This is a genomic window from Longimicrobium sp., from assembly GCF_035474595.1.
Taxonomy (GTDB): domain Bacteria; phylum Gemmatimonadota; class Gemmatimonadetes; order Longimicrobiales; family Longimicrobiaceae; genus Longimicrobium.
The window spans coordinates 1-54205 of the sequence record NZ_DATIND010000005.1; the positions used below are offsets into that span (position 1 = coordinate 1).

General features: G+C 70.8%; 58 protein-coding genes. 16 read left to right on the top strand and 42 right to left on the bottom strand.

Annotated features, from left to right (window positions below; translation table 11 throughout):
- Positions 1 to 536 precede the first annotated feature (536 nt).
- The 19 genes from VLK66_RS00870 to VLK66_RS00960 form a co-directional block, all read right to left on the bottom strand.
- A complete protein-coding gene (locus VLK66_RS00870; protein ID WP_325307099.1) occupies positions 537 to 1691 on the bottom strand; it encodes a hypothetical protein in 1155 nt (384 codons plus the stop codon).
- A 105-nt stretch (positions 1692 to 1796) separates the two neighbouring features.
- Positions 1797 to 2576 (bottom strand): imidazole glycerol phosphate synthase subunit HisF, encoded by a 780-nt coding sequence (gene hisF, locus VLK66_RS00875; protein WP_325307100.1) that lies wholly within the window; start codon positions 2574 to 2576, stop codon positions 1797 to 1799.
- Positions 2573 to 3469, bottom strand: coding sequence for a diaminopimelate epimerase (gene dapF, locus VLK66_RS00880; protein ID WP_325307101.1), 897 nt, complete (start codon positions 3467 to 3469; stop codon positions 2573 to 2575). Before dapF ends, hisF begins: the two co-directional genes overlap by 4 nt.
- A 7-nt stretch (positions 3470 to 3476) precedes the next feature.
- Entirely contained in the window at positions 3477 to 3899 is a 423-nt protein-coding gene (locus VLK66_RS00885; protein ID WP_325307102.1) for a type II toxin-antitoxin system VapC family toxin, read from the bottom strand.
- A gap of 2 nt (positions 3900 to 3901) precedes the next feature.
- Entirely contained in the window at positions 3902 to 4171 is a 270-nt protein-coding gene (locus VLK66_RS00890) for a type II toxin-antitoxin system Phd/YefM family antitoxin (protein WP_325307104.1), read from the bottom strand.
- Positions 4172 to 4264: 93 nt separating this feature from the next.
- Complete coding sequence (gene hisH, locus VLK66_RS00895; RefSeq protein WP_325307105.1) at positions 4265 to 4891, bottom strand: imidazole glycerol phosphate synthase subunit HisH; 627 nt, start codon at positions 4889 to 4891, stop codon at positions 4265 to 4267.
- On the bottom strand, positions 4888 to 5484 hold the full coding sequence (hisB, locus tag VLK66_RS00900) for an imidazoleglycerol-phosphate dehydratase HisB (RefSeq protein WP_325307107.1): 597 nt from the start codon (positions 5482 to 5484) through the stop codon (positions 4888 to 4890). The genes hisH and hisB overlap by 4 nt, the downstream gene beginning before the upstream one ends.
- Complete coding sequence (hisC, locus tag VLK66_RS00905) at positions 5481 to 6635, bottom strand: histidinol-phosphate transaminase (RefSeq protein ID WP_325307108.1); 1155 nt, start codon at positions 6633 to 6635, stop codon at positions 5481 to 5483. Before hisC ends, hisB begins: the two co-directional genes overlap by 4 nt.
- A gap of 398 nt (positions 6636 to 7033) precedes the next feature.
- Positions 7034 to 8323: an adenylosuccinate synthase gene (locus tag VLK66_RS00910; RefSeq protein WP_325307110.1), complete on the bottom strand. Its 1290-nt coding sequence runs from the start codon at positions 8321 to 8323 to the stop codon at positions 7034 to 7036.
- Between the two features lie 211 nt (positions 8324 to 8534).
- Complete coding sequence (locus VLK66_RS00915; protein WP_325307112.1) at positions 8535 to 8942, bottom strand: TM2 domain-containing protein; 408 nt, start codon at positions 8940 to 8942, stop codon at positions 8535 to 8537.
- Positions 8943 to 9137: 195 nt separating this feature from the next.
- Positions 9138 to 9272 carry a zinc ribbon-containing protein gene (locus VLK66_RS00920; protein WP_325307113.1) on the bottom strand — a complete coding sequence of 45 codons (135 nt, stop codon included), beginning with the start codon at positions 9270 to 9272 and terminating at the stop codon, positions 9138 to 9140.
- 76 nt (positions 9273 to 9348) lie between these two features.
- On the bottom strand, positions 9349 to 10089 hold the full coding sequence (locus VLK66_RS00925; protein WP_325307116.1) for a hypothetical protein: 741 nt from the start codon (positions 10087 to 10089) through the stop codon (positions 9349 to 9351).
- Positions 10090 to 10335: 246 nt separating this feature from the next.
- Entirely contained in the window at positions 10336 to 10710 is a 375-nt protein-coding gene (locus VLK66_RS00930) for a hypothetical protein (RefSeq protein WP_325307117.1), read from the bottom strand.
- A complete protein-coding gene (locus VLK66_RS00935; protein WP_325307119.1) occupies positions 10707 to 11216 on the bottom strand; it encodes a DUF456 domain-containing protein in 510 nt (169 codons plus the stop codon). Before VLK66_RS00935 ends, VLK66_RS00930 begins: the two co-directional genes overlap by 4 nt.
- A 118-nt stretch (positions 11217 to 11334) precedes the next feature.
- Positions 11335 to 11523, bottom strand: coding sequence for a hypothetical protein (locus tag VLK66_RS00940; RefSeq protein ID WP_325307121.1), 189 nt, complete (start codon positions 11521 to 11523; stop codon positions 11335 to 11337).
- Positions 11524 to 11739: 216 nt separating this feature from the next.
- The gene (locus tag VLK66_RS00945) at positions 11740 to 12891 is read right to left on the bottom strand and encodes a PilT/PilU family type 4a pilus ATPase (protein ID WP_325307123.1); all 1152 of its coding nucleotides are present in this window, start codon (positions 12889 to 12891) and stop codon (positions 11740 to 11742) included.
- 2 nt (positions 12892 to 12893) lie between these two features.
- Complete coding sequence (locus VLK66_RS00950; protein WP_325307129.1) at positions 12894 to 13928, bottom strand: D-2-hydroxyacid dehydrogenase; 1035 nt, start codon at positions 13926 to 13928, stop codon at positions 12894 to 12896.
- Positions 13929 to 14035: 107 nt separating this feature from the next.
- A complete protein-coding gene (locus VLK66_RS00955; RefSeq protein ID WP_325307131.1) occupies positions 14036 to 14629 on the bottom strand; it encodes a hypothetical protein in 594 nt (197 codons plus the stop codon).
- 231 nt (positions 14630 to 14860) lie between these two features.
- On the bottom strand, positions 14861 to 15571 hold the full coding sequence (locus tag VLK66_RS00960) for an MgtC/SapB family protein (RefSeq protein ID WP_325307132.1): 711 nt from the start codon (positions 15569 to 15571) through the stop codon (positions 14861 to 14863).
- A gap of 140 nt (positions 15572 to 15711) precedes the next feature.
- On the opposite strand from VLK66_RS00960, the gene VLK66_RS28570 reads away from it, so the two are divergent.
- Together VLK66_RS28570 and VLK66_RS00965 are read left to right on the top strand one after the other, a co-directional pair.
- Positions 15712 to 15954 carry a DUF4160 domain-containing protein gene (locus tag VLK66_RS28570; RefSeq protein WP_414676445.1) on the top strand — a complete coding sequence of 81 codons (243 nt, stop codon included), beginning with the start codon at positions 15712 to 15714 and terminating at the stop codon, positions 15952 to 15954.
- Complete coding sequence (locus VLK66_RS00965; protein ID WP_325307133.1) at positions 15932 to 16201, top strand: DUF2442 domain-containing protein; 270 nt, start codon at positions 15932 to 15934, stop codon at positions 16199 to 16201. Before VLK66_RS28570 ends, VLK66_RS00965 begins: the two co-directional genes overlap by 23 nt.
- A gap of 2 nt (positions 16202 to 16203) precedes the next feature.
- On the opposite strand, the gene VLK66_RS00970 is transcribed toward VLK66_RS00965, so the two are convergent.
- The 5 genes from VLK66_RS00970 to trpS all read right to left on the bottom strand — a co-directional run bounded on the left by VLK66_RS00970 (position 16204) and on the right by trpS (position 20105).
- A complete protein-coding gene (locus tag VLK66_RS00970; protein ID WP_325307134.1) occupies positions 16204 to 16575 on the bottom strand; it encodes a hypothetical protein in 372 nt (123 codons plus the stop codon).
- A 106-nt stretch (positions 16576 to 16681) separates the two neighbouring features.
- Complete coding sequence (gene dapB, locus VLK66_RS00975) at positions 16682 to 17473, bottom strand: 4-hydroxy-tetrahydrodipicolinate reductase (protein ID WP_325307136.1); 792 nt, start codon at positions 17471 to 17473, stop codon at positions 16682 to 16684.
- A gap of 170 nt (positions 17474 to 17643) precedes the next feature.
- Positions 17644 to 18573 carry a 4-hydroxy-tetrahydrodipicolinate synthase gene (dapA, locus tag VLK66_RS00980; protein ID WP_325307137.1) on the bottom strand — a complete coding sequence of 310 codons (930 nt, stop codon included), beginning with the start codon at positions 18571 to 18573 and terminating at the stop codon, positions 17644 to 17646.
- A gap of 8 nt (positions 18574 to 18581) precedes the next feature.
- Positions 18582 to 18932: a hypothetical protein gene (locus VLK66_RS00985; protein WP_325307138.1), complete on the bottom strand. Its 351-nt coding sequence runs from the start codon at positions 18930 to 18932 to the stop codon at positions 18582 to 18584.
- A gap of 204 nt (positions 18933 to 19136) precedes the next feature.
- A complete protein-coding gene (gene trpS / locus VLK66_RS00990) occupies positions 19137 to 20105 on the bottom strand; it encodes a tryptophan--tRNA ligase (protein ID WP_325307140.1) in 969 nt (322 codons plus the stop codon).
- Positions 20106 to 20452: 347 nt separating this feature from the next.
- Between trpS and VLK66_RS00995 the strand changes: the two genes are divergently transcribed.
- The 7 genes from VLK66_RS00995 (at position 20453) to VLK66_RS01025 (ending at position 27590) form a co-directional block, all read left to right on the top strand.
- The gene (locus tag VLK66_RS00995; RefSeq protein WP_325307141.1) at positions 20453 to 21403 is read left to right on the top strand and encodes an agmatinase family protein; all 951 of its coding nucleotides are present in this window, start codon (positions 20453 to 20455) and stop codon (positions 21401 to 21403) included.
- A gap of 123 nt (positions 21404 to 21526) precedes the next feature.
- Positions 21527 to 22699 (top strand): cystathionine gamma-synthase, encoded by a 1173-nt coding sequence (locus tag VLK66_RS01000; RefSeq protein WP_325307142.1) that lies wholly within the window; start codon positions 21527 to 21529, stop codon positions 22697 to 22699.
- A gap of 29 nt (positions 22700 to 22728) precedes the next feature.
- A complete protein-coding gene (locus tag VLK66_RS01005; protein ID WP_325307143.1) occupies positions 22729 to 23232 on the top strand; it encodes a hypothetical protein in 504 nt (167 codons plus the stop codon).
- A gap of 270 nt (positions 23233 to 23502) precedes the next feature.
- Positions 23503 to 24012 (top strand): YfbU family protein, encoded by a 510-nt coding sequence (locus tag VLK66_RS01010; RefSeq protein WP_325307145.1) that lies wholly within the window; start codon positions 23503 to 23505, stop codon positions 24010 to 24012.
- Between the two features lie 77 nt (positions 24013 to 24089).
- The gene (purD, locus tag VLK66_RS01015; RefSeq protein WP_325307147.1) at positions 24090 to 25382 is read left to right on the top strand and encodes a phosphoribosylamine--glycine ligase; all 1293 of its coding nucleotides are present in this window, start codon (positions 24090 to 24092) and stop codon (positions 25380 to 25382) included.
- On the top strand, positions 25375 to 26190 hold the full coding sequence (mutM, locus tag VLK66_RS01020; protein ID WP_325307148.1) for a bifunctional DNA-formamidopyrimidine glycosylase/DNA-(apurinic or apyrimidinic site) lyase: 816 nt from the start codon (positions 25375 to 25377) through the stop codon (positions 26188 to 26190). Before purD ends, mutM begins: the two co-directional genes overlap by 8 nt.
- A gap of 119 nt (positions 26191 to 26309) precedes the next feature.
- Positions 26310 to 27590 (top strand): tetratricopeptide repeat protein, encoded by a 1281-nt coding sequence (locus VLK66_RS01025; protein WP_325307150.1) that lies wholly within the window; start codon positions 26310 to 26312, stop codon positions 27588 to 27590.
- Positions 27591 to 27662: 72 nt separating this feature from the next.
- Here VLK66_RS01025 and VLK66_RS01030 read toward each other — a convergent pair whose 3' ends face one another.
- Positions 27663 to 27884, bottom strand: coding sequence for a hypothetical protein (locus VLK66_RS01030; RefSeq protein ID WP_325307151.1), 222 nt, complete (start codon positions 27882 to 27884; stop codon positions 27663 to 27665).
- Between the two features lie 374 nt (positions 27885 to 28258).
- Between VLK66_RS01030 and VLK66_RS01035 the strand changes: the two genes are divergently transcribed.
- The 4 genes from VLK66_RS01035 to VLK66_RS01050 all read left to right on the top strand — a co-directional run bounded on the left by VLK66_RS01035 (position 28259) and on the right by VLK66_RS01050 (position 32114).
- Complete coding sequence (locus VLK66_RS01035; protein ID WP_325307152.1) at positions 28259 to 29341, top strand: GIY-YIG nuclease family protein; 1083 nt, start codon at positions 28259 to 28261, stop codon at positions 29339 to 29341.
- Positions 29342 to 29447: 106 nt separating this feature from the next.
- A complete protein-coding gene (locus tag VLK66_RS01040) occupies positions 29448 to 30503 on the top strand; it encodes a metallophosphoesterase (RefSeq protein ID WP_325307154.1) in 1056 nt (351 codons plus the stop codon).
- A gap of 532 nt (positions 30504 to 31035) precedes the next feature.
- Positions 31036 to 31701, top strand: coding sequence for a metal-dependent transcriptional regulator (locus VLK66_RS01045; protein ID WP_325307156.1), 666 nt, complete (start codon positions 31036 to 31038; stop codon positions 31699 to 31701).
- Between the two features lie 68 nt (positions 31702 to 31769).
- Positions 31770 to 32114, top strand: coding sequence for a hypothetical protein (locus VLK66_RS01050; RefSeq protein ID WP_325307157.1), 345 nt, complete (start codon positions 31770 to 31772; stop codon positions 32112 to 32114).
- Between the two features lie 86 nt (positions 32115 to 32200).
- Here VLK66_RS01050 and VLK66_RS01055 read toward each other — a convergent pair whose 3' ends face one another.
- From VLK66_RS01055 to VLK66_RS01135, 17 genes are all read right to left on the bottom strand, one after another.
- On the bottom strand, positions 32201 to 32425 hold the full coding sequence (locus tag VLK66_RS01055) for a hypothetical protein (RefSeq protein ID WP_325307158.1): 225 nt from the start codon (positions 32423 to 32425) through the stop codon (positions 32201 to 32203).
- Positions 32426 to 32436: 11 nt separating this feature from the next.
- Positions 32437 to 32970 carry a hypothetical protein gene (locus tag VLK66_RS01060; RefSeq protein ID WP_325307159.1) on the bottom strand — a complete coding sequence of 178 codons (534 nt, stop codon included), beginning with the start codon at positions 32968 to 32970 and terminating at the stop codon, positions 32437 to 32439.
- A gap of 190 nt (positions 32971 to 33160) precedes the next feature.
- Positions 33161 to 33616 carry a GatB/YqeY domain-containing protein gene (locus VLK66_RS01065; RefSeq protein ID WP_325307161.1) on the bottom strand — a complete coding sequence of 152 codons (456 nt, stop codon included), beginning with the start codon at positions 33614 to 33616 and terminating at the stop codon, positions 33161 to 33163.
- Positions 33617 to 33832: 216 nt separating this feature from the next.
- The gene (locus tag VLK66_RS01070; protein ID WP_325307162.1) at positions 33833 to 34738 is read right to left on the bottom strand and encodes a BON domain-containing protein; all 906 of its coding nucleotides are present in this window, start codon (positions 34736 to 34738) and stop codon (positions 33833 to 33835) included.
- 87 nt (positions 34739 to 34825) lie between these two features.
- Positions 34826 to 35872, bottom strand: coding sequence for a hypothetical protein (locus VLK66_RS01075; protein WP_325307163.1), 1047 nt, complete (start codon positions 35870 to 35872; stop codon positions 34826 to 34828).
- Positions 35873 to 36493: 621 nt separating this feature from the next.
- Complete coding sequence (locus tag VLK66_RS01080; protein ID WP_325307164.1) at positions 36494 to 37654, bottom strand: aminotransferase class I/II-fold pyridoxal phosphate-dependent enzyme; 1161 nt, start codon at positions 37652 to 37654, stop codon at positions 36494 to 36496.
- Between the two features lie 151 nt (positions 37655 to 37805).
- Positions 37806 to 38303: a signal peptidase II gene (gene lspA, locus VLK66_RS01085; protein ID WP_325307166.1), complete on the bottom strand. Its 498-nt coding sequence runs from the start codon at positions 38301 to 38303 to the stop codon at positions 37806 to 37808.
- Positions 38300 to 38920: a fumarylacetoacetate hydrolase family protein gene (locus VLK66_RS01090; RefSeq protein ID WP_325307167.1), complete on the bottom strand. Its 621-nt coding sequence runs from the start codon at positions 38918 to 38920 to the stop codon at positions 38300 to 38302. Before VLK66_RS01090 ends, lspA begins: the two co-directional genes overlap by 4 nt.
- 191 nt (positions 38921 to 39111) lie before the next feature.
- On the bottom strand, positions 39112 to 41670 hold the full coding sequence (locus VLK66_RS01095; RefSeq protein ID WP_325307168.1) for a helicase C-terminal domain-containing protein: 2559 nt from the start codon (positions 41668 to 41670) through the stop codon (positions 39112 to 39114).
- 250 nt (positions 41671 to 41920) lie between these two features.
- Entirely contained in the window at positions 41921 to 43390 is a 1470-nt protein-coding gene (locus tag VLK66_RS01100) for a radical SAM/SPASM domain-containing protein (RefSeq protein WP_325307169.1), read from the bottom strand.
- A 26-nt stretch (positions 43391 to 43416) separates the two neighbouring features.
- Entirely contained in the window at positions 43417 to 45309 is a 1893-nt protein-coding gene (locus tag VLK66_RS01105) for a tetratricopeptide repeat protein (protein ID WP_325307171.1), read from the bottom strand.
- An 80-nt stretch (positions 45310 to 45389) separates the two neighbouring features.
- Positions 45390 to 45554 carry a hypothetical protein gene (locus tag VLK66_RS01110; RefSeq protein WP_325307172.1) on the bottom strand — a complete coding sequence of 55 codons (165 nt, stop codon included), beginning with the start codon at positions 45552 to 45554 and terminating at the stop codon, positions 45390 to 45392.
- Positions 45555 to 46162: 608 nt separating this feature from the next.
- A complete protein-coding gene (locus VLK66_RS01115; RefSeq protein ID WP_325307173.1) occupies positions 46163 to 47629 on the bottom strand; it encodes a radical SAM/SPASM domain-containing protein in 1467 nt (488 codons plus the stop codon).
- A 29-nt stretch (positions 47630 to 47658) separates the two neighbouring features.
- On the bottom strand, positions 47659 to 49551 hold the full coding sequence (locus VLK66_RS01120; RefSeq protein ID WP_325307174.1) for a tetratricopeptide repeat protein: 1893 nt from the start codon (positions 49549 to 49551) through the stop codon (positions 47659 to 47661).
- A gap of 95 nt (positions 49552 to 49646) precedes the next feature.
- Positions 49647 to 49805 carry a hypothetical protein gene (locus VLK66_RS01125; RefSeq protein ID WP_325307175.1) on the bottom strand — a complete coding sequence of 53 codons (159 nt, stop codon included), beginning with the start codon at positions 49803 to 49805 and terminating at the stop codon, positions 49647 to 49649.
- 322 nt (positions 49806 to 50127) lie between these two features.
- Complete coding sequence (locus tag VLK66_RS01130; protein WP_325307176.1) at positions 50128 to 50364, bottom strand: hypothetical protein; 237 nt, start codon at positions 50362 to 50364, stop codon at positions 50128 to 50130.
- A 7-nt stretch (positions 50365 to 50371) separates the two neighbouring features.
- Positions 50372 to 51247, bottom strand: coding sequence for a hypothetical protein (locus VLK66_RS01135; RefSeq protein WP_325307177.1), 876 nt, complete (start codon positions 51245 to 51247; stop codon positions 50372 to 50374).
- Between VLK66_RS01135 and VLK66_RS01140 the strand changes: the two genes are divergently transcribed.
- The 3 genes from VLK66_RS01140 to VLK66_RS01150 all read left to right on the top strand — a co-directional run bounded on the left by VLK66_RS01140 (position 51231) and on the right by VLK66_RS01150 (position 53936).
- The gene (locus tag VLK66_RS01140) at positions 51231 to 51632 is read left to right on the top strand and encodes a hypothetical protein (protein WP_325307178.1); all 402 of its coding nucleotides are present in this window, start codon (positions 51231 to 51233) and stop codon (positions 51630 to 51632) included. The genes VLK66_RS01135 and VLK66_RS01140 overlap by 17 nt on opposite strands.
- 88 nt (positions 51633 to 51720) lie before the next feature.
- Positions 51721 to 52239 carry a DinB family protein gene (locus VLK66_RS01145; RefSeq protein WP_325307179.1) on the top strand — a complete coding sequence of 173 codons (519 nt, stop codon included), beginning with the start codon at positions 51721 to 51723 and terminating at the stop codon, positions 52237 to 52239.
- The gene (locus VLK66_RS01150; protein ID WP_325307181.1) at positions 52236 to 53936 is read left to right on the top strand and encodes a serine/threonine-protein kinase; all 1701 of its coding nucleotides are present in this window, start codon (positions 52236 to 52238) and stop codon (positions 53934 to 53936) included. Before VLK66_RS01145 ends, VLK66_RS01150 begins: the two co-directional genes overlap by 4 nt.
- Positions 53937 to 54205 lie beyond the last annotated feature (269 nt).

Genomic DNA, 54205 nt, shown 5'->3' on the forward strand with positions numbered 1-54205 from the left:
CCGACTCCCACCGCGAGCACCTCCACCCTCTGATTTCGACGCGACGACTCGGGCTCGTCACCCACTCCCGGCTGTCAGATTTTCGGCCGCCAGAAGTGTCAGACTTTCACCCGGCGTTGACAGGGAGATTCGGGAAGGAACGGGAGGCGACGCGGAAACGAATCGAGAGGAGAGGCTTCGGAGTCGGTGGGATGCGCCCTGCCCGCCTTGCTGGCCCCCTCCCGCGGCCCCTCCGCCCGCTCCGCGGGAGAGGGGAGAACTCAACGCGTGAAGCTTCGGAACGCGCCACGATGCTGGGTCCGGGCCACGCATCGCACGTGAGCCGACGAGTGCGCAATCACCTGTGCGCCACATTCGAAGTTACCCCCTCCCGTTATCGGGAGGGGGTACGCGGCCTCAGCCGCGGGGGGGAGGGCTCGCGGGGCACGCACCAGCACAGAGCCCCTCAAAATCTCCGTATCTCCCTCTCCGCCAGCAGCATCGGGGCTCCCGAGCCATGCCCGGGAGCCCCGATCGCCTCACCTCATCCACATCGCCTACTGATACTGGATGTACAGCGGCTGCGGCCAGAGGTTCAGCACGTCGCGCGGCGTCATCAGCGGGTCGCCCTTCTTCGTATCGTTGTGATAGAAGAGCTTGAACCCGGTGAACTCCACGGGGTGGCGCACGATGTAGTCCTGGTAGCTGTCGTGCTTCAGCCACGGGGCGCCCCACCCGTCCATGTCCATCACCAGCTCGACCTCGGGGCGGAGCTGGATCTTCTCCGCGTCGGGAACCATGTTGCGCGTGAAGCGGTGGATCACCAGCACCTTGGGCGGCAGGTTGTTCTCGCGCACGATGCGGGCGAGCTGGTCCGTCACCCAGTTGATGTCGGCGGCGTACATCGTCCCGATCTTGCGCCCCGGCACGATCCCGCCGCGCATGTAGAACTCCGGGTCCACCGCGAAGTGGACGTCGGGGCGCTTCAGGAACTCCTCGAAGCGCGGCATGATGTTGCGCACGTCGTCGGTGCCGACCTGCACGTCGATCAGCATGATCGCGTTGATCGACCGGGCCATCTGGTAGATGGAATCCACCGCCTGGTCGCGCATCTGCGCCCGGTAGTGCCCCGAGGGGCCGGGGGCGCCCTGCGCCACCACCGCGATCAGGTGCAGCGCGGGAATCACCGGCGTGCTCGGGTCGGCCTCGGACCAGCGCCGTACCTCACCCTGCAGGCGCCGCAGCATCTCGTCGCGCGGGAACTCGCCCAGCGCGCCCATCCGCGTGGAGCTCGGGTTGCCGTAGTACGCGACGATGCGGCTGCACGGCAGCAGGTCGCCGTCGCGGAACTCGCCCTTCTTGGGATACCACCCCTGCTCCTTCGCGAACACGGGGTTGCGACCGGCCCCGGGGTTCTTGGCCGCGGAGTCAGCCTTCAGCGCGGCGGCGGCGGAGTCGAGCCGCGCCTGCAGCCGGTTGAAGCACTGCTGCGACTCGGCCGCCGTCTTCCCCCACGATGTCTTCGCCGGCGCGGCCCGGGGCTGCGCGGGCTGCTGCGCCTGCGCGCCCTTCTGCCCCGCGGGATCGGCCGCCTTGGCGTCCTTTCCGTCCTTCGCGTCGCCGCCGTTGCCGTCGCCGCCGCACGCGGCCAGCAGCGCCACCAGCGCGGCCGCCGCGAGCGGGCGCGCGCGGCCCATGAACGCACGAGTCAACCGGATCTCCTCCGTCTGAATCATTCGGAATGCCTTTCTGCGGGAACGACCTGAAGCCGCCCGGCTCTCTGCAACGACCGGGCCGGGCGGGGTTGTCACTTCATGTCACACGCGGACGGGGTGTCCGCGGCCGGCCAGGTAGCGGCGCGCCTCGGCCAGGGTGTACTCGCCGAAGTGGAAGATGGACGCGGCGAGCACGGCGTGCGCCCCGGCGGCCAGCGCCTGGTCCAGGTGCTCCAGCGCCCCCGCGCCCCCCGAGGCGATCACGGGGATGCGCACCGCGGCGGAGACGGCGCCGGTCAATTCCAGGTCGTAGCCGTCGCGCGTGCCGTCGCGGTCAATCGAGGTCAGCAGGATCTCGCCCGCGCCCAGCGACTCCACCCGCCGCGCCCACTCGACCGCGTCCATCCCCGTCCCCCGCCGCCCGCCGTGGGTGAACACCTCGAAGCCGCCCGGCATGCGGTCCAGCATCTCCGGCGCCGCCCGCCGCGCGTCGATGGCCACGACCACGCATTGCGAGCCGAAGTGGTCCGCCGCGCGGGCGACGAGGTCGGGATCGGAGACGGCGGCGGTGTTGACGGAGACCTTGTCGGCGCCGGCGCCCAGCATGGCGATGAAGTCGTCCACCGAGCGCACGCCGCCGCCCACGGTGAAGGGGATGAAAACGCTGTCGGCGACGCGGCGGATCATCTCCAGCGTGGACTGGCGCCCCTCGTGGCTGGCGGTGATGTCGAGAAAGCAGAGCTCGTCGGCGCGCTCGGCGTCGTAGCGCATGGCCTGCTCCACCGGGTCGCCCGCGTCGCGCAGCCCCTCGAACTGGATCCCCTTCACCACCCGCCCGTCCTTCACGTCCAGGCAGGGGATGATGCGCTTGGCCAGGCTCACGACGCGAACCCCAGCGCCCGCAGCCGCGTCACCATCCCCGGCGTCATCTCGCCGCGGTAGACGTCCTCCACCGGGCCGCGCAGCACCAGGCTCCAGTCGTCGTGCACCTCCACGCGCAGCGTGCCGCCGGGCATGCGGACGGCCACCTGCCGCTCGCTCACCATCCCCCGGCGCACGGCGGCGGCGGCGACCGCGCAGGCGCTGGAGCCGGAGGCGCGCGTCTCGCCGGCGCCGCGCTCCCACACCCAGGCGTCCACCGCGTCCGGCTCGCCGCCGGCGACGGCGAACTGCACGTTGGTGCCGCGCGCGAAGTCCGGGTGCGTGCTGATCTGCGGGGCGATGCGGCGCAGCGTCTCCACGTCCAGCTCGTCCTGGAAGACCACGCAGTGCGGGTTGCCGATGGAGACGGTGTTCATGGCCACCCGGTCGCCGCCGGACAGCTCCAGCAGCTCGTTCTCCGTCTCGCGGTCGGGGCCGGCGAGGCCGACGTCAGCGCTGCGGAACGAGGCGGTGCCCATCTCCACCTCCACGTCCAGCACGCCGTCGTCGCTCTCGTCCACGATGCGCACGCGCACGATGCCGCCCGGCGTCTCCACGGTGAAGTGCGGGCCGATGCGCACGCGGCCGCGGTCCAGCAGGTACGCGGCGAAGATGCGCAGCCCATTGCCGCTCTTCTCCGCCTCGCTGCCGTCGGGGTTGAAGATACGCACGCCGAAGTCGGCCGCATCGCTCGCCACCGCGCCCAGGATGCCGTCGCTGCCGATGCCGCTGTTGCGGTCGCAGAGCAGGCGCACGGCGGGCGGCGTCAGGCCGAACGGGAGCCTGTCCAGCTCCAGCGCGATGTAGTCGTTCCCGAGCCCATGGCCCTTGTAGAAGGAAGCGCGTTCCGGCATCAGAGACTCAGGATGACCACGGGTTGAGGAGGGGCGCGCCACGGTTGGCGCAGTCGCGCTCGTTGCGCGTGACAAGCGTCATCCCGTGCACGATGGCCGTGGCGATCAGCAGACCATCCACCGGAGGGAGCGCGCGGCCGGTCTTCTGTCCCTCGCCGGCGAGGCGTCCCCACTCCAGTGCGACTGGTTCGTCTATGGGCAGGATGCGCCCTCGAAATTGTGCGGGCAGCAGCGTACTCAACCAGTGCTCGATCCCCGCGCGCCGAGTATCCTGAAAGCGAAGTTCCACGCCTTTGCGGATCTCGCCGAACGAAAGCACGCTGACAAAAAGATCAAGCGAGGACTGCCCGGACTCCCAAGCGATCACTCGGGGATCGGGACGCGGACGAAGCCCTTCGGAGATGATGTTCGTATCGAGGAGATATCTCATCGTCAGTCGAAATCGATATCGCGCGGCACATCCTGATCGCGCTCAATTTCGAAGTCGATTCCATCCTCTGCTATCGCTTTCGCCAGCGGTGACGACTGCAGGAACTCGAATAGGTTCTGCGGCGGTGCGGAAAGGCGGTCGTACTCGGCCGCGCTGATCACCACCACCGCATCGCGGCCGTTGCGCGTGACCCGCTGCGGCTGATCCGAGAGCGCGAGGCGGACCACTTCGCTGAAGCGGTTCTTGGCGTCTTCGAGCTTCCAGTTGTTCATGGCGCCTCCCGTGACGACGGTCTGGCTAGTCTGGCTAGATGATGAACCATACCCGAGCGGGAATGCAATTGCAACCCCGTGGGCGGTTCCGCGCTACATCCCCGCAAAATTCCGCAGGATGCGCAGCCCGTCCTCCTGGCTCTTCTCGGGGTGGAACTGGATGCCCCACACGTTGTCGCGGCCCACGATGCTGGCGAAGGTGTCGTCGTAGGTGCAGCGGCCGAGCACGTGCGGGCCGTCGGCCTCCAGCACGCCGTAGCTGTGCACGTGGTAGAAGAAGCGCGGCTCCGGCCCCGCGACGCCCTCCAGCAGCGGGTCGCTCTCGGCGGTGCGGATGAACTCCACCGCGTTCCACCCCACGTGCGGCAGCGGCAGCTCCGTTCTGAGCCGCTGGACAGGGCCCGGCAGCAGCCCCAGCCCGCGCACCGACGGCGCTTCCTCGCTCTCGTCGAACAGCAGCTGCATCCCCACGCAGATTCCCAGGAACGGGCGGCCGGCGCCGGCGTGCTCGCGCACCGCATCTCCCAATCCCGCTTCCTCCAGCCGCGTCATGCACTGCCCGAAGTGCCCCTGCCCGGGCAGCACCAGCCGGTCCGCGCACGCCGCCTCCGCCGGGTCGGCCGTCAGCACCGCGTCCGCGCCCTCGTGCTCGAACGCCTTCGCGACGGAGCGCAGGTTCCCGGCGCCGTAGTCCAGGATGGTGACCCGCGGCCGGCTCACAGCGCGCCCTTCGTTGACGGCACCACGTCCGCGCGGCGCGGGTCGATGCGCACGGCGGCGGCCAGCGCGCGGGCAGCCGCCTTGAACGTGGCCTCGACGATGTGGTGCGCGTTGTCGCCGCGGATGCCGTCGAGGTGCAGGGTGATCCGCGCCTCGGTGGCGAAGGCGCGCCAGAACTCGGCGCTGAGCGACGCGTCGAACTCGCCGATGCGCGGCTGGTCGGGCGGGAGGGGGAGGTCGAAGTGCAGGAACGGGCGCCCGGAGACGTCCACCACCGCGCGCACCAGAGCCTCGTCCAGTGGCACGGTAGCGTCGGCGAAGCGGGTGATGCCGCGCTTGTCGCCCAGCGCGTCCAGCACGCACCCGCCGATCACGATCCCCACATCTTCCACCGTGTGGTGCGCGTCGATGTGCAGGTCGCCGCGGCAGTCGACTTCCAGGTCGATGCCACCGTGGCGGGCCAGCGCGTCCAGCATGTGGTCGAAGAAGCCGATCCCCGTGGCCACCCTGCTTTCGCCGGTGCCGTCGAGGTCCAGGGTGACGCGGATCTCCGTCTCCTTCGTCTTCCGCTCGCGCGTTGCCGTGCGGCTCATGCGGCCTCGCTCATGATGGTGCGCAGCGCGTCCAGGAAGGCGCCCGTCTCTTCCGGCGTACCGGCGTTCACGCGCAGGCAGCCGTCCAGCATCGCGTACTTGCTCACGTCACGCACCAGGATCCCGTGCTCGTCCAGCAGCCGCTCGAACAGCCGCGTGTGGGTGATGCGGGGCGACCGGACGCGGAAGAGCACGAAGTTGGCCGCGCTGTCGTACACGCGGATGCCGGGCACCTCGCGCATCTCGCGCAGCAGGCGATCCCGCTCGGCGCGGACCTTCTCCACGCTGTCGGCCAGCAGCGCGCGGCCGCGCAGCACCTCGGCGGCGGCCACCTCGGTGAAGAAGTTGATGTTGTACGGCAGCTTGGCCTTGTGCACCTCGGCGGCGAGCGCGGGGTGCGCCAGCATGTATCCCGCACGCAACCCCGCCAGCGACATCGCCTTGCTGAAGGTGCGCAGGACGACCAGCCGCGGGCGGCCCTCGAGGAGCGGGGTCGCGTCGAATCCCCCGAACTCCACGTACGCCTGATCCAGCAGGATCAGCGCGCCGGTGTCGTCGTGGATGCGCAGGATCTCGTCCTCCGCCAGCCACCCGCCGGTCGGGTTGTTGGGCGTGCAGAGGACGACCACCGCCGCGTCGCGCTCCCGCGCGGCGCGGACGATCGCGTCCACGTTGAAGCGCAGGTCCTCGGTGAGCGCGACGGAGGCGACGGTCCCCGCGTGCACCTCCGTCATCAGCCGGTAGAGCGTGAACGTGGGCTCGGGGATGACGACGGTCGCGCCCGCGCCGACGGTGACCGCGAGGACCGCCTGGATCAGCTCGTTGCTGCCGTTGGCGACCAGGATGCCGTCTTCCGGCCATCCCGTGGCCTCGCTCACGGCGGAGATGAAGTTGCTGGCGATGAACGGCGGGTAGCGGTTCCACGGCCGGTCCGCCAGGCGCTCGGCGATGCGGCGCTTCAGCTCGTCGGGGACGTCGTACGGGCTCTCGTTCTGGTTCAGCTTGATGCGCGGCTCGTACGGCCGCAGCGTGTACGCCCCCAGCGACCGCACCGACGGCTTCACCCACCGCAGCGCGCTCTCGATCTCCGCCTGGTTCGATGCTGTATTCCGCACGTCCGTCATCTGCTTCTGCTTCGTCTCGATCTTCACGACTGCCTTGAACTGCAGGAGAGGGATTCAGATTGGCGCGTGTCCGCGGCATCCGCGCCCTCTCCCCGCGCCTTAGAGCGCTCGCCCTCTCCCGTTCCGGGCGAGGGGGGCTCTCCAGCATGCGCGCTCCCTGCGACCTTTGGGCGCACCCTCGGGTTTCGACGTGCCGGAATGCCCGCCCCAGCTACCTCTCCCGGTACGGGAGAGGTGGACGGCCTCGGCCGGCCGGAGAGGGCGCGGTGCCGGAGGAGCGCACCGGAGCCCGCATCACCCCATCCACTCTCCCTCAACCAATCCCCCAAACGCAGCGGCGGGCGCAAGATATTGCGCCCGCGCCGTTTCCGCATCTTCCAGTCCGCCGCCGTCCGTCCCGCATCCGGCGCCGGCGCGAGACGCGGCTACCGCTTCACGTGGATGATCTGGTCGCGGCGCGTGCCCACGGACACGTACCAGATCGGCACGCCGGTCAGCTCCTCCAGCCGGCGGAGGTAGCGGTGCGCGGCCTCGGGGAGGTCCTCCCACCGGCGCGCCTCCGACGTCTTCTCGCTCCAGCCGGGGAGCGACTCGTACTCCGGCTTCGCATCCTCCAGCAGCGCCAGGTCGCCGGGGAAGTCGTCCAGCGTGCCGCCGCCCGCCTGGTAGCGCGTGGCGATCTTCAGCTCCTCCAGCCCGTCGAGCACGTCGAGCTTGGTCACCGCCAGCCCGGTCAGGCCGTTCACCAGCGCGGCGTAGCGCACCACCACCGCGTCGAACCAGCCGCAGCGCCGCGGCCGCCCCGTCGTGGCGCCGAACTCGCCGCCCTTCTCGCGGATCTCCTCCTGCAGCGGGCTGGGAAACTCGGTGGGGAGCGGGCCCTCGCCCACGCGCGTGGTGTACGCCTTCACCACGCCCACCACGTCGTCGATCATCGTGGGCCCGATCCCCACGCCCAGCCCCGCGCCGCCCGCCGTGGTGTTCGACGAGGTGACGTAGGGATACGTCCCATGATCCACGTCCAGCAGCGCGCCCTGGGCGCCTTCGAGCAGCACCCGCTTGCCGGCGTTCAGCGCGTCCTGGATCACGCGGCCGGTATCCACCGTCAGCTTCAGCAGCCGCTCGCGCACGCCCATCACGTCGCGCACCAGCAGGTCGGCGTCCACCTTCTCGGCGCTGTCGAGCGACTCCAGCTTGCGGTTGATGCGCTCGGCGGCGCGGCGCAGCAGCTGCTCGGCGCGCTCGGCGTCGCGCAGGTCGGCCACGCGGATCCCCTGGCGCGCCACCTTGTCCTCGTACGCGGGACCGATGCCGCGCCCCGTGGTGCCGATCTTTCCCGCCCCGCGGCTGGCCTCGGCGGCGCGGTCCAGCAGCTTGTGGTAGTACAGCAGCAGGTGCGCGCGGCCGCTGACGCCCACGCGCTGCTCGGCGTCGGGCACTTTGGCGCGGATCTCGTCCAGCTCCTCGAAGAACTGGAAGGGGTCGAACACCACGCCGTTGCCCAGCAGGCAGGTGCGGTCGGGGTGCAGAATGCCGCTGGGGATCTGGTGCAGGATGAACTCGTCGTCGCCCACGTGCACCGTGTGCCCCGCGTTGGCGCCCCCCTGGTACCGCGCCACGATGTCGATCTCCTCCGCGAGGACGTCGACGATCTTCCCCTTCCCCTCGTCGCCCCACTGCGAGCCGACGATCACCACGCAGCTGCCGTTGCTCATCTTCTTCCCGAAGCCGTTCCGAGCGAGTCTGTTTCGCGCCACCGGCCGCCCCAGCGCCGAACCCCGCCAGCGGGCTGCAGGGATCGCGCCGGGCGCACCAACGCAAGAGGCGCGGCCCCACACGAGTTGGGACCGCGCCTGCCGTATCCTGTGCTGAACCTACGCCGCGGCGGCGGACGGTGTCAACCGCGCCTCGGCCGCCCACCGCCCGTCAGTAGCTCAGCCCGTTGGCCAGCCGGTTGTTGTGCTCGCGGATCCAGTCGGGAATGAGGAACGCGTCGATCAGCACCCACACGGCCACGCCGAACAGGGTGAAGAGGCCGATGAAGACGAAGAGCAGGATCCACGACGTGACCGTGATCACCAGCTGCGCCGCCGCGCTTCCGCTGCGGTTCATGTAGAAGCGGTGCGCGCCGAACATCCCCAGGAAGAACCAGAGCGCGTACGCCACGCCCGCCGACTTCTTGTTGGCGTCGTACAGCATCATCCGCTGCGCGTCGTACCCGTGCGGCTGCGCGTACGGAGCCGGCGCGTACGGATTGTATTGCGGATACGGCTGCTGGTAGGGAGCCTGCTGATACGGACCCTGATTGTACGGACCGGGCTGATTGGGGTACATGCTGCGCCTCCGGGGGTGCCGCGATCGAAGATGGGACGGGAGCGGAAATCCAAGCGGGGGAGTCGAAGCTAGCGGCGGGCGGCGCGGTTCCGCAACGGCCCGTAAATACCGCAGGAGGGCACCGGCGCGGTCCAGCCGTGACTGGACCGCGCCTTCATCTGCTACAGCGCGCTGCGACTCAGCGCCCGCACGTCCTCACGGGTTGAACTCGGTGCCGTTGCACTTGGAGCACGGCGGCAGCACGTCGCTGGCGTCGTTCAGCACCTTGGGCGACCCGCACTTCCTGCAGTAGTACGTGCCCTTCCCCGGCTTCTCGCCTGTCGTGGACATCGGTCGCTCTCCCGTCGAAGGGTGAATGTGAGGACCAGCCCACGTTGGACGGACCGCCGTCCGCGGTTTCCCGCGGCTATTCTCCCCGGAGCTGCCTGCCTTGGCGCCGGCGGTACATGCTCACGAACAGCGACAGCAGGAGGAAGATGCCGAGCAGCACGATGCTGGGAACCACGGTGCCGAGGTTCAGCCCATCCTCCTTCGTCAGCAGGTCGCCCATCGTCGCGCCGATGGGGTGCGTGACCACGATGCCCAGCCAGAACAGCAACACGCGCGAGACCCGGGTGAAGAACGCCGCCAGCACGAGCAGCAGGAGCAGGACGGCCAGGACGCTCGTGGCGCCTGCGAAGCCGAGCCCCGCGTCGTTCGACAGCCAGTCGCCGAACGCGGTGCCGAGGGTGCTGGAGGTGAGAATCGCGGTCCAGTAGAGGAAGGTGACGCCCGGCGTCTCCAGCCGCTCCACCGAGAGCGAGCGCGTGCGCATCCGCCAGATGCCGAAGATCGCCGCGAGCAGCGCGGCCAGCGCCAGCGTCCCCAGCGTGTAGCCCAGCTTCAGCGAGCGCGTGATCAGGTCGGAGAGCGTGGTTCCCGTGGTGCTGGTGAGGATGATGAGCGTCCAGAACAGCGCCGGGTGCTCGGTCCGCGTCATCAGCTCGGCCACCAGCGCGGTCGCCAGCAGCGCGGCCAGGACCAGCGTGCCCACGCCGTAGCCCACGTGCAGCGTCATGGAGATCAGGTCGCCGGCCGTCTCGCCGAGCACGGTGGCGCTCAGCAGCATCAGCCAGAACCAGGCGTCCTGCGGGGGCGTCTTCTTCATCGGGACGGGTCGGTTCGAGTCGTCGTCCCCCGCGCCAGCGCGCGAGGGAGCCCGAGCCATGCGTCCGAAGGTGGGTTCATCCGCGAGGCAGAGTGTGGCGGCACCCTTCGCACACATCGGACCGCGACTCCAGGGCGGCCGGCGGATTGGCGACGCAAACATCCCCGCCGCGCGTCATCGAGAAGACGAGCCCGGCGGTTTCCCGCGACGATCGTCCAGAGGGAGGTGGCGAAGCGCCACGCCGGCTCAATACCGGAACACGCCTTCCGTCAGCTCCACCGACTCCGCCACGATCACGGAGAGGTGCTCGAACGCATTCGCCGTGGCGGATTCGATGGCGATGGCGGTGGTCCCCGGCACCAGCGCGTCCATCGCGCCGGAAACCCGCGCCTCGTGGCCGGTGGCGAGGCGGAAGACCGCGTGCTTCATCTGCACGGGGCAGGAGACGTAGGCCACGTTGCGGAACCGCGCCTGGGCGAAGTGGCTGTACGTCATGTCCTGGCCCCCCGCGAGCGTCAGGTTCAGCCCGTCGAAGGAATGGAGGTGCCACTCCCACATCCCGAGCGCCGTCATCTTCTCCAGCACGACGGCGATCTCGCCCTCCCGGTCCGCGGCGCTCATCCCGCCATCGCCCCCATGGCCAGCGCGGCGAACACGGCGATGACGCCGATGACGATGCTCACCGCGGACTTCATCGCCACGGCGGCCAGGCGGCCGAGGAAGGCGCCCCAGCCCACGCGCATGGCGCCGCGCATCTCGGGGTTCTTGGTCATCTCCAGCACCGCCGCGCCCACGAACGCGCCGATGAACGCCCCGATCACGCTGCCGATGACGGGGATGGGGATGCCGACGAACGCGCCGATGAGCCCGCCCAGGATGGCGCCCCACCCGGCGCGCCGGCTTCCGCCGTACTTGCGCGCGAAGCGGCCGCCGAGGACGAACTCGATCACCTCCGCCACGATGGCCAGCAGGAGGGCGACGCCGAACACCGTCCACCCGCTGGCGCCCCAGCGCGTGACGTAGGCGAACACGCCGATGGCCGCCACCTGCAGCCAGGTGCCCGGCAGCCCGAGCGGCACCAGCAGCAGCCCCACGACCTGCGCCAGCGCGAGAAGAGCGAATGCCATGTTTTTGATGACCGGCTGAGGTTCGCGTCGGAGCGTCGCAAGCACGGGGCCCGCGGCTCGCCGTTTCACGACGCGCCGCGGGCCCCGGGTGTTTCAGCGATGGTTCAGCGGAGGCGGATCAGCACTCCGGCGACGTGAACTGCCGCGGGCAGAGGCAGTTATTCCACCCGCTGATGCTGTTGGGATCGAAGGTCGATTCGAGCAGCGCGGCCTCGTGCGCGCGCACGGTGCCCTCCCCGCCGGCCGCTCCGCTGGTCGGGAACGCCTCCACCACCAGATTTTCCGGATCCAGCCGCATCTTCCGCATGGTCAGCCTCCAGAGGGGGAAATGCCGGCGCGGGGAGACTCCTCCGCCGCCGCGCACCCAAGCGGCCCTCAGCCGCAAGGATGCAAACACCTGAGGCACGAAGGTTGTGAGCTCATCCGCGAGAATGCAAGAAAAACGTAAGGTCCCGAACGATCGGCGCCGCCTGCAGCCGCGCGGCGGCTGCAGGCGGCGCCCGCGATCCCTGTCCCCTGTCCCCTAGAAGTACGACTGGCTCATTCCCGTGCCGCCGCGCGTGGAGAGCATGTTCATCTTCAGCTCGAAGTCGCCCGGGTTGGTGGCGGCGGCCTTGGCCACCTCGTACTCCACCTCCTCCTTCTGCACCAGCTCCATCAGGCACTGGTCGAAGGTCTGCATCCCGTACGTCACCCGCCCCTCGGCGATGTGCTCGCGGATCTCCTCCAGCCGCGACGGGTCCACGATGCAGTCGCGGATCGTGCCCGTCACCACCATCACCTCGGCGGCCAGCACGCGCCCCTTGCCGTCCTTGCGCGGCAGCAGGCGCTGGCTGACCACCGCCTGCAGCTGCTCGGCCAGGCGCAGCCGCACGATCCCCTGCTCCTCGGGCGGGAACACGGCCACCAGGCGGGAGATGGTGGACGCCGCGTCGCGCGTGTGCACCGTGGAGATCACCAGGTGCCCCGTCTCGGCCGACTTCAGCGCGATGTCGATGCTCTCGGTGTCGCGCATCTCGCCGATCAGGATGACGTCGGGGTCCTGGCGCAGCGCCGCCCGCAGCCCGTGGCGGAAGTCGTCGGTGTCGACGCCGATCTCGCGCTGGGTGATGGAGCAGTTGATGTCGCGGTGCAGGAACTCGATGGGGTTCTCGAGCGTGACCACGTGGCGGCGCATGTTCTGGTTCATGTAGCCGATCATGGCCGCCTGCGTGCTGCTCTTCCCGCTTCCCGTGACGCCCGTCACCAGCACCAGCCCGCGCTCCAGCGCCGCCACGTCGGCCAGCACCGGCGGCAGCCCCAGCATCTCGAAGGTGGGGATCTCGATGGGGATCACGCGCATCACGATCATGAACGACCCGCGCTGCCGCAGGATGTTCACGCGGAAGCGGCCCACGCCCGCGAGCCCCCACGAGCAGTCGTAGTCGGTCAGGTCGTCCAGCCGCCCCCGGTCGCGCTCGTGCGGGATCAGGAAGCTGGCGATGGCGCGCGTCTGGTCGGGCGTGAGCCGCTGCTTGGTGAACGGGATCAGCGCGCCGTTGATGCGGGCGCGGAACACGTCGCCGCTCTTGATGTGCAGATCGCTGGCGCCGCGCGCGACCGCCGCCTTGATGATGTTCTCTACGGCATCGCGCAGGTCGCCGCCGCGCTCGCCGGCCACTTCGGTGGTGCTCAAGGTCAGTACCCAGCCTGCTTGTCGACGGTATTCAGGAGGGGCTCGCCCGAAAGGTAGCGGCGCAGGTTGGCCACGATCAGGTCGGTCTCGCGCCGCCAGAAGCGAAGGGATGTGCCGGAAACATGGGGGAGCAGCAGGGCGTTGGGAAGAGTCCACAGCGGCGACGCGGCCGGCAGCGGCTCGGTGGCGAACACGTCCAGCCCCGCGCCGCGCAGCCCGCCGCTCCGCAGCGCCTCCACCAGCGCCGCCTCGTCCACCACGTCGCCCCGCGAGACGTTGATCAGCACGGCGTTGCGGGGAAGATGCGAGAGCTCGCGCGCGCCGATCATCCCCTCCGTGTCCGCCGTGCGGGGGACGGTGACGACAAAGTAGTCGGAGACGGCCAGCATCCGCTCCAGCGCGCCCTCGCCCGTCATCACCTCCACCCCCGGCGGCCCCTCCGCGGACGACCGTCGCGTCGCCACCACGCGCATCCCCAGCGCGGATGCACGGCGCCCGACGGCCCGCCCGATCCCGCCCAGCCCCAGCAGGCCGACGGTCGCGTCCGCCAGCTCCCGGACCGGCGTGTCCGCCGCGTCGAAGGGCGACTTGTCCCACCGCCGCTCCGCCTGCGCGCGCACCGCGAAGTCGATCCCCCGCGCGAAGTGCAGCATCATCGCCAGCACCGTCTCGGCGATCGGCTCCGCGTGCGTCCCCGCGGAGTTGGTGAGGATCACGTCCGATTCCCGCATCTCCGCGTACAGCACGCCGCCCACCCCCGCGGACGCCGAGTGCGCCCAGCGCAGCGCATCTCCCGCGGCCAGGAAGATCTCCCGCGGCACGCCCCAGCCCAGGTAGATCTCCGCCCCGCGCGCCGCCTCCAGCGCCTCGCCGCCCGCGCCCCGCCCGTCGCCCGTGCCGTCCGCGTACGCGTCCACGACCACGCACTCCCACCCCTCCGGGAGGGCGGCGCGGATCTCGTCCACGCACGCCGGCGGAATCGCCCACACGGGGCGCTGGTCGCGCAGGTTGACGACGAGGCGGCGGCGTTCGGGCATGCGTCTGCGTGCGTTCGAGGGGGATGGGAAGATCGGGGAAGATGGCGAAGAAGCCCGCCTCTCGCGAGACGGGCCTCTGCTTCGATCCATCGGGCCGGGATGCCGGGCTACGGCTTCACGCGCGCGGGCTCCACGGGCTTGGCCGGCGCGCTCTCCACGGGCTCCGCCGCGGCGCTGTCCACCGGCTGGCCGGCCACGCGCGGCGGCTGGCTCAGGCAGCGCAGGCGCGAGAACGCGGCCGTGGCGCCGGTCATGGGGAACACCAGCGTGCTCTCGCGGCCTGTCTTCGTGGTGATGCGCATGGCCAGCCGGCTCGCGCGCTTCGCGGCGGCGGTGAACGGGTCCACCTCGTCCCCGGGCACCCACACGTAGTGGCCCTGCGTGATCTGCCAGGCCTCGGTGTCCGGCTCGCCCTGGTCGAAGCGCCACTGCACGGTGACCAGGTCGTCCATGGAAAAGAGCGACCCGTCGATCACGATGCTGTAGCCGCCCTCGCGCTCGCAGCGCCAGACCAGCGTGGAGCGCATGTACGAGTCGCTGGCTTCCGGCACCACCACCGAGCTCACGTCGTCGTCGGTGACCGGATCGGTGTCGCGGAAGTAGGTGAACGAGCCGATGCGCACGCCCTGCGCGTTCTGCGCGGCGGCGGGCACGGCGGAGAGCAGCGCCAGCGCGGCCGCCGCGAGGTGGATTCGCTTCATCGTGTGTTCTGTGGTGTGCGGGAACGTCGGGGGATGGGGATCGGGATGCGGATCTCGCCCGCGCGCCGCGCCACGCGCATGCGTCGGCGGTGGGTCCGCCGCGCGCGAGTCGGGGCGATGCGGGGATGGTGGGGATCGGGATCCGTCGCGCGGAAAACTGCTGTCAGATGTTTCTCCCCGCAAGCGCGGATGGGGAGATCGGTCCGGCGGAGTCTGCAGATGCGGCGGCGGTCAGCTGCGCTTGAAGCGGCGGACGCCTTTTTCGCGGATCATCGCCTTCACCAGCTTGTCGTGCTCGTGCTGCGGGCCGATGAGGCGGAAGGTGACCTCCAGGTCCTCACCCACCTTCTCCATCGTGTCCACCCGCAGCTGCAGCGTGCCGCCGTGCAGCGACTCGATCAGCCGCTCGAAGGTGTCGCTCTCCGCGTCCACGGCCGCGGTGTACTTGCGGTTGGCCATGCGCAGGCGCACCAGCCGCTCCAGGCGCCCCAGCAGGAGCAGCGTGCCGAGCACCATGACGGTGGTGCCGATCGCCTCCACGTACGCCCCCGCGCCCACCGCGATGCCGATGGCCGTCACCACCCAGAGCGTGGCCGCGGTGGTCAGCCCCGTCACCCGCCCGCGGGCGTGCAGAATGGCCCCCGCGCCGATGAAGCCGATGCCGGGAACGATCTGCGCCGCCAGCCGCGCGGGGTCGGCGCGGAGCGCGTCGCCGCCGCCGCCCGCCAGCATGGCGATCTCCAGCGACAGCTTGGTGAACAGCGCCGCGCCCACGCAGATCAGCAGCGTGGTGCGCAGCCCGGCGGGCTTGGCCTTCAGCTCGCGCTCCAGCCCGATCAGGCCGCCCAGGACCCCCGCCAGCACCAGCCGCCCGAGCGTGCCCAGCTTCAGCGCCGCCACCACCGACGCCGGAATCCCCACGCTGACGAGAAAGTGTTCCACCGGACGGGCGCTTCAGGGAGACGGAGCGGAAGTGCGACGGGTCGTCAGGAATGTGTGGCGGTGGGGGATGGGGAGCAAGCGGGAGCCGTGCGGCAGGTGCCGTTCTGGCGTCGATCCTTGAAGGCGCCTACGATAGATGGATGCCTACCATTCGCGGAGTCTCCGGACCCTACCGGCTGTACTTTTACAGCTTTGATTGCAACGAGCCCATGCACATCCATGCGGAGCGCGACCGCATGAAGTGCAAGTTCTGGATGGGTCCCATCATGCTCGCGAGCAACGACGGCTTCTCGCCGCGCGAACTAAACCGCGTCCGAGGCGTAATTCAGGCGTACACCGATTCGATAAGGAGAGCTTGGGATGAGCACTGTCCTGAAGGTTGACGCACGTGTGGCAGCCGTTCACGTCACCGAAGACTCGATCATCGCCGAGTTGGCCGACGGACGGTCGATCAGCGTCCCGCTGGCGTGGTCGTGGCGGCTGTCGGATGCCACGCCGGAGCAGCGGGCGAACTGGCGCCTGATCGGCTCGGGCGAAGGCGTTCACTGGCCGGACGTGGACGAGGACATCAGCGTCCGCGGCATGCTGGACGGCGTCCCTGCCGTGCGTCCGCGTCCGCGGCTCGCCTGACGCTACTCCACGTCCTCCGCGACGGATTCGGCGGCGCCCTCCGGCCGGGCCATGTGCTCGTAGACGCCGATCGCGTGCTTCAGCGCGGCGAGGACCTCCGGCGGCACCTCGTCGCGGCTCAGGATGCCGGCGTGGATCGCGTACGCCACCGACGAGGTGGGATGGCCGTAGCTGTACGTCTTCCAGATCTCGCGCGCGGCGCCGTCGTGGAACTCGTGGATCCGCTGGCTCAGGTCGAAGCTGTCGATCTCGCCGCGGCGCCACGCGTCGAACTCGCCGGCGAGCTTCCCCAGCTCGGCGCGGAGCTCCGCCTCGTGCGCCTTCCCGGCAAGCTCGCGCAGGCTGCGCTTGACGGACTTCGGGAGATCAGACATCGCTCGCCTCCTGCGTTTGCTCTCCTTCTCCCCGCGTCTCGAATCTCCCTGCCACTCGCCATCGTCAGAAGACAAAGAGCGAAAGGGAGATGGAAAGAACCGTGCGTCAGAGCCCCAGCACGTCCTTCATCGTGTAGCTGCCGGCGGGCTTGCCGGCGATCCACCTGGCGGCGCGGAGGGCGCCCTCGGCGAACAGCGCGCGGTCCTGCGCCAGGTGCGCCAGCTCGATGCGCTCGCGCTCGCCGATCAGCATCAACCGGTGCTCGCCCACGATGTCGCCGCCGCGGAGAGCGTGGAAGGCGACCTGGCCGCGCGGGCGCTCGCCGGGGCGGCCGCTGCGCCCGTCGATGCGCACGTCCTCCAGCGCCACGCCGCGCCCGCGCGCGACCGCCTCGCCCAGCGCCAGCGCGGTGCCGCTGGGCGCGTCCACCTTGCGGCGGTGGTGGGCCTCCACGATCTCCACGTCGTAGTCGTCGCCCAGCACCTGCGCGGCGCGCTCGGCCAAGGCCACCAGCAGGTTCACGCCCACGCTGAAGTTGGCGGCCTGCAGGACGGCGGTGCGGCGCGCGGCCGTCTCCATCATCCCCCGCTCCCCATCCCCCAGCCCCGTGGTGCCCACCACCAGCGCCTTCCCGGCCAGGGTGTCGCCGTGCATCTCCAGGATGCGGCGGAGGAGCTCGGGGGCGGAGAAGTCGATCACCACGTCGGCGGCGCGGATCCACTCGCCGGCGGTCTCGGGCGTCTCCACCACGGGGCAGCCGACCTCGCAGGCGGGCTCGGGCATCTTCCCGATCCCGGCGACGAGCTGCAGCGCCGCGTCCTCGTGGATCAGGCGCGCCAGCGTCTGCCCCATGCGCCCCGTGGCGCCGCTCAGGACGATGCGGACCGGATCGGGCATCAGCGGTCGTGTGGTGCGGGTGGATGCGAGTTGGACACGAAGACGATCCGCGGGGAAAAATGCGACTGAAGTCGCGGCTACAACGGCACGCAGTCCGCCTCCGCGGACTTCACGGCGGCGCGTCCCGAGCCACCGGCGCGCGGTTTCGTACTTCCGTACTCTCGTACTTCCTAAGAGTCCTTCACGTCCAGCCCCACGCCGTGCATCGCCTCGCGCAGCTCCTTCATCACCGCGTCGCTGGGGTCGACCAGCGGGAGGCGGAGCGGGCCGACGTCGTAGCCCAGCATCCCCACCGCCGCCTTCACGGGGATGGGGTTCGGCTCGCGGAAGAGCGCGGCGATGAGCGGGAGATAGCGCAGCTGCAGCCGCCGCGACTCGGCGACGTCGCCCGCGAGGAACGACTTCGCCATGCGCGACACGTCCGCGGGGGCGATGTTGGCCAGGACGGAGATGACGCCCACGCCGCCCAGCGCCATCAGCGGCACCACCTGGTCGTCGTTGCCGGAGTAGACGCCCACGCGGTCGCCCACGCGGCGGCAGATCTCGGCCACCTGGCTGATGTCGCCGCTGGCCTCCTTCACGCCCACCACGCGCGGGGCCTCGGCCAGCGCCTCCACCGTCTCGGGAAGGATGTTGCAGGCGGTGCGGCCGGGAACGTTGTAGACCACGCACGGCAGGTCCGCCGCGTCGATCACCGCGCGGTAGTGGGCGATGATCCCGCGCTGCGGCGGCTTGTTGTACGGCGGCGGCGAGACGAGGATGGCGTCCGCCCCCGCCGCGCGCGCGTTCGCCGCCAGCCGCGAGACCGCCGCCGTGTCGCTTCCGCCGCAGCCGACGATGACGGGGATCTTCCGCCCGCCCTCGCCGCCCCGCCGCGCCTCGTCCGCCACGACCTCTGCCGCGCGGCGCTGCTCGTCGGGCGACATGGTGGTCGCCTCGCCAGTGCTGCCGTTGACCACCAGCGCGTCGGTGCCCTCGCGCAGGTGGAAGCGCACCAGCTCGCGCATCACCCCCTCGTTCACCCCGCCGGAATCGAACGGGGTGACGAGCGCGACGCCCGAGCCGGTGAAGAGAAGGTTGGGCCGTCCGCCGTCCGCCATCGCCGCCCTCAGAGCCGGTTGAGGTCCATGATGTCGCCCGGCATCACGTCGCCCTCGGCATCGTCGGGGTCCAGGTCGCGCTCGGTGCTGTCGCGGAAGTCGTCGGCCGCCTCGTCGCCCACCGAGTCGTAGAACGAGCGGAACACGGTGCCACCGCACTTCTCGCACTTCATCTCCGGCGGCGGCGGCTCGTCTTCGAAGAAGTAGTCCTTGCCGCACTTCTCGCAGACCAGCGTGAGCATGGTGCTGGGGCCGCCGTCCTGCGCGTCGCCTGCGGGGTTCTCGCGCGGCTGCTCGGTGGCCTGCTTCCCCGCGGCGATCGTGGTATCGTCGGAATCGTAGCGTTCTTCCACCATCATCCTCTCCTCAGCGTTCAGGTCACCGTGGCGAACGCACGGACCGTACCGGAAGTGCGGGAGTGCGGAAGTGCGTGAGTGCGTTGGTTTCGTGCCGCCCGCACCCGTTTCGCGATCGCCGCCACCCTCCCGGCCGCATCCTGCGAAACCTCGCGTGCCCGCGCCGAAACAGCGCACTCACGCACTCACGCACTTCCGCACTTCCTGTCAGTCGATCCCCACCGCCGCGCGCACCCTCGCCATCGTGCGCTCGCCCACTTCCCGGGCGCGCGCGGCGCCGTCGCGGAGGACGTCGTTCACGTAGTCCGGGCGCGCGAGGAGCTCCTCGCGGCGCGCGCGCATGGGGGCGAAGAACTCCCACATCGCCTCGAACAGGCGCTGCTTGAAGGTGCCGTAGCCCACGCCGCCGGCGCGGTGCTCGTCCTCCATCCGTGCGACGTCCTCCTTCGACGCGAACAGCTTGTACAGCGCCACGACGGTGGAGCCGGACGGGTCCTTGGGCGCCTCCAGCGGAGTGGAGTCGGTGACGATGGACATCACCCGCTTGCGCGTGGTCTTCTCGTCGCCGAAGAGCACGACGGTGTTGCCGTAGCTCTTGCTCATCTTCTGGCCGTCCAGCCCGGGAACCACGGCCACCTCCTCGCTGACCTGCGCCTCGGGGAGCTTCAGCGTGCCCTCGCCGTACGTCTCGTTGATCTTGATGGCGATGTCGCGCGTCATCTCCAGGTGCTGCATCTGGTCCTTCCCCACCGGCACCAGGTCGGCGTCGTAGAGCAGGATGTCGGCGGCCTGGAGGATGGGATAGGTGAAGAGGCCCACGTCGGCCGGCAGCCCCTTCTGCACCTTGTCCTTGTAGGCCACCGCGCGCTCCATCAGCGCCTTGGGCGTCACGGTGCTCAGGATCCACATCAGCTCCGCGTGCAGCGCGACGTCGCTCTGGCGCCAGAACACGGTGCGCGCCGGGTCCAGGCCGCACGCCAGCAGGTCGATGGCCGCCTCGCGGGTGTACTGCCGCAGCTCGGCGGCGTCGCGGGTACTGGTGAGCGCGTGCAGGTCGGCCAGGAAGAGGAAGACCTCGCCCTGCCCCTGCAGGTCGACCATGGGCCGGATGGCGCCGAAGTAGTTGCCCACGTGCAGCGTTCCCGACGGCTGCAGCCCGGTGAGGATGCGCTTCATTCCACGCTCTCGCAGATGACTCTGCCTCCCGCGCGGGGAGGCAGATGGGATGATGGTCGGTCGATTGGTACTCGTGCGTTCCTCCCTCCCCCCAGAACAGCTGGGGGGAGGGAAAGTCGTCGCGGCCTGCACGGATCAGCTCACTCGACTGGCGACAGTGTGCCGGAGGCGCACGAAAGCCGGGGTGCAGTCCCGCAGGGACTTGGTGCCGTTGTTGCCCCCGAATTCCATTCGGGGGAAGACAGCCGCGCCTCCCGCCGGCTTTTGTGGATTCGCCACGCACGGCCTAAGTTAGCGCGCGCCGGAAAGCCCCGGCAATACGCCGCATCCCCAGCCCGCGCCTTGCCGTGAGCGACGCCACGCCCGACCCGCTGGCCGCCTTCCGCGCCGTCCCCGCCCCGCCGGACCCGCGCGCGTCCACGCTCCTGCGCCCGCCCCACCCGCCCGAGGAGGGGGAAACGGTGGTGCTCGGGCTTCCGTACGACGGCGGCATCCCCACGCGGCCCGGCGCGCGCTTCGGGCCGAAGGCGATCCGCGAGGCGCTGGCCGCGTTCGGCACGTACGACGGCGACCGCGAGGTGGCGAACGCGAGCGACTGGGGCGACCTGCCGCTCCCGACGATGAACGGCGCCGAGGCGCACGCCCGCATCGAGGCCGCCGCCCACGAGGTGTTCGCCGCCGGCGCGCGCGCCATCTTCCTCGGCGGCGACCACGGGTGCACGGGGTCGGTGATCCGCGGATTGGCGGCGGCGCGACCGGGGCTGAGGCTGGGGGTGATCAGCATCGACGCGCACCTGGACGTGCGCGAGTACGCGGACGATGCGTCGCTCTCCAGCGGCACCCCCTTCCGCCGCGCGCTCGAGTCGGGGATCGTGGAGGGCGGGCGCGTGGCGATGATCGGCATCCGCCGCTTCGCCAACTCGCGCTATTACCTGGACTGGGCGCGCGAGCGGGAGATCACCCTCATCACCCTGGACGAGCTGGCGGTGAAGGGCGCCGTGAACGCCGCGAAGGCCGCCCTCTACGCCGCCACGCGGGATGCCGACGCACTGTATCTGTCGATCGACATGGACGCCGCCGACGCCGCCTTCGCCCCCGGCGTGAGCGCCACGGGGATCGGCGGCCTGACCGCGCGGGAGATGATCGACATCGTCACCACCATCGCCAGCCACCCCAAGCTGATCGGCGCGGACGTGATGGAGCTGTCGCCGCCGTACGACCACGACGCGCGCACGGCGAAGCTGGCCGCGCGGCTGGTGCTGGAGCTGCTGGCGGGGCGGACTGCGACGGCGCCGTAACCCCGGAGCCCTCCCCCGCACTCTCGCGCTTCCGTACTTCCGTACTTCCGTACTTTCGTACCCCGCCGAAGGCGGGCTATCTTCCGCCCACTCGAAATCACCCGAAACGGAAGACCGCCCGACATGCTGCCCGACCACCGCAACGACACGCAGAACCTGGGCTTCGGCACGCGCGCTATCCACGCGGGACAGCGGCCGGACCCCACCACCGGCGCCATCATGACGCCGGTGTACCAGACCAGCACCTACGTGCAGCCCGAGCTGGGCCGCCACCTGGGATACGAGTACGCGCGCACCCACAACCCCACGCGCGAGGCGCTGGAAGGCAACCTGGCCTCGCTGGAGGGGGGGAAGCACGGGCTGTCGTTCGCGTCGGGGCTGGCGGCCACCGACACGCTGATGAAGCTGTTCTCGGCGGGCGACCACATCGTCTGCGGCGAGAACGTGTACGGCGGCACCTACCGGCTGTTCAACCAGGTGATCAGCCGCATGGGGATCGAGTTCAGCTTCGTGGACTCGTCGTCCGTCGACGCCATCCGCGCGGCGCTGCGGCCGAACACGAAGCTGGTGCACGTGGAGACGCCCACCAACCCCATGATGGGCATCACCGACATCCCCGCGGCGGCCGAGGTCGTGCACGCGGCGGGCGCGCTCCTCTCCGTCGACAACACCTTCGCCTCGCCCTACAACCAGCAGCCGCTGGCGCTGGGCGCGGACGTGGTGATGCACTCCGTGACCAAGTACCTGAACGGGCACTCGGACATGGTGGGCGGGGTGCTGGTGGTGAACGACGACGAGATCCACGAGCGGCTGCGCTTTCTGCAGAACGCGGCCGGCGGCGTTCCCGGGCCGTGGGACTGCTGGCTGGTGCTGCGCAGCACCAAGACGCTGCACGTGCGCATGGCCGCGCACAACGCCAACGGCCTGCGCATCGCGCAGTGGCTGACGGAGCAGCCGAAGATCGAGAAAGTGTACTACCCGGGCCTTCCCTCGCACCCGCAGCACGAGCTGGCCGCGCGGCAGATGCGGGGCTTCACGGGAATGATCACGGTGGAGACGGGGTCGCTGGAGGCGGCGCGGAAGTTCGTGAACGGCGTCCGGATCTTCTCGCTCGCCGAGTCGCTGGGCGGCGTGGAGAGCCTGATCGGCCACCCGGCCAGCCAGACGCACGCCTCCATCCCCGCCGAGCGCCGCAACGCGATGGGGCTCACCGACGGCATCGTCCGCCTCTCCTGCGGCATCGAGGACGTAGACGACCTGATCGCCGACCTGGAGCAGGCGCTGGCGGCGGTCTGACGATGGGGCGGGCGCGGGGCGGGATGCGGATGCTGGCCGCACTCGCGCTCCTCGCGCCCGCGCTGGCGTCGTGCTCGCGCGCGGGCGGCGGAAGCGAGGCCCGGGCGAATCCCCCGGCGGACAGCGCGCGGCTGGACGAGCGGTGCCCGCGGGGAGATGCCGGGCCGCCCCGCTGCTCCGTCTACCCCGCGTCGCTCGTGGAGCTGATCGCCCGGCCGGAGCGCTTCGACGGAAAGCGCGTGCAGGTGACCGGCTTCGTGCGCATCGAGTTCGAGGGGAACGCGATCTACCTCTCGCGCGAGGACTGGGAACACGGCCTCTACCGGAATGGCCTCTGGATAAACCCGCCGGACTCGCTGCGGATTCGCGGGGCTCCGGCCGGGTACATGATCGTGGAGGGCACCTTCCGCGCGGCCAACCGCGGCCACATGGGATTGTGGAGCGGCGCCATCGTCCAGGTCATGCGCATCGATCCGTGGAACGCCACCTCCGCGCCACCGAAGATCGAGAACGCCCGCGCGAACGGCGGCTGACGGATCCCATCCGGCGACGGGACCGGCGGGCGAGTGACGGAGGGCTCGGCATGCGATGAGTATCGCGGATTTTTTCTCCAGGCCCCACTCCGCGGCTCGCGCGCGGATGCCCGTCTCCGCTTCTCCCTGATCGAGCAGTTTGGGGACGATGGCCCGCGCGCGATTCCATCGAAGCGAGCGGAAATCTGGACCGCGCCGCCGCGCATCGTTACCTCTTCCCCATCCCCCTCCTCTTCCCGCCCACCCGCGACGATCCCGGAGAACCCCACGATGAAGCTTTCCCGCTCGGAGCGCTGGATCCTGGCCAACCAGTACCGCATCCTGGCCGCGCTGGAGCCGGACCAGGCTGCCACGCACCGCGGCAATGCCGAGGCGCTGGAGCGCGGCTACGCCAACGCCATCGACCGCCTGTCCGCGCACATCGTGCGCGACGACACGAACCGCAAGGAGAGCGACGAGGTCGACGAGATCCTGTCGATGTTCGACGCCGTGCAGCGCGCGTACCGGACGCTGGAGGACAACTTCGGAATCGACGCGTGGCGGGTGAGCTTCCCCGGCTTCGACCGCGCGACGGAAGAGGACTACCTGGGGTACGCGCACTTCTCCCTTTCGCACGAGGGGCGCTACCCGAACATGGTGACCGAGGCCAGTCTGGACGCCGGCCGCCCGATGCTGCGCGACTACCGCCGCATGGTGGACGAGTGGAAGAAGCGCGGCGGCAGCGCCGAGCTGGAGCGCCAGGACGTCATCGCCATCCTGAACGCCCGCAAGGAGAAGTAGCCGCTGGGGCGATTGTTCCGCCCGCGGCGGCGCGCTATCATCCCCGCCCCAGCGAAGCACCAACCGGGTGAGGCGGATTGAAGATCCTGATCGTAGGCAACGGCGGGCGCGAGCACGCGCTGCTGTGGAAGCTGCGCCGAGACGCGCCGGACGCGGAGTTCTTCGTCACCCGGGCGAACGGGGGGATGACGGGCGCCACCTCGCTCCCCCTGGCGCCGGGCGAGCTCCAGGCGCTGGCCGCGTGGGTGGAGACCAACGGCGTCGACTTCACCGTCGTGGGCCCCGAGGCGCCGCTGGCCGAGGGGATCGCCGACCACTTCCAGGCGCACGGGCTGGCCGTGTTCGGCCCCTGCAAGGCCGCTGCGGAGATCGAGAGCAGCAAGGCGTTCGCGAAGGGGCTGATGCAGCGCCACGGCATCCCCACCGCCGCGTTCGCCTGCTTCGACGACCTGGCCACGGCGGAGGCGTACGTCCGCGCGGCGGAAACGAAGCTGGTGGTGAAGGCGTCGGGACTGGCCGCCGGCAAGGGCGTGGTCGTAGCCGAGGACGCGCACGAGGCGCTGGAGGCGGTGCGCGAGATGCTGGCGGGGAGCGCGTTCGGCGTCGCCGGCCGCGAGGTGGTGATCGAGGAGCGGATGACGGGCGAGGAGCTGTCCGTCTTCGCGCTGACGGACGGGACGCACGTCACGGCCATGATCCCCGCCCAGGACCACAAGCGCGTGGGCGAGGGGGAGACGGGGCCCAACACCGGGGGAATGGGCGCGTACGCCCCCGTCTCCATCGCCACGCCGGAGCTGATGGCGCGGGTGCAGACGGAGATCCTGGAGCCCACCGTGGCCGCGATGGCGGAAGAAGGGCGCAGCTTCTCCGGGCTCCTCTACGCGGGATTGATGCTGACGGAGACGGGCCCGCGCGTGGTGGAGTTCAACTGCCGCTTCGGCGACCCGGAAACGCAGGCGGTCCTCCCCCTTCTCCGCTCTTCCCTCCTGGACCCGATGCGGGAGATCGCCCGCGGCGGGAGCATCGAGGGGCTCACGCTCGACTGGTCGGACGGCGCCGCGGCCACCACCGTGCTCGCCAGCGCGGGGTACCCGGGCGACTACCGGAGCGGCGCGGAGATCGGCATCCCCCCCGGCCTCGAGTCTTCCGGCGACGTGATCGTCTTCCACGCGGGGACGAAACGCGAGGCGGACGGGCGGCTCGTCACCGCCGGCGGACGCGTCCTCGCCGTCACCGCGCTGGCGCCGAGCGTAGCCGAGGCGGCGGAGCGGAGCCGCGCGGCCGCCGAGCGCATCCGCTTCGACGGGCGCCAGTTCCGCCGCGACATCGGGTGGCGGGAGATCGGCAGAGCGGAGGGCACCCATGCCTGAGCTTCCCGAAGTCGAGACCATCGTCCGCGGGCTGGCGGCGAGCCTCCCCGGCGCGGAGATCCGCTCGGCCGAGGTGCTGAAGCCGGACCTGATCGAGGGCGAATCCGCCGCGTCGTTCGCGGACGCGCTGGCCGGGCGCCGCATCGCCGGCGTGGCGCGGCGGGCCAAGAACATCGTCATCGACACCGGCGGCGAGTACCTGCTGGTGAACCTGGGGATGACCGGCCGCCTCTTCATCGCCCGCCCCGAGGACCCGGCGCCCACGCACACCGGCGTCCGCTTCCACCTGAAGGACGGGCGCGAGCTGAGGTACCACGACGTGCGCCGCTTCGGCCGGCTCTGGCGCATGCAGCCCGACGAGTGGGCGGCGTGGGAGGCCGCGCTCGGCATCGAGCCGCTGTCCGACGAGTTCACCGCGAAGTGGCTGTACGAGGCCACGCGGCGCTCGCGCGTGGCCATCAAGGTGTGGCTGATGGACCAGAAGCGCGTGGTGGGCGTGGGGAACATCTACGCCAGCGAGGCGCTCTTCCGCGCGAGGGTGGACCCCCGCCGGTCCGCCGACGAGCTCACGCGCCCGCAGGCGAAGCGCATCCGCGAGGGCGTGCGCGACGTGCTGGCCGAGTCGATCGAGTTCCGCGGCACCACGCTGCTGGACTACCGCGACGCCGAGGGCGAGCCGGGCGAGTTCGTGCGGCGGCTGCGCGTGTACGACCGCGAGGGCGAGCCGTGCGTGGTGTGCGGCCGGCCCATCCGCCGCATCGTGCAGGGGGGCCGCAGCACCTTCTTCTGCGCCCACGACCAGCGCTGACCGGAGCCCGGAACCCGCCCCAAGTCTGGCGTTTCTGGCGTGTTGCATTATCTTTGCACCCAGTGGCATCCGCACGAGCACGTTTCCTCCCTCTCCTGACGCTCCCAACAAGCCCAACCATGAGACAACGCAAGTTCAAGGCGCCACCGAGAAAGACCACTCGCCGCTGGCGCGTGCCCCCCGCGCTCACCCACGGCGACACGGACGCGTTCGAGGGATTGAGCGTTCTCGACGAGATTACCGGCGATCTGGGGCTGGTGCTGTGGCAGTCGCTGCGTGACTCCATGCTGTGGGGCCGGGCCGGGAAGGCGGAGCGTGAAGCTCTTTTCACGCCGGGAGCGGACCGGTCGCGCGTGGCCGAGATCATGACCGCGGGCGCGCCGGAGGAGCTGGAGGAGCCGCTGAAGACGATGGCGGCCATGCTGGGCGCTCCCGCCACGGCCCGCGAGGAGACGGTTTCGCTGGCGTGCCGGCAGGTGGCGCGCTGGGCGGAGGACCGCGGGCAGCTGGCGGCGGCGCTGGCCTACGCGCAGGCCGCGGCGGTGGTGAACCCGGCCGATCCGGCCACGGCGTACGCGGTGGGCCGCCTGGCGCGGCGCCGCGCCGAGCACGCCCGCGCGGAAACCTGGTTCCGCCGCACCATCGCGCTGGCGCGGCAGGCGGGCGACTGGCCGACCTACGCGCTGGCCTTCAACGGGCTGGGGAACCTGTACGTGCTGCGCGGCAACTTCCCCGCGGCGCGCCGCTTCTTCATCCGCGCGCTTCGCGCCGCCGGGCGCAACTCTCTGCACGACATCGAGGGCGCGGCGCTGCACGACCTGTTCGGCATCGCCATCGAGACGGGGAACACGAAGGAGGCGCACGAGCTGGCCCGCGCCGCCTTCCTGGCCTACGGCCCGCACAACCCCAAGCTGGCCCGCCTGGCCCACGACGTGGCGTACTTCTGGACCACGCAGGGGTACTTCGACCGCGCGCTGGCCGTGTTCAAGTCGCTGCTCGAGCACTTCTCCGACACGGCGATGCAGGTGATGCTGTTCGGCGACATGGGCCGGGCGGCGGGCGGTGCCGGTGACCGGGAGACCTTCCAGTGGGCGTGGGACGAGATGGCGGAGATGGTGCGCCAGAACCCCGGGAACGACACCACCGCCCGCGCGTACCTGGACCTGGCCCACGGCGCGCTGAGCCTGGGCGCCTGGGAGCGCGCCGACGACGCGGCGCAGCGCGCGCTGGACGGCGCCACCCGCCGCGGCGACGGCAAGACCCGGCTGACGGCCGAGACGGTGATCGACGCCGCGCGCCGCCACCAGCGCGCCGAGGTGCGTACCGCGGCCGAGCGCGACGAGTGGAGGGAGGCGGCCGAGGCCCTGGCCACGGACTTCGTGCACTCGCTCACCAGCTGAGCCGGGGCGGCAGAACCCGAGGTCGTATCCCGAGCGCCGGGCGCGGACGAGATCCGCGCCCGGCGCTCGTTTTCAATTCCCCGATCCCGCCACCTGCGTTTTCCCGGTGGTGTCCGGAGGGGCGGGAGAGGGTGGAGTGGAAGTGGTGGTCGTGGTCGGCGTGGAGGTGGCCGCGTCATTCGTGCGCGCGGGTGCCGCGCGTGGCGCATCGGGCGCGGTCACGCGCGGCGCGTCGCACGCGGCCACGGCCGCCGCGAGCGCCGCGGCCGCGAGGGCGAGACGGATCAGCTTCATGGGGGCCATCCTTGGTGCGGTGGGTATCGGGGGGCGAGCTGCTCTTGCCCCGAAGTCTAGCAGCGGAAGCGGCAGAATGCGACGCTTGGTCCGTCTGAATTCGTTCCTAATGCGACGTTGTAAATGGCACATCTGGCTATATCAGCGCAGATCCACCTCGGTTCACTCTGTCCTGTAATCTCCATTATTTGTTGAGCTTTCGCCATCTTTGCGAGTGTAACCAGCGTACATCAGTTCTACACATTAACCGACTATACTTTCGTATACGAACCGGAGACCCCCACCCTCCCTGTGAAGCTCCTTTCGGCCGACGGGCGAAGACGCTAGGTTGGCGAGGTTCGGTTTTTCTTCTTCGCAGTCCGCTTGTCCGCAACGTGGCACGTAAGTCCCGCTCCCATCCCCTCCGCGACGCCGTGGGCGACGCGCGCAACCGCCCCGGCATCTACCGCATGCTGGACGGGAACGGCGCCGTGCTGTACGTGGGGAAGTCGAAGTCGCTGCGGACGCGGCTGCTCTCGTACTTCCGCGCCAGGCGGGGGGAGAAGGGACACCGCATCCTGAGCGAGGCGGCGGGGCTGGAGTGGGAGTACCAGCCCAGCGAGTTCGCGGCGCTGCTGCGCGAGCTGGAGCTGATCAAGCGCCACCGGCCGCTGCTGAACGTGCAGCACAAGCGCGACGGCCGCTGGTCGTTCCTGAAGCTGGCTCCCGGCCCCGCGCCGCGGCTGTACGTGGTGCAGACGGTGAGCGACGACGCGGCCAGCTACTACGGCCCCTTCCGCGGCGGCAAGCGCGTGGTGGAGGCGGTGCGCGAGCTGAACGACGCGCTGGGGCTGCGCGACTGCCCCACCGGGACGCCCATCCGCTTCGCCGACCAGCCGGACTTCTTCTCGTTCGAGCACACGCCGCGCTGCCACCGCCACGAGCTGCGCCTGTGCCTGGGGCCGTGCGCCGGCGGGTGCAGCCAGGAGCAGTACCGCGCCCAGGTGGACACCGCGCGCGCGTTCCTGGGCGGCACCGCCGACGAGCCGCTGCGGCGGCTGAACGAGCGGATGCAGGCGGCGGCCGACCGCTGGCAGTACGAGGTGGCGGCCTCGCTGCGCAACCGGCTGCAGCGGCTGGAGCGGCTGCGCGACGAGTTCCAGGAGCTGCGCGAGGCGCTGGATTCACTCACCTTTCTCTACCACGTGCCCGGCGCGGACGGCGACGACCGCGTGTACCTGGTGCGCCGGGGAACGGTGCGGGCGGTGGTGCCCATGCCCAGGGGCGGCGCGGAGCGGCGGCGCCTGCAGCGGCTGTGCGACGAGCACTTCGGCCGCCCGGAGCCGCAGAGCGCGCTGGTCGCGCGGCACCAGGTGGACGAGATCCTGCTGGTGGCGCGCTGGTTCCGCCTGAACCCGGCGGAGATGGAGCGCACCCGCCCCCCGGCGCGCGTGGACGCGCTCCCGCTCAGCGCGTAGCTTTCCCCCTTCACGGCGCGTGGCACTGCGATTGCGCGCTGGCGGTCCGCCGCCGGCGCGCGGCTTTGCTTTTTCAACGACCCGGACGGGAACGGCCTTGACGAGGATGCCTGGGACCCGGCGCCCGCTCGCGGCGGCCGCGCTGCTGGCGCTCGCGCTGGCGGCGTGCAACCGCGGCGGCAGACAGATCGACCTGACGAACGCGCAGGAGGACTCGGCGGCGGAGAACCCCGCGCAGGTGTACGGCGTGGCCGCCGCGCGCAACGTGGTGGTCACGCCGGTGGAGATCGAGGTGCCCGAGCTGCCGCCCGGGTGGAGCGGGCTGAAGATCGCCGCGATCAGCGACTTCCAGCTGGGGCTGTGGCCCGACAACGAGCGGGTGGCGCTGGCCGCCGCGCAGGCCGCCGCGGGCACCGGCGCCGAGCTGATCGTGCTGCTGGGCGACTACGTGGCCCGCGGCGACGACTACGCGGCCATCGACCGCGTGCTGGCGCCGCTGAAGGGGCGCACGGTGATGGCGGTGCTGGGGACCGCCGACGAGACCGAGGACACGCAGGGGAACCCCGACAGCGCGCGCATCAAGACGGTGGCGGCGCTGGAGCGCAGCGGCGTGAAGGTGCTGCGCGACGCCTTCACGCGCTTCTCGCGCGGCGGCGACACGGCGTTCGTGGTGGGACTGGAGCCCTACCTCGCCCGCCGTGCGGACTGGAAGAAGGCCGAGATCTTCAACGCGCTGCCGGACGGGCCGCACGCCATGCTGGCGCTGGCGCACATGCCGGTGACGGCGGCCACGGTGCCCGAGGAGAAGTTCCCGGTGATCCTGTCCGGCCACACCTTCTGCGGGCCGGTGGAGGTGCCGGGAACGCCGCGGCTGGCGTGGTTCAACACCACCGTCCTGCCGGGGACGCGCGACCCGGCGAAGACCCGGATCTGGCGGCTGCGCGGAAGCACGCTCTTCGCCACCTGCGGCATCGGGTACAGCTACGTGCCGGTGCGCTTCGGGCACCCGCCGGAGGTGGCGCTGATCACGCTGCGCGCGGTGGGACCCGCCCCCGCGAAGGCCGACAGCGCGAAGGCGCAGCAGGCCAACGTGGACTCGCTGATCCAGGTCTTCCAGCAGCGCGACACGACCAAAGGCGACAGCGCGGGGGCGACGCCGTAGGGAAGTGCGGGAGTGCGGGAGTGCGGGAGTGCGGAAGTGCGGGAGTGCGGGAGTGCGGGAGTGCGAAAACGAGGGGGGATGAAGGACAGGACGGGCGGCGAGATTCGGATCTCGCTGCCCGGTTTTCGTGGAGATGACGAGGCCGCGCGGATCAGCCGGGCCGCAAAGGCGAATGAATTCGCGGCAACAACGGCCCGAAGTCCACCTTCGCGGACTCGCTCGGGGAGATCCGCGCGACTGGGGAGGATCCGCGCACGCGGCACTGCCAGGTTCTTCGCGCGACGAGGCTTGCGTGAGGGATGCGCGCCCGGAGGGCCGGGACGGCGCCGCGCGTGGGAGGATGCCGGCAAAACGCGCCGGATGCACGGCGCGGCGGTGGCCCGGCGCGGTTGGCAACGGTCGTATCGTTGCCTACCGCGCGCGCAGCCCGGTTTGGCGCCTCGGCGCCAAACACGCCCGAACCCCGCCGTTCCAGTCCTTGACACGCCCGAATCCCCGCCAGATGTTCGGTCCACACCTGAACCGAACCCCGATGTATACGCCGGTCGTCGAGGACTACCTCAAAGCCGTCTGGATGCTGCAGCAGCAGGAGTCGCCCGTGTCGACCTCGCGGATCGCGGAGCGGCTGGGGCTGACGGCGGCGGCCGTGACGGCGATGGTGAAGCGCCTGGACGAGCAGGGGCTGCTGCGCCACGAGCCGTACTACGGCGTGCGCCTGACCGCGCCGGGGGAGCTGGCGGCCCTGCGCATCATCCGGCGGCACCGGGTGCTGGAGCTGTTCCTGGCCGAGAAGCTGGGCTACGAGTGGGACCGCGTGCACGACGAGGCCGAGCGCCTGGAGCACGCCGCCAGCGACGAGCTGATCGAGCGCCTGGCCCGCCTGCTGGGCGAGCCCGAGCGCGATCCGCACGGCAACGCGATCCCCAGCGCGAGCGGGGAGATGGACACCGGCCGCTACCCGTCGCTGGGCGAGCTGGAGCCGGGCGAGCGCCGCCGCGTGCTGGAGGTGGAGGTGGAGGAGCCCGAGCAGCTGCGCTACCTGGGCTCGCTGGACCTGTACCCGGGCGCCGAGGTGCGGGTCACCGGCCGCTCGCCCTTCGAGGGGCCGGTGCAGCTGGAGGTGAACGGAAGCCCGCAGGTGATCTCGCACGCGCTGGCGCAGCGCATCCGCGTGCGGCCGGAGCCGGGCGGCGGCTGAGGCGTGGCCGGGGATTTGCGCCTGTCCGGGGGAAAACCAGGTCCGCCAAAACGGGAGGGGATAGGGCGATGAACACCACGTTCAAGGTGCTGCTGGGCGCGGCCGCCGGGGCGGCGATCGTGCTGGCGTTCCGCGACTTCGAGAATGGCGGGTGGCTGCAGCCGGCGGTTCCCGGCGGGCGCTGGCCCGAGGGCGGCGACCTGCTGCTGGAGGACGAGGACGACGAGGCCGACCTGCTGGAGGAGCCGATCCTGGGCTACGACGGGATGGACCGCGACAGCCTGGTGGACTGGCTGGACGACGCCGACCTGGACGAGCGCTCGCTGCTGCGCATCCGGCGCTACGAGGTGGCCAGCGAGAACCGCGAGCCCGTGCTCGACAAGATCGACGACCTCCTCGCCGCGTTCGGGTAACGCGGACCACACTGAGGGCGTAAAACGAAGCAGGCCGCTACCGGAGAGATGGTGGCGGCCTGCGGACTTTCAGCAGCGAATCGAGTTTACTCGGCGAGCGTCAGGTCCTCGAGCGGAACCTCCCATTCGTCCATGCTGTCTTCGATGCCGTCGAAGATGGGACGAATGCGCATGATCCGGCGCGCGTTGAAGCCCCCGCGCATGCCGCGATCTTCCACGACCACGGCGTCGATCGGGCCCCACGGCTGGTGGTAGACCACGCGGCTCCCCGCCCGGATATCCGTCGAACTGCGAGCCTTCGCTCTGCTCATGATGATTTCTCCTACCACGGAGCGATGCCGGTGATGCTCTCCAAGTATAGCCGAAGGACAGCGTCGAAGTCCACCGCCAGACAGTCGCATGCCGTGCGCCACGCGCGAACGTCCCTGATCCGAATGGTTTCGCGCCCACGGAGCTGAGGGTTGCGGAAATCCTGGTGAGCGAACGCGTTTCTCCAGCGGTTCAACGCTTCCAGCTTCTCCCGGCGTGCGGCCGTCCTCGGATCTTTCTGGATGGCCGACTTCCAGAGATCAAAGCCGAACCGTCCGAAATCGGCGGCGATGTTCGTCGGGTTCGCGTTCCCCGAATTCAGCCGGATTGCCGCGGGAAGTGCCGCATTGAATACGGGTGCGAGCGCCGCGAACGGCGGGTGCGTCGCCAGCGCGTCAATCGAATCCGAAAACAGGTCGCGGCAGAAGCGCTGGAACTGGGATGCGAGGAGCACCACGTATGCCTGGTTGACCTGCTGGCGCGCGAAGGTGCGGGCGCGGCGCGCGCCGCCGACCACCGCGTGCGCGGCTTCGAGCTCGTCCAGCACCTTGCGGCTGCGCGTCTGCCACGCGCGAAGCGCTCGCGACGACATTCATGCCCGGGGCGAATGGGACGGGAAGGCTCAATGCAGTCTTTGAAGTGCGCGGAATGTAAGTAGTCTCTCGTCGAAAGTAAACAGCGCCCGCGGACGCATCGAAGGCCGTCCGCGGGCGCTGCTGTTCTGGCGATCGTGCTCGCTACGCGGCCAGCTCTTCGCGGGCGATGCGGTTCAGCTCCTTGCCGTCGAACTGGCCCTTCGTCTTCGGGGAGACGGCCTTCATGACACCGCCGATGTCCTTTGCCCCGGCGCCGATCGCCTCGCGGACCATGGCGCGGACGGCGTCTTCCGTGAGCTGCGGGGGGAGATACGCCTGCAGGATCACGGCTTCCTGCTCCTCCTTGGCCGCGAGCTCCTCGCGGCCGCCGGCGCGCATCTGCTCGGCGGCCTCGCGGCGGCGCTTGATGGCGGTGGTGGCCACGCCCTGCACGTCGGCGTCACCCAGCTCGTGGCCAAGGTCGATCTCCTTGTTGCGGATCTCGGAGAGGAAAGTGGTCAGCACCGTGGTGCGCAGCTTGTCGCGCTCGCGCCGCGCGGCGTTCAGGTCGTCGCGGATGGTGTCCTTCAGCGTGCCCGCCATTGGTCGCCTCGTCATCAGTAGGTTCGGGCGGCGGAATCTACTCCGGACGCGCGGCGATGCAATCCTGAACGGCAGGCAACTCACGGAGGACACGGAAGGCACGGAGGCGATGGAGATCAACGGATCATCCATCTCCGTATCCTCCGTGACTGACCACCCGTACGACAGCGGCCCCTCGCCCGGATGCCGGGCGAGGGGCCGCTGTTCATCTGCCCGATCGAACCCGCCGGATCAGCTTTCGTCGGCGTCACGGGGGCGGGCGCCCTGCCACTCGGCCGAGTGCGGCTTCGAGGGCACGTCGGCGGCCTCCATCTCCAGCTCCAGCCCCGGCGACAGCCCCTCGCCCACGCGCGACCGCGAGTTCAGCGCCTGCGGCTGCTCGGGCGCGGGAACGGCGTGCTTGCCGTAGGGGTCCTGGTTGTCGAGCTCGTCCTCGCTGTAGTTCGTGGGGTTGGGGTCGCCGGTGCCGGGGCGCGAGCCCACGCGCGGCTGCGAGTGCGCCAGCTCCTCGTCCTCGAACTGCGCGCGGTCGCTCTGCTCCAGCGCCACCTCGCGGAGGTGCTGCGAATCGTCGCCGGCGGGATCGGTCTCGTCGCCCTGCCGCCTCCGCCCCATCCCGATGTTGCGCCCGGTCCACTCTCCCGACATGTGCCCCTCCCATGCGGTGGACTCGCCGGCGCGCCCGGTGCGGCGCGCGTCCTCGTCCACGTCCATCCGGTTCACCACCGTGTCCACCCCCTCCACCCCGCGCGCCGCCCGCACCGCGCGCTCCGCCTCGTCGGCCGAGTACACCGTGCCCGAGAGCTCGATGATCCCGCGGCTGATGCACCCCACGTCGATGCCGCGCTCGGCCAGCACGGGATCGTGCAGGAAGGCCTCGATGACGGCGTCCTCGAGCCCGCTCAGCTGCAGCGTCTCTTCCTCGCCGCGGCGCAGGTTGGCGGGGCCCCAGCGCCCGGCCATGTCGCGGGCGCGGTCGCGCAGGCGCGCGCCGGCCTGCCGCACGGGCTCGGGCGCCGCCGGCATTCCCCCCCGGCTCAGGAACACGCCGAGCGCCAGCCCGCCGGCCGCGCCAAGGGCGAACAGCAGCGCCTCGCCCAGGTCGGTTTCGTTTCGATCACGTGAGTTGTGTGCCATGCTCCCCCTTTCCCGATCCGTTTCGCGACGCTCGTCAAAAAGGTCGCTCGCAGGCGGGCCGGGGGTGCAAGTCGCGTTCCGGCGGGGTCAGCGGTTGCTGCCCGAGGGCTGGGAAGAGGAAGGCGGGGAGGATGACGAGCCGTCGCCGGACTGCTGGCGCCTGCGGCGCTCCTCGTCCTGGCGCTGGCGGGTGGCGCGGGTGCGCTCGCGGAAGTTGCGGTCGCGGTCGGTGTCCTCGGCCTGGCGGTCGATCTCCGTCCGCTGGCGGGACTGGGCGCGCTCGGACTCTTCCTTGTCGCGGTCCACGTGGATGGGCGGGGCGATGCGGGTGGGAAGCTTCTGCCCGGCGATGATGGGCACGCCGCCCTGGCCCAGCCCCCACTCGCGGCCGTTTTTGTCGCGGAAGGTCCAGTTGTGGATGCGGCGCTGGCGCTCGGCCTCGGCGGCCACCGAGTCGTTCCAGGTGCCCAAGACCGAGCCCAGGTGGTCCATGTAGCGCTCGTGCTCGGTCTTCTGCCGCTCCGGAACAGCCTCGGGGCGCACGATCAGCCGCCGGTCGCCATACCCGGCGCCCAGGGGCCCGCCCGCCACGTCGCCGCCGATGGCGTTGCCGCCGGCGCCGGGAGCGCCGCCCGGCTGCGCGCCCGCCGGCCCGCGCGCACCGCCGCCACGCGGCGCGGCCGGGATTCCGTTGGGAACGCTGGTCGGGAAGCGCTGCAGCCCCGGCAGCCGCGCGACGGCCGAGTCCATCGCGGCGGCGCTGACCCCCTGCGCGCGGGCCGCGGCCGCGGGTGCGGCGGAGAGGGGCGCGCCGGTGGAGGGCACCTTCGTGGGCCACTCGCCCACGTCCAGGTAGCTGACCTTCTCGGCCTGGTTCTGCCCCGCCTGCCGGGATTCGCGGCCGCGCGTGGCCTGGTCGATCCCCATCACCAGCAGCACCGCCAGCACCACGTGCACGCCCACCGAGAACAGCACGCCCCCGCGCGTAACGCGCAGCCCGCCGCGGCGGCTCTCATGGCCACGCAGCGGCGGGCGGCTGGGAAGCACGGGCGCCGCCGGTCCGGTTCCGGCCACGGGGGGCGGAGCCAGCTCGGCGGGAAGCACGGGCGGAGGGGAGAGCGTGGCGGGGCTCATGTGAAGCTTCTACTCCCCCCTGGAACTTCGGTTCCGGCGCGGCACCAGCCTTAACCAACCGCTTACGAGGCGCGGCGAGCGGCATATCTCAGACGACACGAGCAGGCTGCGGGCTGTCAATCGCGTCATCAGGCAGAGCGATCACCGTCACCGAGCAGAGCGATTACCGTCACCGAGCAGAGCGATCACCGTCATCAGGCACGGCAGAATAGCGCGCGCCGCGGAACAAGGAAGTGCGGTGAAACGCGGCGGGGAGTGGGGCGAAGATTGGGGTGGAAAATGCGAGTGAACTCGCGGCTACAACGGCACGCAGTCCGCCTTCGCGGACTTCATTTCGGTGCGGGGAATAACTCTGGGGCGTCATGTCCGGCATCCCGAGAAACGCCGGTGCGATTCGTCTGCTGACGTGCTCAGCCGGCGATAGATCCTTCGGCCTGCAAAGTCTTGCGTGATGCAAGTTGCGCCGTGGCCGGCCTCAGGATGACGTCAACGGGGAGTGCGCGGGAACAACGCTTTTGCGGTTCTCCCTCCCCGCCCGTCATCCAATCCTATCCCAAAAAACACCAGCGTCCCTCCACCAGAAGCAGGAAGGGACGCCGGAGATCGCCATCTGCCCAGCCGTCACACCATCTTCGCGATGCGCTCGGCGCCTTCGCGGAGGCGGTCTTCGCTGGTGGTGAGGGCGACGCGGAAGAAGCCCTCGCCGCCGGGGCCCAGCGACTTGCCGGGGAGCACGGACACGCCCTGCTCCAGCAGCAGCCGCTTCGCCCACGGCTCGCTCTCCACGCCAGCGGGGAGCGGCACCCAGAGGTACATGCTGGCGGCGGGTTTCGGCAGGTCGAAGCCGGCGGCGCGGAAGGCGTCCCACGCGGCGTCGCGGCGCGCCTGGAAGGTGGCCACGTTGCGCGGCACCCACTCGCCGTGCGAGCGCAGCGCCGCCACGCCCGCGTGCTGGATGCTGAACGGCACGCCCGTGTCCGCGAACGTCTTCACCCGCGTCACCGCGGCGATCAGGTCGGGATTCCCCACCGCCCAGCCGATCCGCCACCCCGTCATGTTGTACGTCTTGGACAGCGAGTGGAACTCGATCGCCACCTCCTTCGCGCCCGGGATCTCGAGGATCGACGGCGGGAGATAGCCATCGTACGCGATCTCGCTGTAGGCGTTGTCGTACGCCAGGATCACGTCGTGCTCGCGGCACCACGCGACCGCCTTCGCCAGGTACTCGCGCGGGGCGATGGCCGCGGTGGGGTTGTTCGGGTAATTGAGGTAGAGAATGCGCGTCCGCCGCACCACCTCTTCCGGAATCTCCCAGAACGGCACCAGGAAGTCGTGCTCCGGCCGCAGGGGAACGAGGTGCGGCTCCCCGCCGGCGAGCACGGTGCCGCCCAGGTACGCCTGGTAGCCGGGGTCGGGAATGATGGTCACGTCGCCCGGCTCCAGGAAGGCGAAGGGGAGATGGTAGATCCCCTCCTTGCTCCCGATCAGCAGCGCGATGTCGGCCATCGCGTCCACCTCCAGCCCGAAGCGGCCGCCCATCCACCGCGCGATCTCCTCGCGGAAGGGGACGAGGCCCAGCTGGAAGGGATAGCGCGAGTTGGCGGGGTCGCACACCGCCTGCTGCATGGCCTGCACGGCGGCCGGGGGCGGCGCCAGGTCGGCGTCGCCGGTGCCCAGGTCGATGACGTCGACGCCGCGGGCGCGCAGCTCGCGCTTGATGCCGGGGACCTCGGTGAGCGGGTACGGCGGAAGGCTGCGGAAGCGGCGCGCGAGCTCGGGCATGGGGATCCGGACCGGTTTGACGGACGTGCGAGTGAGATAACCGAAGTCCTAAGTGCTAAGTCCTGAGTCCCAAGTCTGCCAGATCACGCCTCAGCGCTCGCGCCAACCTGTTCCACTCAGGACCCGGGACTTGGGACTCAGGACCTTCCTTTCAACCTTCCGCCGGCGCCGCGGGGCCGTGCGGCGGCTCCGCGGCGAAGATCATCCGCACGGCCAGCATCACCGCGCCGATGGTGATGGCCATGTCGGCCACGTTGAAGATGAACGGGAACCAGCGCACCTGGATGAAGTCGGTCACCCACCCGTTCATCACCCGGTCGCCCAGGTTCCCCAGCGCCCCGGCCATGATCAGCACCGCGGCCAGCCGCACCAGCGAGTCGCGCGTCTGCTGCGCGATCCGCGCCGCCACCGCGATGCCGATGGACGCCGCGGCGACCAGGAGCGGAAGGCGGAGGTACTCCGGCAGCCCCTGCGCGAACGAGAAGGCGATCCCCGGGTTGCGGGCGTGCGCCAGCCACAGCCACCCGTCGATCACCGGGCGCTGCCCGTACAGGTGGATGTGGTTCTGCACCAGGAACTTGGTGAACCAGTCGGCGGCCACCACGGCGAACAGCGCCAGGGCCAGCCAGCGGCGTCGGTACAGCTTCATGCGTGCTTCACGGGGTTGCGGACCACTCCCACGCCGGGAATCTCGACCTCCACCAGGTCGCCGTCGTGCAGCGGGCTGACGCCCGCGGGGGTGCCGGTGGCGATCACGTCGCCGGGCTCCAGCGTCATCACGCCGGAGATGTAGGCGATGAGCTGGGGGATGGAGAACGCCATCTCGCCCACGCGGCCGTGCTGGCGGACCTCGCCGTTCACGCGGCAGACCACCTCCAGCGCGTCGCGATCGACGCTGTCCAGCGGCACCATCTTCCCGATGGGGCAGAAGGTGTCGAAGCCCTTGGCCCGCGTCCACTGGCCGTCGGTCTTCTGCAGGTCGCGCGCGGTCACGTCGTTCAGCGGCGCGATCCCGGCCACGAAGTCCCACGCTTCGGGCGCGGGCACGTGGCGCGCGCGCCGGCCGATGACCACCGCGATCTCGCCCTCGTGCTCCACCCGCTCGCTCTCCGGCGGAAGGACGACGGCGTCTCCATCGCCCACCAGCGACGACGGCGGCTTCAGGAAGATGAGCGGTCGCTCGGGAAGCTCGTTCCCCAGCTCGCGCGCGTGCTCCAGGTAGTTCCTGCCGACGCAGACGATCTTGGAGGGACGGGGGAGATCCAAGGCCGGTTGGCGCAGTTGAGGTTCGTCGATCGGCCGCCGTCTCCGCGTCGCCCCGTCAAGGGCGAATGAATTCGCGGCAACAACGGCCCGAAGTCGGCCTTCGCGGACTCGCGCCCCGGCATCCGGGCGCATCACCGGCTGGTTCGCGGGGACGCGGAAAAGAAACCCCAGGCGCGGTTTTGTTCCCTCGCTCACCCCGCGGCGCGGCGCTCCTGGCGCTCGCCGTAGAAGTTCAGCATCGCCTGCTTCACCGTGGCCCACGGGCCCTTCACCAGCGGCGCGTCGGGGAGCGAGTCCAGGAAGTAGCGGCCGTAGCTCTTCCGTACGATGCGCCCGTCCAGCACCAGCACCACCCCGTGGTCGTCCGCCGAGCGGATCAGCCGCCCGAAGCCCTGCTTCAGGCGGATGGCGGCGTGCGGGAGCATGTAGTTCCAGAACGAGTTGCCGCCCGACTGCTCGATGGCCTCGATGCGCGCGGCGGTCACCGGCTCGCTGGGCACCTTGAACGGGAGCTTGGGGATGACCAGCCCGCGCAGCGGCTGGCCGGGAACGTCGACCCCCTCCCAGAAGCTCGTGGTCCCCAGCAGGATCCCCCGCCCCGACGCGGCGAAGCGCTCCACCAGCTGCGCGCGCGGCGCCTCGCCGTGCACGAACAGCGGCCACTCGTTGTCGATCCTCCGCGCGCGCAGCTCGTTGGCCACGTGGCGGAGCGCGCGGTAGCTGGTGAAGAGGACGAACAGTCCGCCGTCGCTGATCTTGGCGTGCTCGATGGTCGCGCGCACCGTGGCCTCGTCGTGGCGGGGATCGCGGTCCCCCGCGGGGAGCGGCAGGTCCATCGGCACGGCGAGCAGCGACTGGCGCCCGAAGTCGAAGGGCGAGGGGAAGATGGCTTCGTCCACCCGGTGCTCGTCGGCGAAGGGGAAGCCCAGTCCCAGGCGCTGGCGGACGAAGCGGAAGTTCCCCTGCGTCGCCAGCGTGGCGGAGGTGAGGATCACCGTCGGCACCTGCTCGAAGACGGACTCGCGGAGGACGTCGGCCAGGTCCAGCGGCGCCGCGTTAAGGGTGAGGTTCCCTTCCCGCCCCTCGCGCTCGGGCTGGCGCTCGATCCAGCGCACCATCCTGATGTTGTCATCCCCCGGGCGGAGCGCCTGGCGGAGGGCGTCGCCGGCGCCGTCCACGCGGTTCATCGCCCCGCGCAGCTCCACCAGCTGAGCCTCCATCTGGCGCTGCATGTCCTCGTCCACCGTCACCCGCTCGCGCAGCAGCTCCATCGCCTCGCGCAGCGACTTCAGGTTGTCGAGCACGCCGGTGAGCGCGTCGTCCAGCCCCAGCGTCCACACCGGGTGGCTGGCGAATGAATCCTCCAGCCGGATCGTCTCCTCGCCCCCGCCGGTGAACAGGTCGCCCAGGAAGGAGAAGACGCTGGCCGCGCGGTCCCGCGCCCCGTCGAGCGCGGGGAAGATGCGGTGCTCGATGACGTCCAGCGCGCTGCGGGCGATCAGGTCGTTGCGCACCGCCTTCAGCGCCGTGGCGAAGGCGGGGATCAGCCCCTTGCCGCGGTTCTCCAGCCGCCGGAGGATGCGGAACAGCCCGCGCCGGGTGATGCGCGCGCCCAGGTGGCTGGTGGCCGCCTCTTCCAGGTTGTGCGCCTCGTCCAGCACCAGCCGCTTGTAGGTGGGGAGCACGGCCGGCGCGGTGTAGTTTCCCAGCGCGCGGCGCACGGCCAGGTCGGAGAAGAGGAGGTGATGGTTGACGACCAGCACGTCGGCGGCCGAGGCCTCGCGGCGCGCGCGCTGGTAGAAGCAGTCCTCGAAGTGCGGGCACTTCACGCGCAGGCAGACGTCGGTCTCGCTGGCCACCTCGTCCCACACCTCGGCCGAGGGGCGGAACGACAGGTCCGAGAGCGAGCCGTCCTTGGTGGTCTGCAGCCAGTCGACGATTCCCGTGAGCTCCGCCTGCTTCTGCGCGTCGAAGAGCTGCGTGGAGCTCACCTTGGCCAGCAGCGCGCGGCGGATGGAGACGTAGTTGGCGCGCCCCTTCACCAGCGCGTACTTGAAGGGCTCGCCCAGGGCGCGGCGCAGCAGCGGCAGGTCCTTTTCGACCAGCTGCTCCTGCAGGTTGATGGTGTTGGTGGAGACGACGGTTCGCTCGCGGTTCTCCAGCGCCCAGCGGATGGCGGGAAGGAGGTAGGCCACCGACTTCCCGGTCCCCGTTCCCGCCTCGGCGATGCCCACGCCGCCCTCGTTGTACAGCTCGGCGATCATGCGCGTGAGCGCGCGCTGCTGCGGCCGGTCCTCGTAGCGCGGATGGCCGATGGAGAGCGGCCCGCCGGGCCCCAGCTCGTCGGCCACCGCGTCGGCGTCGATCGGCTGGTTGTCGCCCGGCTCGGGCGGCTCCAGGACGACGTAGAGCTCCGACGCGTCGTTGTCGATGATCGCGAACCCCAGCCCCTGCTCGAAGAGCCGCGCGGCCACGGAAAGGTCCGCCTCCGACGGCTGCAGCACGCCCGAGGGGTGGTTGTGGACCAGCAGCCCCGGCTGGGGGATCTCCTTCTCGCGGATCAGCGCCAGCACGGCCCCCGCGTGCCCGCGGGCGATGGTGCGCGGCTCCTCGACCGAGCCGCCCTCGCCCACCCTGCACACGAAGCACACCTCGTTGCCGCGCGCCCGCGCGATCTCGCTGCGGATGCGGGCGGCGGCGGCGGGCGACAGGAACAGGTCGACGGCGGAGCGCGGGGAGGCGGGCTTCATGGGGTGGAAAGATAACGAAGATCGGCCCCCGGCGCCGCCCTCGCCGCGCGTCCCCGGCTCGGTCGTTTCAGCCGTCTCCCCAAACTGCATGAATCACACGGAGGAACCGGAGGGAACGGAGGAGCTCTCCGCTTCCTCCGTTCCCTCCGTGTGATCTCCATCTTTTGCGGAGACGGGGATGGAGATGAAGACGCGGAGACGCGGGGATCGTCCCCCACGTCTCCGCTTCGAATCTCCCGTACGATGGGCCTCAGCCGACGGCGGCGGGCTGCGTGGCGGCGACCGGCTTCCCCGCGGCGGCCTGCGCGCGGGCGCGGGCCAGCGTGTCGAGGGTGAAGCGCATCTCCCGCTTCAGGTTGGGCTTCACGCTGCAGCAGGTGCGCTTGTTGTCGGTGATGCGGGTGATGGGGCAGGTGGCGCCCTGGCAGCCGGGGAGCACGTAGCAGCTCCTGCACAGCTCGTCGGTCTCGAAGTGCGGGGCCACCCACTGCATGAAGTTGATGTCGTTCAGCTCCATCTGCCCCTCGGGGGTGATCCGCCCTACCACGTTCTCGGGCATCTCGTCGAGCGCCACCGTGCACTTCATCAGCTTGCCCGTGGCGCCCACGATGAAGCTGTACGGCCGCGCCGCGTAGCACACCTGCGACCCCGGCATGCGCAGGTCGTAGATCCCCCCCTCGGGGTTCAGCCCCAGCTCCACCGCCCGGGTGCGCAGCCCCTCGCGCGCCTCCTTCTTCTGCTCGATCCCGCACACGGCCAGCCGGTCGTCGTTGTCGCCGCCCCAGGCGCCGATCGCGCGGAAGCGCAGCGCGAAGCGCCGGTCGTGGGCGAAGTCCTCGCTCAGCGCCTCAAGGAACGGCCCCAGCCGCTCGAAGTTCACCTGGTCGAAGTTCACGCGGATGGTGATGTTGAAGTCGGCCCGCCGCGCGCGCATGGAGCGGAGGTTGTCCAGGATCGTGGCGTAGGTGGGGCTCCCGTCGCGGCCCACGCGCTTGCAGTCGTGGTCCTGCGGCAGCCCGTCGATGGTGATCTGGTACTTGGTGCACCCCCACTCCAGCAGCCTGGTCGCCTTCTCCTCGGTCAGCAGGTAGGCGTTGGTGGTCATGGCGTGCGAGCAGTTCAGCCCGTAGCGCTTCACCTGGTCGTTGAAGAAGGGCGCCAGGTCCTCGATGGCCTCCCAGCCGTACAGCGGCTCGCCGCCGAACCAGCTGATGGTGAGCCCCCGCAGCCGCGAGGCCAGCGGCTCCACGAAGGCGCGCACCCCCTGCCGCACCTCGGGAAGCATGGTGCCGTTGCGAAACTTCTCGTAGCAGTACACGCAGCGGAAGTTGCAGTCCTCGCTGGCCAGCAGGATCAGGTGCAGCATGTCGCTGCGCCACTGCTGCCGGCCGTACTGCGTGCGGAAGCGGGCCACCTCGTCCAGCCCCTCGGGCACCAGGAAGCCGCGCCCCGACAGGTGCGTGGCGTAGGTGTCCAGCGGCTCGGGAAGGGGCCCGGCGGTGAGCGCCGCCAGGGCGCCGTCGCGGTGCTCGGGCATGAACTCCATCACCGCGCCGGTGAAGGTGTTCCACAGCAGCATCCGCCCGTCTGCGTGCTGGGTGCGCGCGTTGAAGCGCGACGGCACCCAGCGCGGCTGCGGCCGGTAATGGAGCTGGGCCAGCGGCCCCACCGGCGCCCCGGGCGCGCGGTCCAGGGGCGAAACGCTCATCACCTCGCTCATCGGGCGGTCTCCAGCGGTTGCGGGGGTCACGCGGGCTGCAGCGCCGCTCCGGCGCGGCGGGCCACGGCTTCCTGCGCCAGGGCGCGGTTGCGGCGGAGCGCGGCGTTGTCGGGCGCCAGCTCCACGGCGCGGTCCAGGTCCTCCATGGCCTCGTGCAGGCGCCCGGCCTCGAAGCGCACCGCGGCGCGGTTGGCCCGCAGCAGCGCGTTGGCCGGGTCGGCGGCCACGGCGGCGTCGTACGCCCGCAGCGCCTCGTCGCGCTCTCCGCGCGCGTGGCGGGCGCGGGCCAGCCCGGCCCAGGGCTCGGGGCGGGCGGGGTCCAGGTCCACGGCACGCTCCCAGGCGGCCTCGGCCTCGGCGCCGCGCCCCTGCCGCGCCAGCGCCTGCCCCAGGTTGAACCACACCTCGGGGTAGGGCGGCGACAGCTCGATGGCGCGGCGGAAATCCTGCTCGGCCTCGGCGGCGCGCCCCTGCTTCAGGTACAGGTTGCCGCGGTCGTTGTAGTACTCGCTGTAGTCGGGGTCCATCTCCATGGCCATCTCGTAGTGGCGGATGGCCTCGTCGACGGCGCCCGCCTGCGCGTACACCTGGCCGGCGTTGTACAGCAGCACCGAGCGGTGCAGGCGGTGCCGACCGGGGGGAAGGCTGCGGTCCAGCCGCTCGGAGTTGCCGTGCGACAGCTCGATGGCCTCGCCGGCGTTCCCCTGGCGGAAGCGCAGGTACGCCAGCCCGTTCAGCAGGAACGCGGTCAGAAAGGCGCGCTCCTCCGGCTTCATCTCCGCGCGCTCCAGCTCGCGCATGGCCTCGTCCAGGTAGCGCTCGGCGGCCGCCGGGTCGCGTTTGGGGAGATGGCGGCCGTGCAGCATGGCCATCTGGTACAGCACGCGGACGCGGTCGGCCGGGTCGGTGAGCCGGTCCAGCCCCTCGGTCTGCAGGATCTCGCGCGACACCTCGGGCTGGCCGGCGGTCAGGTGGATCACCTGGAGCTTGTCGACCAGGGCGGTGCGGGTGAAGAAGAAGCCGGGGCGGTCGAAGAGGGCCAGGTTGGCGCGGACCACGGCCGCGTGCCGCAGGGCGTCGGCGTAGAAGCCCATCTGCGTGAGCAGCCCCATCACCACGGCGTGCCAGTCGGCGGCGCGGTCGGGGCGCCCCGCGGCGTTCCACAGCCGGATCACCTCGTGCCCGTGGGCGCGGATGTACACCGTGTCCTCGCGCACCCAGGCGTCCATCTCCTCGGCCAGGCGCGCGGCCTCGGCGGGGTCCGGCTGCGCCTCGGGCGACGGCTCCAGCTCTATCCGCACCCGGGTTACGCGGGCGTGCGGCGCGAGCTCGGCCTCCACCGCGTCGCCGTGGCCGGGGTCGACGGCGGCGACCAGGACCAGCCCCAGCGCGTGGCCGCGCCGGCGGAGCAGGTGCTGGAAGAAGTGGCCGGCGATGGCGCCGCGGCGGTCGAACGCCTCGCACGCCAGCGCCCAGCGCCCGGCGCCCGACTCGGCGTGCCACCCGGCCAGCAGGTCGATCACCCCGTGGCCGATGCGGTACGCGCGGTCGGCGGCGTAGTTGCGCACGGCCTCCTCGGCCACCGAGCTCTCGGTCAGCGGTACGTAACGGGGGCGGATGCGGCGCAGCAGCAGGGGAAGGACCTGCGTGATCTCCTGGTCGTGCCGCCGGAACAGCGCGGGAGCCTCGGGCTCGAGCCGCGGGAGGAGCGCCTGGAGCCAGGTGTCCACCCCCGCCCACAGGCCGCCCCGGCTGGTGTCGCAGGGAAGGAGCCAGGCGTTCCAGCCCTCCTGTCCGGCGCAGGCGCGCACCCACGCCTCCAGGCGCTCGCGGCGCTCCGTGCCGGCCTCGGCCTCGAGCACCACCACGTGCGCGCCCGGGGCGAAGGGGGGAAGGGGAAGTGCGTGGCTCGGCCGCATGGGTTCTCCGGGGATGGGGGAACGGCGTCGCTGTCCGGGGGTGCGGCAGGGCCTTTGGGGCCCTGCCGCAGCTCGCTGCGTCAGGAGGCGCAGAAGCAGTTCTGGTTCGACGTCCCCGGATCGCATCCCGGGATGTAGAACGAAGCGCTGGTCGCCACACCGCCGGGGCCGTACGGATCGAAGGTCTCGAGACCCTCGAAGCCGGTGGGCTGGGGCGAGGCGAACGGGTTGTGGGGATCGAGCATGGTGCACCGTCCTTTCCTGACGAAAGGTGAGGGGTTTACCTGCACGCGAATGTCTACACGGGACGGGTCATTACGTCAAGCATTTCTTATGTGACAAGGCTTGAAAAGAACTCCATCAAAGAAAGGTCCGGTGATATAACCTCACAGGAGAGCTAGTTTTACACTCCGTGTTCTGCTGACTGCAGTTCATCTGATGTCTTGAAAAGAAAACAGCCCCAACAGAGAGAAGCGGAGGTACATCCTGCCACCATCCGCTACAGGCCTTTTCTTACTACGGAGATCTTGGTTTCCGGGTGCGGAACGTGCGGCGTCTCAGCTGATTTTTCTCCGCGGATCGCTCATCTCTCAAACCGCCTCCAGCAGCAGCTCGTGGTCCTCTCGGGCGATGGCGTCGATCCCTCTTGTTCGTCCCCTCCGCCGCGCATCCTATCCTCCCGAACTGCTTGATCATACGGAGGGAAACGGAGGGAACGGAGGAGCTCTCCGCTTCCTCCGTTCCCTCCGTGCGATCTCCGTCTTCAGCGGAGATGGGGGATGGAGATGAAGAAGCGGAGACGCAGGGGGATCCATCCCCGCATCTCCGCTTCCGAATCTCCCGCCCGATCGCGTCAGCCGACGGCGGTGGGCTCCGGGCGGAGCGCCGCGATCCCCGACGCGCGCGCGCGGGCCGCCGCGTCGAGGGTGAAGCGCATCTCGCTCTTCAGGTTGGGCTTCACCCCGCAGCAGGTGCGCTTGCCCTCGGTGATGCGGGTGATGGGGCACGCCGCGCCCTGGCACCCGGGGAGCACGTAGCAGTGCTTGCACAGCTCGTCGTTCTCGAAGTGCGGTGCCGTCCACTGCGTCATGTTCAGGTCGTTCAGCTCCATCACCCCTTCGGGCGTGATGCGGCCGACCACGTTCTCGGGCATCTCGTCGAGGGCCACCGTGCACTTCATCAGCTTGCCCGTGGCGCCCACGATGAAGCTGTAGGGCCGGGCCGCGTAGCACACCTGCGCCCCCGGCGTGCGCACCTCGTCGATCCCGCCCTCGGTGCCCAGCCCCAGCCCCAGGGCCTTGTCGCGCAGCTCGTCGCGCACGTGCCGGCGCTCGTCCATCCCGCACACCGCCAGCCGGTCGTCGTTGTCGCCCCCCCACTGCCCGATGGCGCGGTAGCGCACCCGGAAGCGGCGGTCGTGGGCGAAGTCCTCGCTCAGCGCCTCCAGGAAGGGCCCCAGGCGCACGAAGTTCTCCTGGTCGTAGTTCACCCGCACCGTCACCTCGAACTCGGTGCGGCGCTCGCGCAGCGCGCGCAGGTTGTCGAGAATGGTGGCGTAGGTCGGAGACCCGTCGCGCCCCACGCGCTTGCAGTCGTGGTCCTGCGGCAGCCCGTCCAGCGTGATCTGGAAGCGGTTGCACCCCCAGTCCAGGAGCTTCGTGGCCTTCTCCTCGTTCAGCAGGTAGCCGTTGGTGGTCATCCCGTGCTGGAAGCGCAGCCCGTGGTCCCGCACCGCCCGGTCGAACACGGGCGCCAGCTCCTCGATGGCCTCCCACCCGTACAGCGGCTCGCCGCCGAACCAGCTGATGGTGAGGTAGCCCAGCTTGGGCGCGCGCTGCTCCACCAGCGTGCGCACCCCCTGCCGCACCTCGGGAAGCATGGTGCCGTTCCTGAACTTCTCGTAGCAGTACACGCAGCGGAAGTTGCAGTCCTCGCTGGCCAGCAGGATCAGGTGCAGCGTGTCGGTGCGCCACTGCTGCCGCCCGAACTGGGTGCGGAAGCGCGCCAGCTCGTCTACTCCCTCGGGCACCAGGAAGCCGCGCCCGGCCAGGTGCGTGCCGAAGGGGTCGAAGGGCTCGCTCACCGGGCCGGCGGTGAGCACCGCCAGCGCCGCGTCGCGATGCTCGGGAAGGAACTCCATCATCGCGCCGGTGAAGGTGTTCCACAGCAGCATCCGCCCGTCGGCACCCACGGTGCGCGCGTTGAAGCGCGACGGCACCCAGCGCCGCGCCGGCGTGTAGCGCAGCTGCGTGAGCGGCCCCTGCGGCGCCGCGGGGGCGCGGTCCAGCGGCGAAATCGCCATCACCTCGCTCGTGCTCATGACACGTTCCTTCCGGCGGGTTGCGGGGGTCACGCGGGCTGCAGCGCCGCTCCGGCGCGGCGGGCCAGGGTCTCCTGCACGAGCACGTGGTTGCGCCGGAGCGCGTCGTTGCCGGGGTCCAGCTCCACGGCGCGCTCCAGGTCGGCGGCGGCCTCGTCCAGGCGCCCCAGCTCGAAGCGCACGGCGGCGCGGTTGGCCAGCATCAGCGCGTTCCCGGGGTCGGCGGCCACGGCGGCGTCGTACGCCCGCAGCGCCTCGTCGCGCTGGCCGCGGGCGTGGCGCGCGCGCCCCAGCTTCACCCACGCCTCGGCGCGCTCGGGGTCCAGGTCCACGGTGCGCTCCCAGGCGGCCTCGGCCTCGGCGGGGCGCCCCAGCCGCGCCAGCGCCTGCCCCAGGTTGAACCACACCTCGGGGTACGGGGGCGAAAGCTCGATGGCGCGCCGGTAGTCGGGCTCGGCCTCGGCCGGGCGGCCCAGCTGGAGGAGAAGGTTGCCGCGGTCGTTGTAGTACTCGCTGTAGTCGGGGTCCATCTCCATGGCCTCGCTGTAGTAGCGGATGGCCTCCTCGGGCTGGCCGGCGCGGGCGTACACCTGGCCGGCGTTGTACAGCAGCACCGAGCGGTGCAGCCGGTGGCGCCCCTCGGGAACGTTCTCTTCCAGGCGGTGGAAGTTGTCGTGCGTAAGGCCGATGGCCTCGACCGCCTCGCCCTGGCGGAAGCGCACGTACGCCAGCCCGTTCAGCAGGAAGCCGGTGAGGAAGGCGCGGTCGGCGGGGTCCATGTCGGCCCGCTCCAGCTCGGCCATGGCCTGGTCCAGGTAGGCTTCCGCGGCGGCGTTGTCGCGCCGGGGGAGGTGGCGCGCGTGCAGCATGGCGGCCTGGTACAGCGCCCGCGCGCGCGACGCGGGCTCGGTCAGCCGGCCCAGCCCCTCGGTCTGCAGGATCTCCAGCGCCGCCTCGGGCTGCCCCATGGTCACGTGGATCACCAGGAGCTTGTTCACCAGCGCCGAGCGGGGATAGAAGAAGCCCTCGCGGTCGAACAGGTGCAGGTTGGGCAGCACCACGCGCGCGTGCCGCAGCGCGTCGGCGTAGAAGCCCATCTGCGTGAGCAGCCCCATCAGCAGCGCGTGCCAGTCGCCGGCGCGGTCGGGGCGGCCGGCGGCGTTCCACAGGCGGATCACCTCGTGGCCGTGCGCCCGGATGTCGAGCGTGTCCCGCGAGACCCATCCCTCCATCTCCGCGGCCCGGCGCGCGGCCTCGCCCGGGTCGATGCCGTCGTCCGGCCCCGGCTCCAGCTCCAGGCGCACGCGGGTGACGCGGGCGAAGGGCGCGAGCTCGGCGGCCACGGCGTCGCCCTGGCCGGGCTCCACGGCGGCCAGCAGCACCAGCCCCAGCGCGTCGCCGCGGCGGCGCACCAGGTTGCGGAAGAAGTCGCCCACCATGGCCCCGCGGCGGTCGAACGCGTCGCAGGCCAGCGCCCAGCGCCCGCCGCCCGACCGGCCGTGCCACGCCTCCAGCAGGTCGATCATCCCGTGGCCGATGCGGTAGGCGCGGTCGGCCGCGTAGTTCCGCACCGCCTCGTCGCGGGTGGAGGTGTCGGTGAGCGTCACGTAGCGGGGGCACAGCCGCCGGCGCAGGTCGGGCACGATCTGCGTGAGCTCGTTGTCGTGCCGCCGCACCAGCTCCGGGGCATCGGCCTCCAGCGCGGGAAGGAGCGCCTCGGTCCAGGTGCCGAGCCCCGCCCACAGCCCGCCCCGGTCCACGTCGCAGGGGAGAAGCCACGCCGACCACCCGTCCCGCGCCACCACGGCGCGCACCCAGGCGTCCAGCCGTTCGCGGCGGGCGGCGCCGCCGGCACCCTCCAGCACCACGACCTGCGCGCCGGGGGCGAAGGGAGGAAGGGGAAGAGATCCGCTGGGCTGCATGGGAGCTTCCGGGTGAAGGGTGGCCCGCCGCACGATCCTCTTGCGCCGCGGCAGGGCGAGGTACGCCCTGCCGCGGTTCCTGCCTCGGCCGTGGCTCAGTAGGGGATGCAGCCGCAGTTGAGGTTCGTGGTCGGGCCGCACGGATCGCCGCCGTAGAAGGCGTTGTCCGTCGAGATCGTCCCGTCGTACGGGTCGAAGGTCTCGAGGCCGCCGAAGCTGGTCGGCGAGGCGAACGGGTTGCGCGGATCGAGCATGGTGCACCGTCCTTTCCTGACGAAAGGTGAAGGGTTTACCTGCACGCGAATGTCTACACACGGCGAGACATCACGTCAAGCAACTCTTATGTGCCAAGGCTTAAAAGGATCGTGAACAGGTTCGACCGTGATCAGGTAAGCTGTTGTCCGCCATCATTTGAAAGATTCTATCGCAAATGAGTATTTGAACAAATGCGTTTTTCTGTCGCCAAAAGGAAACATACTCGACATAAAGAGGCGGATGATACATTCTGCCACCATCCGCAATGGGCCTATTTATTGTTGCGAAAAACCGATTCTCGGGCGCGGAAGATGCGGCGTCTCAGCCGATTTCCTCCGCGGGGTCGCTCATCCCCAGCGCCTCCAGCAGCAGCTCGTGGTCGTCGTGGGCGATGGCGTCGATCTCGATGAAGCCCAGGCGCACCGGCTCGGCCTCGTCCTCGGGGCAGCGGAAGCGCGCGGCGTAGATGCCGCGCTCGGTGGGCGCGGGGTGGCCGTACAGCACCTCCACCAGCCAGCTGCGGCCGCGCGCGTCCGGGAAGATCGCCCTGTCCTTCATCTCCCCGTCATTCTGGATCCCCATCGAGCTGCCGCATGGCGATCCGGCCCGAGTGCCGGGCATCTCGCGCGGTGCCCGTGAGGATTCCCGCCGCGGGCTGCACCTGGAAGGTGTCGAAGTTCCAGTTCACCTTTCCGCCGCCGGTCTTCACCACGTCGATGCCGGTAAGGACAAAACTGCCGCCCGGCATCATCTCCACCCGCAACGTCTCCACGTAATCCTCCTCGAAGTAGCGCGCGACCAGGGCGCCATCCTCACGCGTGACCACCAGTCGCGTACCTCGGCGACCCATCACGGTACCGCGCCATTCGCCCACCAGCGCGTCCTCCAGCGCGGTGCGCGCGGCCTGCTGCTGAAGCTCGGCCTGTGCCTGCGCCTCGAGCTGCGCCCGGGCGGCGGCGAGCTGCTGCTGGTACTGGAAATCGCGGTCTTGCACCGAGCCGACGACGATCACCCGCGCGGCGGTGAAGAAGTCCCTCGGCTGGCCGAGGGCGCGCGTGGGATCGTTCTCCATCTGGAACCTGGTGCTCCAGTCGCCGCCGGTAAACGTGGCGTCGGCGCGGCCGTACACCGTCTTGAAGTCGCCCCGGTTCCCCGCCTGGCGGATGAAGAGGGTATCGCCCACGCGGTGGTCCTCCACGTAGGTCGGCGCGGTGAGCGCGATGGTGGCGCGGAAGCGGCCCAGGAAGTGGTCGCGCGCGGCCCCGCGCAGCTGCGACGCCTCGAGGTGGAAGGCCGAGGCGTGCCAGTACGCGGGGATCTCCACCCCGAAGCGCTCGCGCAGCTGCCCCGCGTCGGGCGGCAGGCGCTCCCTGCAGGCGGCCACGGCCAGCGGCGCGACGAGGCACAGGAAGGATGCGGGATGGATGCGGATCTTCATCATCGGAACGCCTGCGGAGGGGCCGGATCGGAGGCCCGAAAAGTGTCGCCCGGGCGCGCCGGGGGCAAGGTGCGGCGGGGCTGACCGGGTCGAAAGGACGCTCTTCATCACGGCGGGGAATTCCCCGGCTTGTGACAAGGGGCGTTCGATGTTCACTTTGGACGCGAGACGGTCGACCATCCATCCTGAACGCATGGAGATTGTCGTGGACGCAGAGGGAGCCGAGACCGATGACGCCGCCGAGCGGGAGCGGATGATCCGCAGACGTGGTGCGGAGTCGGCGATCACGAAGATCCGCCAGCGGGCGCGGAAGCACGGGCTGGACCGGCTGACCATGGAAGAGATCGACGCCGAAATCGCCGCCGCGCGCGCAGCACGCAGGAAGTGATCATCCTTCCCCTCGCTGACCGAAACCCCGGCCGGGGCACATGCCTTGCCCGAGTGCCATCGGTTACGCACATCGGACGGAGGACGGGATGGAGACGCTGCCGCGCGAGATGGTGATGAAGGCGGTGGGATCGGTGCTGGCGGAGGGGTACGAGGGGCCGCAGGACCCGCGCGGCACCTGGTTCGTGAACAACGCGCCCGACGCGGGCTTCCTCGCCACGCTCGATGCGCTGCCGGCGGAGGACGCGTCGCGCGCACCGGGGGCGGGACGCGGCACGGTGGCCGGGCACGCGGGGCACCTGCGCTTCTCGCTGGAGGTGTCGCGGCGCTGGGTGCAGGGCGACCGTGGGCCGTTCGAATGGGACCGCAGCTGGGCCGTGCGCGAGGTGGACGACGCCAGCTGGGCCGAGCTGCGCGCCGGCGTCCGCGAGGCGTACGAAGCCTTCCGCCGCGCGCTGGACGAGGCCGCGGAGCTGGACTTCCTGCGCCTCGCCGGCGCCATCGGTGCGGTGGCGCACGCGGCGTATCACCTGGGCGCGGTGCGGCAGATGGTGCTGGAGCTGCGCGGCGCTTCGACTCCCGCGGGGGCGGCGGCGGAGCGCGGATGAGGCAGCCGTTCGAGCGGGCGCTGGTGGGCCGCACGCTGGCGGGGCGCTACGAGCTGGGCGACGCCATCGGCTCGGGGGGGATGAGCGTGGTGTACGCCGGCACCGACCGCGTGCTGGGGCGCGCCGTGGCCGTGAAGGTCGTCGCCCTCCCCTCGGACTCGGAGGAGGTGCGCGCCAACCTGCGCGAGCGCTTCCGGCGCGAGGCGGGCTCGGCGGCGCGCATCGCCCATCACCCCAACATCGTGCAGGTCTACGACTACGGGACCGACCCCGAGCTGGACCTGGACTTCATCGTGATGGAGCTGCTGCGCGGGCGCGACCTGAAGCAGGCGCTGGCGCAGGGCAGCGTTCCCCGCGGCGAGGCGGTGCGCATCCTCCGCGAGGCGGCGCGCGGGCTGGCGGCCGGCCATCGCGAGGGGATCGTGCACCGCGACGTGAAGCCCGCCAACGTCTTCCTGGTGGGCCAGGACGGGCGCGTGGAGTACGTGCGCGTGCTGGACTTCGGCATCGCCAAGCCGCTGGAGCCGGACACCGACGACGCGCTGACGCTGACCACCGCGGGGCAGCTCCCGCACTCGCCCGCGTACGCGTCGCCCGAGGCGCTGGACCCGGATCTGCCCGTCACCCCCGCGAGCGACGTCTACCAGCTGGGGCTGATCGGCTACGAGCTGCTGACGGGCGACCGGCCGTACTCCGAGAGCGAGCGGAAGCGCATCCGCGAGGGCGAGGAAGTGCCGCTGGTGGCCACCCCGCGCTGGTCCGCCGTTCCCGCCCCGCTGCGCGAGGTGATCGAGCGCGCGCTGCGGCTCGATCCCGCCCGGCGCTACCCCGACGCCGCCGCCTTCGCCGACGCGCTGGCGGACGCGGAGGACGCGACGCTCCTCCATCCCGGCGACGACCACACCGCGTTCATCGCCGCGCCGCCGCTGCCACGCGTCGTCGCGGCGGACCCCGCGCCGGTGGACGCGGCCGCTCCGGCCATCGACGCGGGCTCGCCCGAGCCGGTGTCGGACGAGCCGCTGTCCATCCCCTCGCCCATCCGGCCGGGGCGGCGGTGGGCGCCCGCGGTGTGGGGGATCCCCGTCCTCCTGCTCCTGCTGATCGCGGCGATCTGGGCGTCGCGGCGGCAGCGGGGCGCGCAGGACGCCGCCGTCCGCGCGGACACCGGCGCGGTGGCGGCGCTGCACGACCGCTTCCTGCGCCTGGAGGGACAGGCCGCCGCCGAGCTCGCGGGCGCCTTCGCCGACACGGCCGACACCGCGCAGGCGCCGCCGCCCGACAGCGCGAAGACCGACACCCTGTCGCAGGCGATGGACGCCGCGGCCGTGCAGCGCGTGGTGATCGACGTGCACGCGGCGTGGTCGGCCGGCGACCTGGACCGGATGATGAGCCACTACGCCAGCCGCGCCGACTACTACAACGTGGCGCGCGCGACGCGGCCGTTCATCCGGCGGAAGGTGGCGGAGACGGTGCGCGGCTATCCCACGCGCAAGATCACGCTGAACCGGCAGGCGGTGATGATGGTGCAGCCGAACCTGGCGCGCGTGCTGGTGGACAAGGAGTGGGACTTCTCCGGCCGCGGCAAGCGCTGGTTCGGCTCCATGCGCCAGGAGCTGATGCTCCGCTCGGAGGACGGCACGTGGAAGATCATCTCCGAGAAGGCGGTCGAGATCTACAACGACAAGCACACGGGGTAGAGCTCGAACGATTGGCTTCCCTCCCGGGAGACGTCATCCTGAGGCCCGCCACACTGTAAACTCCCCCGCCCGATTCTCTGCAGGCCGAAGGATCTATCGCCAGTCCAGCACGTCCGCGGCGGACGCGCACCGCAGGTTTGGCAGCGGCGCGTCTCCCCGGGCTCACGTGCAGGGCGGGTATGGATCCTTCGGCCTGCAAGCGCTTGCGTGTGTTCAAGTTGCGGCGTGGCCGGCCTCAGGATGACGTCTTGGGGAGGTCTGGCGCATTG

What these genes read in the sequence shown, in the direction of transcription:
- dapF (WP_325307101.1), bottom strand. Translation starts at nt 3,469, where the DNA reads ATGCCGGAACGCGCTTCCTTCTACAAGGGCCATGGGCTCGGGAACGAC.
- VLK66_RS00885 (WP_325307102.1), bottom strand. Translation starts at nt 3,899, where the DNA reads ATGAGATATCTCCTCGATACGAACATCATCTCCGAAGGGCTTCGTCCG.
- VLK66_RS00890 (WP_325307104.1), bottom strand. Translation starts at nt 4,171, where the DNA reads ATGAACAACTGGAAGCTCGAAGACGCCAAGAACCGCTTCAGCGAAGTG.
- hisB (WP_325307107.1), bottom strand. Translation starts at nt 5,484, where the DNA reads ATGAGCCGCACGGCAACGCGCGAGCGGAAGACGAAGGAGACGGAGATC.
- VLK66_RS00910 (WP_325307110.1), bottom strand. Translation starts at nt 8,323, where the DNA reads ATGAGCAACGGCAGCTGCGTGGTGATCGTCGGCTCGCAGTGGGGCGAC.
- VLK66_RS00915 (WP_325307112.1), bottom strand. Translation starts at nt 8,942, where the DNA reads ATGTACCCCAATCAGCCCGGTCCGTACAATCAGGGTCCGTATCAGCAG.
- VLK66_RS00920 (WP_325307113.1), bottom strand. Translation starts at nt 9,272, where the DNA reads ATGTCCACGACAGGCGAGAAGCCGGGGAAGGGCACGTACTACTGCAGG.
- VLK66_RS00925 (WP_325307116.1), bottom strand. Translation starts at nt 10,089, where the DNA reads ATGAAGAAGACGCCCCCGCAGGACGCCTGGTTCTGGCTGATGCTGCTG.
- VLK66_RS00930 (WP_325307117.1), bottom strand. Translation starts at nt 10,710, where the DNA reads ATGAGCGCCGCGGACCGGGAGGGCGAGATCGCCGTCGTGCTGGAGAAG.
- VLK66_RS00935 (WP_325307119.1), bottom strand. Translation starts at nt 11,216, where the DNA reads ATGGCATTCGCTCTTCTCGCGCTGGCGCAGGTCGTGGGGCTGCTGCTG.
- VLK66_RS00940 (WP_325307121.1), bottom strand. Translation starts at nt 11,523, where the DNA reads ATGCGGAAGATGCGGCTGGATCCGGAAAATCTGGTGGTGGAGGCGTTC.
- VLK66_RS00950 (WP_325307129.1), bottom strand. Translation starts at nt 13,928, where the DNA reads ATGCCCGAACGCCGCCGCCTCGTCGTCAACCTGCGCGACCAGCGCCCC.
- VLK66_RS00955 (WP_325307131.1), bottom strand. Translation starts at nt 14,629, where the DNA reads ATGAAGCGAATCCACCTCGCGGCGGCCGCGCTGGCGCTGCTCTCCGCC.
- VLK66_RS28570 (WP_414676445.1), top strand. Translation starts at nt 15,712, where the DNA reads ATGCCTACCATTCGCGGAGTCTCCGGACCCTACCGGCTGTACTTTTAC.
- VLK66_RS00965 (WP_325307133.1), top strand. Translation starts at nt 15,932, where the DNA reads ATGAGCACTGTCCTGAAGGTTGACGCACGTGTGGCAGCCGTTCACGTC.
- VLK66_RS00970 (WP_325307134.1), bottom strand. Translation starts at nt 16,575, where the DNA reads ATGTCTGATCTCCCGAAGTCCGTCAAGCGCAGCCTGCGCGAGCTTGCC.
- dapB (WP_325307136.1), bottom strand. Translation starts at nt 17,473, where the DNA reads ATGCCCGATCCGGTCCGCATCGTCCTGAGCGGCGCCACGGGGCGCATG.
- dapA (WP_325307137.1), bottom strand. Translation starts at nt 18,573, where the DNA reads ATGGCGGACGGCGGACGGCCCAACCTTCTCTTCACCGGCTCGGGCGTC.
- VLK66_RS00985 (WP_325307138.1), bottom strand. Translation starts at nt 18,932, where the DNA reads ATGATGGTGGAAGAACGCTACGATTCCGACGATACCACGATCGCCGCG.
- trpS (WP_325307140.1), bottom strand. Translation starts at nt 20,105, where the DNA reads ATGAAGCGCATCCTCACCGGGCTGCAGCCGTCGGGAACGCTGCACGTG.
- VLK66_RS01000 (WP_325307142.1), top strand. Translation starts at nt 21,527, where the DNA reads ATGCTGCCCGACCACCGCAACGACACGCAGAACCTGGGCTTCGGCACG.
- VLK66_RS01005 (WP_325307143.1), top strand. Translation starts at nt 22,729, where the DNA reads ATGCTGGCCGCACTCGCGCTCCTCGCGCCCGCGCTGGCGTCGTGCTCG.
- VLK66_RS01010 (WP_325307145.1), top strand. Translation starts at nt 23,503, where the DNA reads ATGAAGCTTTCCCGCTCGGAGCGCTGGATCCTGGCCAACCAGTACCGC.
- mutM (WP_325307148.1), top strand. Translation starts at nt 25,375, where the DNA reads ATGCCTGAGCTTCCCGAAGTCGAGACCATCGTCCGCGGGCTGGCGGCG.
- VLK66_RS01025 (WP_325307150.1), top strand. Translation starts at nt 26,310, where the DNA reads ATGAGACAACGCAAGTTCAAGGCGCCACCGAGAAAGACCACTCGCCGC.
- VLK66_RS01030 (WP_325307151.1), bottom strand. Translation starts at nt 27,884, where the DNA reads ATGAAGCTGATCCGTCTCGCCCTCGCGGCCGCGGCGCTCGCGGCGGCC.
- VLK66_RS01040 (WP_325307154.1), top strand. Translation starts at nt 29,448, where the DNA reads ATGCCTGGGACCCGGCGCCCGCTCGCGGCGGCCGCGCTGCTGGCGCTC.
- VLK66_RS01045 (WP_325307156.1), top strand. Translation starts at nt 31,036, where the DNA reads ATGTATACGCCGGTCGTCGAGGACTACCTCAAAGCCGTCTGGATGCTG.
- VLK66_RS01050 (WP_325307157.1), top strand. Translation starts at nt 31,770, where the DNA reads ATGAACACCACGTTCAAGGTGCTGCTGGGCGCGGCCGCCGGGGCGGCG.
- VLK66_RS01055 (WP_325307158.1), bottom strand. Translation starts at nt 32,425, where the DNA reads ATGAGCAGAGCGAAGGCTCGCAGTTCGACGGATATCCGGGCGGGGAGC.
- VLK66_RS01065 (WP_325307161.1), bottom strand. Translation starts at nt 33,616, where the DNA reads ATGACGAGGCGACCAATGGCGGGCACGCTGAAGGACACCATCCGCGAC.
- VLK66_RS01070 (WP_325307162.1), bottom strand. Translation starts at nt 34,738, where the DNA reads ATGGCACACAACTCACGTGATCGAAACGAAACCGACCTGGGCGAGGCG.
- VLK66_RS01075 (WP_325307163.1), bottom strand. Translation starts at nt 35,872, where the DNA reads ATGAGCCCCGCCACGCTCTCCCCTCCGCCCGTGCTTCCCGCCGAGCTG.
- VLK66_RS01080 (WP_325307164.1), bottom strand. Translation starts at nt 37,654, where the DNA reads ATGCCCGAGCTCGCGCGCCGCTTCCGCAGCCTTCCGCCGTACCCGCTC.
- lspA (WP_325307166.1), bottom strand. Translation starts at nt 38,303, where the DNA reads ATGAAGCTGTACCGACGCCGCTGGCTGGCCCTGGCGCTGTTCGCCGTG.
- VLK66_RS01095 (WP_325307168.1), bottom strand. Translation starts at nt 41,670, where the DNA reads ATGAAGCCCGCCTCCCCGCGCTCCGCCGTCGACCTGTTCCTGTCGCCC.
- VLK66_RS01100 (WP_325307169.1), bottom strand. Translation starts at nt 43,390, where the DNA reads ATGAGCGAGGTGATGAGCGTTTCGCCCCTGGACCGCGCGCCCGGGGCG.
- VLK66_RS01105 (WP_325307171.1), bottom strand. Translation starts at nt 45,309, where the DNA reads ATGCGGCCGAGCCACGCACTTCCCCTTCCCCCCTTCGCCCCGGGCGCG.
- VLK66_RS01110 (WP_325307172.1), bottom strand. Translation starts at nt 45,554, where the DNA reads ATGCTCGATCCCCACAACCCGTTCGCCTCGCCCCAGCCCACCGGCTTC.
- VLK66_RS01115 (WP_325307173.1), bottom strand. Translation starts at nt 47,629, where the DNA reads ATGAGCACGAGCGAGGTGATGGCGATTTCGCCGCTGGACCGCGCCCCC.
- VLK66_RS01120 (WP_325307174.1), bottom strand. Translation starts at nt 49,551, where the DNA reads ATGCAGCCCAGCGGATCTCTTCCCCTTCCTCCCTTCGCCCCCGGCGCG.
- VLK66_RS01125 (WP_325307175.1), bottom strand. Translation starts at nt 49,805, where the DNA reads ATGCTCGATCCGCGCAACCCGTTCGCCTCGCCGACCAGCTTCGGCGGC.
- VLK66_RS01130 (WP_325307176.1), bottom strand. Translation starts at nt 50,364, where the DNA reads ATGAAGGACAGGGCGATCTTCCCGGACGCGCGCGGCCGCAGCTGGCTG.
- VLK66_RS01140 (WP_325307178.1), top strand. Translation starts at nt 51,231, where the DNA reads ATGCGGATCTTCATCATCGGAACGCCTGCGGAGGGGCCGGATCGGAGG.
- VLK66_RS01135 (WP_325307177.1), bottom strand. Translation starts at nt 51,247, where the DNA reads ATGATGAAGATCCGCATCCATCCCGCATCCTTCCTGTGCCTCGTCGCG.
- VLK66_RS01145 (WP_325307179.1), top strand. Translation starts at nt 51,721, where the DNA reads ATGGAGACGCTGCCGCGCGAGATGGTGATGAAGGCGGTGGGATCGGTG.
- VLK66_RS01150 (WP_325307181.1), top strand. Translation starts at nt 52,236, where the DNA reads ATGAGGCAGCCGTTCGAGCGGGCGCTGGTGGGCCGCACGCTGGCGGGG.